52 protein-coding genes and 3 tRNA genes (2 of these 55 cut by a window edge) are annotated in these 56,649 nt (G+C 64.1%); 36 read left to right on the top strand and 19 right to left on the bottom strand.

Annotated features, from left to right (window positions below; all coding sequences use genetic code 11):
• The 11 genes from folC to BLQ85_RS07540 form a co-directional block, all read left to right on the top strand.
• Positions 1-880 carry the 3' portion of a bifunctional tetrahydrofolate synthase/dihydrofolate synthase gene (gene folC / locus BLQ85_RS07590; protein WP_074575694.1) on the top strand. 431 nt of this gene lie to the left of the window's left edge, so only the last 880 of its 1,311 coding nucleotides appear in the window; the start codon falls outside the window, past its left edge; it ends in the stop codon at positions 878-880.
• Positions 881-949: 69 nt separating this feature from the next.
• Positions 950-1,744 carry an SPOR domain-containing protein gene (locus BLQ85_RS07585; RefSeq protein ID WP_074575693.1) on the top strand — a complete coding sequence of 265 codons (795 nt, stop codon included), beginning with the start codon at positions 950-952 and terminating at the stop codon, positions 1,742-1,744.
• A 6-nt stretch (positions 1,745-1,750) separates the two neighbouring features.
• Positions 1,751-2,236: a CvpA family protein gene (locus tag BLQ85_RS07580; RefSeq protein WP_074575692.1), complete on the top strand. Its 486-nt coding sequence runs from the start codon at positions 1,751-1,753 to the stop codon at positions 2,234-2,236.
• Positions 2,237-2,270: 34 nt separating this feature from the next.
• Complete coding sequence (gene purF / locus BLQ85_RS07575) at positions 2,271-3,791, top strand: amidophosphoribosyltransferase (RefSeq protein WP_074575691.1); 1,521 nt, start codon at positions 2,271-2,273, stop codon at positions 3,789-3,791.
• A 2-nt stretch (positions 3,792-3,793) separates the two neighbouring features.
• On the top strand, positions 3,794-5,011 hold the full coding sequence (locus tag BLQ85_RS07570; protein ID WP_074575690.1) for an O-succinylhomoserine sulfhydrylase: 1,218 nt from the start codon (positions 3,794-3,796) through the stop codon (positions 5,009-5,011).
• An 8-nt stretch (positions 5,012-5,019) separates the two neighbouring features.
• Entirely contained in the window at positions 5,020-6,414 is a 1,395-nt protein-coding gene (gltX, locus tag BLQ85_RS07565; protein ID WP_139200914.1) for a glutamate--tRNA ligase, read from the top strand.
• A gap of 77 nt (positions 6,415-6,491) precedes the next feature.
• Positions 6,492-6,567: transfer RNA gene (locus tag BLQ85_RS07560), tRNA-Ala, on the top strand.
• 78 nt (positions 6,568-6,645) lie between these two features.
• Positions 6,646-6,721, top strand: a tRNA-Glu gene (locus BLQ85_RS07555).
• Positions 6,722-6,824: 103 nt separating this feature from the next.
• Positions 6,825-6,901, top strand: a tRNA-Asp gene (locus tag BLQ85_RS07550).
• Between the two features lie 509 nt (positions 6,902-7,410).
• A complete protein-coding gene (locus BLQ85_RS07545; RefSeq protein ID WP_074575688.1) occupies positions 7,411-8,112 on the top strand; it encodes a hypothetical protein in 702 nt (233 codons plus the stop codon).
• A gap of 59 nt (positions 8,113-8,171) precedes the next feature.
• The gene (locus tag BLQ85_RS07540) at positions 8,172-9,308 is read left to right on the top strand and encodes an RHS repeat domain-containing protein (RefSeq protein ID WP_083336770.1); all 1,137 of its coding nucleotides are present in this window, start codon (positions 8,172-8,174) and stop codon (positions 9,306-9,308) included.
• Between the two features lie 145 nt (positions 9,309-9,453).
• Here the strand turns inward: BLQ85_RS07540 and BLQ85_RS24195 are convergent, their stop codons facing one another.
• Positions 9,454-9,846, bottom strand: a complete 393-nt coding sequence (locus tag BLQ85_RS24195) for a hypothetical protein (protein ID WP_139200913.1) — start codon at positions 9,844-9,846, stop codon at positions 9,454-9,456.
• Between the two features lie 234 nt (positions 9,847-10,080).
• On the opposite strand from BLQ85_RS24195, the gene BLQ85_RS07530 reads away from it, so the two are divergent.
• The 15 genes from BLQ85_RS07530 (at position 10,081) to BLQ85_RS07470 (ending at position 29,757) form a co-directional block, all read left to right on the top strand.
• On the top strand, positions 10,081-10,638 hold the full coding sequence (locus BLQ85_RS07530; protein ID WP_074575685.1) for a sigma-70 family RNA polymerase sigma factor: 558 nt from the start codon (positions 10,081-10,083) through the stop codon (positions 10,636-10,638).
• 81 nt (positions 10,639-10,719) lie between these two features.
• The gene (locus tag BLQ85_RS07525; protein ID WP_074575684.1) at positions 10,720-11,790 is read left to right on the top strand and encodes a FecR family protein; all 1,071 of its coding nucleotides are present in this window, start codon (positions 10,720-10,722) and stop codon (positions 11,788-11,790) included.
• A 125-nt stretch (positions 11,791-11,915) separates the two neighbouring features.
• The gene (locus BLQ85_RS07520) at positions 11,916-14,303 is read left to right on the top strand and encodes a TonB-dependent siderophore receptor (protein WP_083336769.1); all 2,388 of its coding nucleotides are present in this window, start codon (positions 11,916-11,918) and stop codon (positions 14,301-14,303) included.
• 116 nt (positions 14,304-14,419) lie between these two features.
• Complete coding sequence (locus tag BLQ85_RS07515; protein ID WP_074575682.1) at positions 14,420-15,733, top strand: lysine N(6)-hydroxylase/L-ornithine N(5)-oxygenase family protein; 1,314 nt, start codon at positions 14,420-14,422, stop codon at positions 15,731-15,733.
• 17 nt (positions 15,734-15,750) lie between these two features.
• Entirely contained in the window at positions 15,751-16,989 is a 1,239-nt protein-coding gene (locus BLQ85_RS07510) for an MFS transporter (protein WP_074575681.1), read from the top strand.
• Positions 16,979-17,584 (top strand): GNAT family N-acetyltransferase, encoded by a 606-nt coding sequence (locus BLQ85_RS07505; RefSeq protein WP_074575680.1) that lies wholly within the window; start codon positions 16,979-16,981, stop codon positions 17,582-17,584. Before BLQ85_RS07510 ends, BLQ85_RS07505 begins: the two co-directional genes overlap by 11 nt.
• Entirely contained in the window at positions 17,581-19,464 is a 1,884-nt protein-coding gene (locus BLQ85_RS07500; protein WP_074575679.1) for an IucA/IucC family protein, read from the top strand. Before BLQ85_RS07505 ends, BLQ85_RS07500 begins: the two co-directional genes overlap by 4 nt.
• The gene (locus BLQ85_RS07495; RefSeq protein WP_074575678.1) at positions 19,461-20,285 is read left to right on the top strand and encodes a siderophore ferric iron reductase; all 825 of its coding nucleotides are present in this window, start codon (positions 19,461-19,463) and stop codon (positions 20,283-20,285) included. Before BLQ85_RS07500 ends, BLQ85_RS07495 begins: the two co-directional genes overlap by 4 nt.
• 75 nt (positions 20,286-20,360) lie before the next feature.
• Positions 20,361-21,515: an aromatic ring-hydroxylating oxygenase subunit alpha gene (locus tag BLQ85_RS07490; protein ID WP_074575867.1), complete on the top strand. Its 1,155-nt coding sequence runs from the start codon at positions 20,361-20,363 to the stop codon at positions 21,513-21,515.
• A gap of 46 nt (positions 21,516-21,561) precedes the next feature.
• Positions 21,562-22,221: a DUF1345 domain-containing protein gene (locus BLQ85_RS07485; RefSeq protein WP_074575866.1), complete on the top strand. Its 660-nt coding sequence runs from the start codon at positions 21,562-21,564 to the stop codon at positions 22,219-22,221.
• A gap of 388 nt (positions 22,222-22,609) precedes the next feature.
• Positions 22,610-25,939 carry an RHS repeat domain-containing protein gene (locus BLQ85_RS07480; protein ID WP_083336768.1) on the top strand — a complete coding sequence of 1,110 codons (3,330 nt, stop codon included), beginning with the start codon at positions 22,610-22,612 and terminating at the stop codon, positions 25,937-25,939.
• Entirely contained in the window at positions 25,936-28,530 is a 2,595-nt protein-coding gene (locus BLQ85_RS07475) for an Ig-like domain repeat protein (RefSeq protein ID WP_074575676.1), read from the top strand. The genes BLQ85_RS07480 and BLQ85_RS07475 overlap by 4 nt, the downstream gene beginning before the upstream one ends.
• A gap of 21 nt (positions 28,531-28,551) precedes the next feature.
• Complete coding sequence (locus BLQ85_RS24190; protein ID WP_139200912.1) at positions 28,552-28,944, top strand: hypothetical protein; 393 nt, start codon at positions 28,552-28,554, stop codon at positions 28,942-28,944.
• A gap of 220 nt (positions 28,945-29,164) precedes the next feature.
• A complete protein-coding gene (locus tag BLQ85_RS24555; protein ID WP_175456056.1) occupies positions 29,165-29,380 on the top strand; it encodes a hypothetical protein in 216 nt (71 codons plus the stop codon).
• A 143-nt stretch (positions 29,381-29,523) separates the two neighbouring features.
• On the top strand, positions 29,524-29,757 hold the full coding sequence (locus tag BLQ85_RS07470) for a hypothetical protein (protein ID WP_074575675.1): 234 nt from the start codon (positions 29,524-29,526) through the stop codon (positions 29,755-29,757).
• A gap of 201 nt (positions 29,758-29,958) precedes the next feature.
• Here the strand turns inward: BLQ85_RS07470 and BLQ85_RS07465 are convergent, their stop codons facing one another.
• The 8 genes from BLQ85_RS07465 to BLQ85_RS07435 form a co-directional block, all read right to left on the bottom strand.
• Positions 29,959-30,333 carry a VOC family protein gene (locus BLQ85_RS07465; protein WP_074575674.1) on the bottom strand — a complete coding sequence of 125 codons (375 nt, stop codon included), beginning with the start codon at positions 30,331-30,333 and terminating at the stop codon, positions 29,959-29,961.
• 56 nt (positions 30,334-30,389) lie between these two features.
• Entirely contained in the window at positions 30,390-30,920 is a 531-nt protein-coding gene (locus tag BLQ85_RS07460; protein ID WP_074575673.1) for a DMP19 family protein, read from the bottom strand.
• 17 nt (positions 30,921-30,937) lie between these two features.
• Positions 30,938-31,345: a hypothetical protein gene (locus BLQ85_RS07455; protein WP_074575672.1), complete on the bottom strand. Its 408-nt coding sequence runs from the start codon at positions 31,343-31,345 to the stop codon at positions 30,938-30,940.
• Positions 31,346-31,394: 49 nt separating this feature from the next.
• Positions 31,395-32,627: a serine hydrolase domain-containing protein gene (locus BLQ85_RS07450; protein WP_074575671.1), complete on the bottom strand. Its 1,233-nt coding sequence runs from the start codon at positions 32,625-32,627 to the stop codon at positions 31,395-31,397.
• A gap of 81 nt (positions 32,628-32,708) precedes the next feature.
• On the bottom strand, positions 32,709-32,879 hold the full coding sequence (locus BLQ85_RS24550; RefSeq protein WP_175456055.1) for a hypothetical protein: 171 nt from the start codon (positions 32,877-32,879) through the stop codon (positions 32,709-32,711).
• A complete protein-coding gene (locus BLQ85_RS07445; RefSeq protein WP_074575670.1) occupies positions 32,876-33,829 on the bottom strand; it encodes a DMT family transporter in 954 nt (317 codons plus the stop codon). The genes BLQ85_RS24550 and BLQ85_RS07445 overlap by 4 nt, the downstream gene beginning before the upstream one ends.
• The gene (locus tag BLQ85_RS07440) at positions 33,826-34,347 is read right to left on the bottom strand and encodes a methylated-DNA--[protein]-cysteine S-methyltransferase (RefSeq protein ID WP_074575669.1); all 522 of its coding nucleotides are present in this window, start codon (positions 34,345-34,347) and stop codon (positions 33,826-33,828) included. The genes BLQ85_RS07445 and BLQ85_RS07440 overlap by 4 nt, the downstream gene beginning before the upstream one ends.
• Before the next feature lie 194 nt (positions 34,348-34,541).
• Positions 34,542-36,050, bottom strand: coding sequence for a DNA-3-methyladenine glycosylase 2 family protein (locus BLQ85_RS07435; protein ID WP_074575668.1), 1,509 nt, complete (start codon positions 36,048-36,050; stop codon positions 34,542-34,544).
• A gap of 214 nt (positions 36,051-36,264) precedes the next feature.
• Between BLQ85_RS07435 and BLQ85_RS07430 the strand changes: the two genes are divergently transcribed.
• The 3 genes from BLQ85_RS07430 (at position 36,265) to BLQ85_RS07420 (ending at position 40,257) form a co-directional block, all read left to right on the top strand.
• Complete coding sequence (locus tag BLQ85_RS07430; protein WP_074575667.1) at positions 36,265-37,650, top strand: phosphomannomutase/phosphoglucomutase; 1,386 nt, start codon at positions 36,265-36,267, stop codon at positions 37,648-37,650.
• A gap of 265 nt (positions 37,651-37,915) precedes the next feature.
• Positions 37,916-38,932 (top strand): lipopolysaccharide heptosyltransferase I, encoded by a 1,017-nt coding sequence (gene waaC, locus BLQ85_RS07425; protein WP_074575666.1) that lies wholly within the window; start codon positions 37,916-37,918, stop codon positions 38,930-38,932.
• Positions 38,929-40,257 carry a 3-deoxy-D-manno-octulosonic acid transferase gene (locus BLQ85_RS07420; RefSeq protein WP_074575665.1) on the top strand — a complete coding sequence of 443 codons (1,329 nt, stop codon included), beginning with the start codon at positions 38,929-38,931 and terminating at the stop codon, positions 40,255-40,257. The genes waaC and BLQ85_RS07420 overlap by 4 nt, the downstream gene beginning before the upstream one ends.
• Positions 40,258-40,349: 92 nt before the next feature.
• Here the strand turns inward: BLQ85_RS07420 and BLQ85_RS07415 are convergent, their stop codons facing one another.
• From BLQ85_RS07415 to BLQ85_RS07375, 9 genes are all read right to left on the bottom strand, one after another.
• Positions 40,350-41,360, bottom strand: coding sequence for a cupin-like domain-containing protein (locus BLQ85_RS07415; protein WP_254779736.1), 1,011 nt, complete (start codon positions 41,358-41,360; stop codon positions 40,350-40,352).
• Positions 41,361-41,416: 56 nt separating this feature from the next.
• Positions 41,417-42,775: a TolC family outer membrane protein gene (locus BLQ85_RS07410; RefSeq protein WP_074575663.1), complete on the bottom strand. Its 1,359-nt coding sequence runs from the start codon at positions 42,773-42,775 to the stop codon at positions 41,417-41,419.
• A gap of 42 nt (positions 42,776-42,817) precedes the next feature.
• On the bottom strand, positions 42,818-43,174 hold the full coding sequence (locus BLQ85_RS07405) for a rhodanese-like domain-containing protein (RefSeq protein ID WP_074575662.1): 357 nt from the start codon (positions 43,172-43,174) through the stop codon (positions 42,818-42,820).
• Between the two features lie 66 nt (positions 43,175-43,240).
• Complete coding sequence (locus BLQ85_RS07400) at positions 43,241-43,930, bottom strand: protein-L-isoaspartate O-methyltransferase family protein (protein WP_074575661.1); 690 nt, start codon at positions 43,928-43,930, stop codon at positions 43,241-43,243.
• 74 nt (positions 43,931-44,004) lie between these two features.
• Positions 44,005-47,253: an efflux RND transporter permease subunit gene (locus BLQ85_RS07395; RefSeq protein WP_074575660.1), complete on the bottom strand. Its 3,249-nt coding sequence runs from the start codon at positions 47,251-47,253 to the stop codon at positions 44,005-44,007.
• 12 nt (positions 47,254-47,265) lie between these two features.
• Positions 47,266-48,468, bottom strand: a complete 1,203-nt coding sequence (locus BLQ85_RS07390) for an efflux RND transporter periplasmic adaptor subunit (RefSeq protein ID WP_074575659.1) — start codon at positions 48,466-48,468, stop codon at positions 47,266-47,268.
• A complete protein-coding gene (locus BLQ85_RS07385) occupies positions 48,465-49,157 on the bottom strand; it encodes a TetR/AcrR family transcriptional regulator (protein ID WP_074575658.1) in 693 nt (230 codons plus the stop codon). Before BLQ85_RS07385 ends, BLQ85_RS07390 begins: the two co-directional genes overlap by 4 nt.
• Before the next feature lie 147 nt (positions 49,158-49,304).
• Complete coding sequence (locus tag BLQ85_RS07380; protein ID WP_074575657.1) at positions 49,305-50,084, bottom strand: YdcF family protein; 780 nt, start codon at positions 50,082-50,084, stop codon at positions 49,305-49,307.
• A 34-nt stretch (positions 50,085-50,118) separates the two neighbouring features.
• On the bottom strand, positions 50,119-51,315 hold the full coding sequence (locus BLQ85_RS07375; protein ID WP_074575656.1) for an acyl-CoA dehydrogenase: 1,197 nt from the start codon (positions 51,313-51,315) through the stop codon (positions 50,119-50,121).
• Between the two features lie 146 nt (positions 51,316-51,461).
• On the opposite strand from BLQ85_RS07375, the gene BLQ85_RS07370 reads away from it, so the two are divergent.
• The 3 genes from BLQ85_RS07370 (at position 51,462) to msrA (ending at position 53,386) form a co-directional block, all read left to right on the top strand.
• On the top strand, positions 51,462-52,355 hold the full coding sequence (locus tag BLQ85_RS07370) for a LysR family transcriptional regulator (RefSeq protein WP_074575655.1): 894 nt from the start codon (positions 51,462-51,464) through the stop codon (positions 52,353-52,355).
• Between the two features lie 102 nt (positions 52,356-52,457).
• Positions 52,458-52,739 (top strand): hypothetical protein, encoded by a 282-nt coding sequence (locus BLQ85_RS07365; protein ID WP_074575654.1) that lies wholly within the window; start codon positions 52,458-52,460, stop codon positions 52,737-52,739.
• Positions 52,740-52,843: 104 nt separating this feature from the next.
• Positions 52,844-53,386, top strand: a complete 543-nt coding sequence (msrA, locus tag BLQ85_RS07360) for a peptide-methionine (S)-S-oxide reductase MsrA (protein ID WP_074575653.1) — start codon at positions 52,844-52,846, stop codon at positions 53,384-53,386.
• 62 nt (positions 53,387-53,448) lie between these two features.
• On the opposite strand, the gene BLQ85_RS07355 is transcribed toward msrA, so the two are convergent.
• The gene (locus tag BLQ85_RS07355) at positions 53,449-54,420 is read right to left on the bottom strand and encodes a M14 family metallopeptidase (RefSeq protein ID WP_074575652.1); all 972 of its coding nucleotides are present in this window, start codon (positions 54,418-54,420) and stop codon (positions 53,449-53,451) included.
• Positions 54,421-54,592: 172 nt separating this feature from the next.
• Here BLQ85_RS07355 and BLQ85_RS07350 point away from each other — a divergent pair, with 172 nt between their 5' ends.
• From BLQ85_RS07350 to BLQ85_RS07335, 4 genes are all read left to right on the top strand, one after another.
• Positions 54,593-54,976, top strand: a complete 384-nt coding sequence (locus BLQ85_RS07350) for a hypothetical protein (RefSeq protein ID WP_074575651.1) — start codon at positions 54,593-54,595, stop codon at positions 54,974-54,976.
• A gap of 103 nt (positions 54,977-55,079) precedes the next feature.
• Positions 55,080-55,583 (top strand): Fur family transcriptional regulator, encoded by a 504-nt coding sequence (locus BLQ85_RS07345; RefSeq protein WP_074575650.1) that lies wholly within the window; start codon positions 55,080-55,082, stop codon positions 55,581-55,583.
• The gene (locus tag BLQ85_RS07340; protein ID WP_074575865.1) at positions 55,580-56,236 is read left to right on the top strand and encodes an ABC transporter ATP-binding protein; all 657 of its coding nucleotides are present in this window, start codon (positions 55,580-55,582) and stop codon (positions 56,234-56,236) included. Before BLQ85_RS07345 ends, BLQ85_RS07340 begins: the two co-directional genes overlap by 4 nt.
• Positions 56,233-56,649, top strand: partial view of an ABC transporter permease gene (locus BLQ85_RS07335; RefSeq protein ID WP_074575649.1) — the 5' portion only. It continues 786 nt past the right edge of the window; the window shows 417 of its 1,203 coding nt (coding positions 1-417); the start codon lies at positions 56,233-56,235; the stop codon falls past the right edge of the window. Before BLQ85_RS07340 ends, BLQ85_RS07335 begins: the two co-directional genes overlap by 4 nt.

The raw sequence follows: 56,649 nt of genomic DNA, 5'->3' as shown, positions 1-56,649 counted from the left end.
CGGCCTGGGCGGGCGGCTGGATGCCGTCAACATGCTGGACGCCGACTGCGCGGTGATCACCAGCATAGACCTGGACCACATGGAATACCTGGGCCCCGACCGCGAAAGCATAGGCCGCGAAAAAGCCGGCATCATGCGCGCCGGCAAGCCTGTCATCGTGAGCGACCCCATGCCGCCGCAAAGCATTGTTGACCACGCCGCCACAGTAGGCGCTGACTTGTGGCGCTTCGGCGCCGACTTCAATTTCTCGGGCGACAAGCAGCAATGGGGCTGGGCCGGGCGCGGCCGGCGTTATGCCGGCCTGGCTTACCCGGCGCTGCGCGGCGCCAACCAGCTGGTCAATGCCTCGGGTGTGCTGGCGGCGCTGACGGCGCTGCGCGAGCGCCTGCCGGTGACGGCCCAGGCGGTGCGCAACGGCCTGTCCATGGTCGAGCTGCCCGGCCGTTTCCAGATCGTGCCCGGCCAGCCCACGCTGGTGCTGGACGTGGCGCACAACCCGCATTCGGTGGCCGCGCTGGCCGAAAACCTCGACGCCATGGGTTTTTACCCCTGCACCCATGCGGTGTTCGGCGCCATGGCCGACAAGGACCTGGCCCCCATGCTGGCGCGTGTTTCGCCGCTGATCGACAAGTGGTATTTCACCGATTTGCCGACGCCGCGGGCCGCCACGGCGGCCGATTTGCAGGCTCGCTGGACGGCCGCCAACACCCGGCCCGATGCCACCGCCGGCAGCTACGCCTCCCCCGAAGCGGCGCTGCAGGCGGCGGTCAAGGCCGCAACCCCCGCTGATAGAATTGTCGTGTTCGGCTCGTTCTACACGGTGGGCGGCATTTTGAAGGACGGCGTGCCGCGTCTTTCGGCCCCGCACCTGGCCCCCTGAAGCGGTTTTTGGAGGGCTTTCAGCCCACGCTCACCGCTAACGTCACCCTTATCGGATTCAAGCCACACCATGCCGTTTTTCAACTTCCGCCGGGGCGGCGCCAACACTGCCCCCAATGCCGGGCCAGCCGCTCAACCGGAAAGCGTGGAAGTGATGCGCAAGCGCGCCAAGCACCGGCTGATCGGCTCGGCCGTGCTGGTGCTCATAGGCGTGGTGGGTTTCCCGCTGCTGTTTGACACCCAGCCCCGGCCCATCCCGGTCGACATCCCCATCGAAATTCCCGGCAAGGCCACGGTCAAGCCGCTGACCGTGCCGGCTGCGCCGACCGCCACGGCCCCCGCGCCTGCGCCCACCCCTGCCGCGCCCACCGAAAAGGTGGCCGCCGCCGCCAGCCTGGCGCCCAAGGAAGAAATCCTGCCGTCCAAGCCTGCCGCCGCCGCGTCCGCACCGGCCGTCGCCAAGCCCGAAACCAAACCCGAGCCCAAACCCGAGGCAAAGCCGGCGCCCAAGCCTGAGCCCAAACCGGCCGCCAAGCCCGAACCCAAGCCCGTCGCCAATACCGACGCCGCCCGCGCCAGCGCCTTGCTCAACGGCACCACGCCGCCGGCCGTCAAGCCGGCCGCTGCCGAGGCCGAAGGCCGCCTTGTGGTGCAGGTGGGCGCCTTTGCCGACGTCGCCAAGGCGCGCGAGGCGCGCCTGAAACTCGAAAAAGCCGGGCTGAAAACCTATACGCAGGTCGCGGAAACCAAGGACGGCAAGCGCATACGGGTCCGTGTGGGCCCATTTGCCACCAAGGCCGAGGCGGAAAAAGCGGCCGGAAAAATCAAGGCCCTTGATTTGCCCGCCGCCATCCTGACCTTGTAATGATCCGTGGCGGCTGTTGACTGGATTTTTGGGGGGGTGCTGGTTTTTTCCATGCTGCTGGGCGCATGGCGCGGCTTGGTTTACGAGGTGTTGTCGGTGCTGGGCTGGGTGGTGTCGTTTTTTGCGGCGCAATGGTTTGCGCCCGACCTGGCTGCCCGATTGCCCGTGCAGTCGGCTGCCGACCCGGTGCGTTACGCGGCGGCGTTTGTGCTGATTTTTATCGCCGCGGTGTTCGCGGCGGGGCTGCTGGCGTTTTTGATCAAGAAGCTGGTGGCCGCGGTCGGCCTGGCGCCCGTGGACCGCGTGCTGGGCGCCGCGTTCGGCGTGCTGCGCGGCGTGGTGTTGTTGCTGGCCGCGACCGTGGTGATCGATATGACGGCGCTGAAAACCAGCGACTGGTGGCGGGAATCGAAAGGCGCGCCGGTGCTGGCGGCCACGCTCAAAGCCCTGAAGCCGGTGTTGCCCGAACAGTTTGCGAAATATTTAACCTAACTTTGAAGAGTCAACTCATCATGATCGGAACACCATGTGCGGGATAGTCGGCGTCGTCAGCAAAGCCCCCGTCAACCAGCTCATCTATGACGGCCTGCTGCTGCTGCAGCACCGCGGCCAGGATGCGGCGGGCATCGTCACGCAGCAGGGGCGCAAGTTCTACATGCACAAGGCCAAGGGCATGGTGCGCGACGTGTTCCGCACCCGCAACATGCGCGCGCTGCCGGGCACGGTGGGCCTGGGCCAGGTGCGTTACCCGACGGCCGGCAACGCCTACAGCGAGGACGAGGCCCAGCCTTTTTACGTCAACGCGCCTTTCGGCCTGGTGCTGTCGCACAACGGCAACCTGACCAACGCGGCCGAGCTCAAGGCCGAGCTCTTCAACACCGACCACCGCCACATCAACACCGACAGCGACTCCGAAGTGCTGCTCAACGTGCTGGCGCATGAGCTCGAAAAAACCACGCGCGGCCTGCCGCTCAAGCCCGTCGACGTGTTCGCCGCGGTGCGCGGCGTGCACAAGCGCGTCAAGGGCTCTTACGCCGTCGTCGCGCTGATCGCCGGCCACGGCCTGCTGGCCTTCCGTGACCCCTTCGGCATCCGTCCGCTGTGCATAGGCCGCGGGCAGAACGAGGGCGGCGACACCGTCATGGTGGCCAGCGAATCGGTGGCGCTGGAAGGCACCTCGCACCAGTTCGAGCGCGACATCGCGCCGGGCGAAGCCGTCTACGTGGACATGGAAGGCGTAGTGCATGCCGAGCAGTGCGCGTCCAATGCCAAGCTCAACCCCTGCATCTTTGAATTTGTCTACCTGGCGCGCCCCGACTCGGTGCTGGACGGCATCTCGGTCTACCAGGCCCGCCTGAACCTCGGCGAGACGCTGGCCAAGCGTGTGGTCTCCACCGTGCCGCCCAGCGAGATCGACGTGATCATCCCGATCCCCGAATCCAGCCGCCCCAGCGCCACGCAGTTGGCGCACCTGCTGGGCATTCCCTACCGCGAAGGCTTCGTCAAGAACCGATACGTGGGCCGCACCTTCATCATGCCGGGGCAGGGCGTGCGCAAAAAATCCGTGCGCCAGAAGCTCAACGTGATCGCCAGCGAGTTCAAGGGCCGCAACGTGCTGCTGGTCGACGACTCCATCGTGCGCGGCACCACCAGCCGCGAGATCGTGCAGATGGCGCGCGACGCCGGCGCACGCAAGGTGTATCTGGCCAGCGCCGCGCCGCCCGTGCGTTTCCCCAATGTCTACGGCATTGACATGCCCACGCCGGGTGAGCTTGTGGCCCACGGCCGCAGCATCGAGGAGATCCGTGAGGTCATAGGCTGCGACGCGCTGATCTACCAGGACGTGGACGGCATGAAGCGCGCCATAGGCTCGCTCAACGCCAAGCTCGACGGCTTTGACGCTTCCTGCTTTGACGGCGTCTACATCACGGGCGACGTCACCGCCGAAACCATTGCCGCGATGAACTCGCAGCGTGCCGATGCCGTCGCCGAAGAAGGCGACGTGGATGCGTCCCGCCTGGCGCTGCCCAATCCGCAAGAAGCCTGAGCATGACCAGCAAAAGAAAACTGCCCGACAACTTGCACCGCGACACGCTGGCCGTGCGCGTGGCGCTGGAGCCCAGCCAGCACGGCGAAAACTCCGAGGCGCTGTACCTGACCAGTGGTTTTGTGCAGCCCGATGCCGAGACCTCGGCGCGGCGTTTTGCCGATCCGACCGAGGGCTACACCTACGGCCGCACCTCCAACCCCACGGTCACGAGTTTTGAGCGCCGCCTCGCCGCGCTCGAGGGCACGGAAGCGGCCATAGGCGCCTCCACCGGCATGGGCGCCATCCTCATGATGTGCATGGGCCTGCTCAAGGCCGGCGACCATGTGATCTGCTCGCGCTCCATGTTCGGATCGACCATCGCCCTGATAGGCCGCGAGTTCGGCAAGTTCGGCGTGGAAACCACCTTCGTCTCGCAGACCGACATCCGCGAGTGGAAGGCCGCCCTGCGCCCCGGCACCAAGCTGCTGTTCGCCGAAACGCCGACGAACCCGCTGACGGAAGTGTGCGACATCCGCGCGCTCGCCGACCTGGCGCACAGCGTGGGCGCGTTGCTCGCGGTCGACAACTGCTTTTGCTCGCCGGCCCTGCAGCGGCCGGTGGAGTTCGGCGCCGACCTGATCATGCATTCCGGCACCAAGTACCTGGACGGCCAGGGCCGCGTGATGGCGGGCGCGCTGTGCGGCCCGTCCAAGCTCATCGTCGACGTGTTCGGCCCGATTGTGCGCACCGCCGGCATGACGCTGGCGCCCTTTAACGCCTGGGTCGTGCTCAAGGGGCTGGAGACGCTGGGCATACGCATGCAGGCCCAGAGTGCCAACGCATTGGCCGTCGCGCAGTGGCTGGAAACCCAGCCCGCCGTCAAGCGCGTCTACTACCCGGGCCTGGCCTCGCACCCGCAGCACGAGCTGGCCATGCGCCAGCAGTCGGGGCTGGGCGGCGCGGTGCTGTCCTTCGACGTGCGCGGCGACACACCTGAGGCAGCGCGCGCCAACGCCTTCCAGGTCATCAACAGCACGCAGGTGCTCAGCATCGCCACCAACCTGGGCGACACCAAGACCATCATCAGCCATTCGGCTACCACCTCGCACGGGCGCCTCAGCGAAGAGCAGCGCCAGGCCGCCGGCATAGGCCAGGGCCTGCTGCGCGTGGCCGTCGGGCTGGACCACGTGGACGACATCAAGGCCGACCTTTCCCGCGGCCTGGACCGCATCGCATGACAGTTCAAATGACGCAAAAGACCCGCACCCGCTTCGCCCCTTCACCGACCGGCTTCATCCACCTCGGCAACATCCGCTCCGCGCTCTACCCGTGGGCCTTTGCCCGCGCCACCGGCGGCGACTTCGTCCTGCGCATCGAAGACACCGATGTGGAACGCTCCAGCCAGGAGGCCGTCGACGTGATCATCGAAGGCATGCGCTGGCTGGGCCTGAACCATGACGAGGGCCCCTTCTTCCAGATGCAGCGCATGGACCGCTACAAGGCCGTGCTTGCGCAGATGCGCGCCGACGGCCTGGTCTATCCCTGCTACATGAGCGTGGCCGAGCTTGACGCCCTGCGCGAAAAGCAGATGGCCGCCAAGGAAAAACCGCGCTACGACGGCACCTGGCGCCCCGCGCCCGGCAAGACCCTGCCGCCCGTGCCTGAAGGCGTGCAGCCGGTGCTGCGCTTCATGAACCCGCAGGGCGGCAGCGTGGTCTGGGACGACAAGGTCAAGGGCCGCATCGAGATCAGCAACGACGAACTCGACGACCTGGTCATTGCGCGCCCCGACGGCACGCCGACTTACAACTTCTGCGTGGTGGTCGACGACATCGACATGGGCATGACCCATGTGATACGCGGTGACGACCACGTCAACAACACGCCGCGCCAGATCAACATCTTCAGGGCCCTGGGCAAGGAGCCGCCGGTCTATGCCCATTTGCCGACCGTGCTCAACGAGCAGGGTGAAAAACTCAGCAAGCGCAACGGTGCCAAGCCGGTCACGCAATATGCCGCTGAAGGCTATTTGCCCGACGCCATGGTCAACTACCTGGCGCGCCTGGGCTGGAGCCACGGCGACGATGAAATCTTCAGCCGCGAACAGTTCATCACCTGGTTCAACCTGGACCACCTGGGCAAGAGCGCCGCGCAGTTCGACGAAGCCAAGCTACGCTGGGTCAATGCCCAGCACCTCAAGGCCATGGCCGACGACAAGCTCGCCGAAGCGGTCGTTCCTTTTCTCGCGGCGCAAGGCATCACGGGCCAGGACGCGGCCTGGATCGCGCGCGGCTGCGGCCTGTTCAAGGACCGCTGCAGCACGTTGGTGGAACTGGCCGGCTGGCTGCAGCGCCTGGTCACCGGCGGCCAGCCCGCCGCCGAAGACCTGGCCACGCATGTCACTGAGGCTGTGCGCCCCGCGCTGGCCAAACTGGCCGACGCCCTGGGCAGCGCCGAGTGGAGCAAGCCCGCGATCTCCGCGGCCATCAAACAGGTGCTGGCCGACACCGGCCTGAAGATGCCGCAGCTCGCCATGCCGGTGCGTGTGCTGGTGCTGGGCACGCCGCAAACCCCTTCGCTGGACGCGATTCTGGAGCTCATGAAACGCGAAGATGTGGTGTCCCGACTCAAGCTTGTTTGAAGATTTGAAAAAGCCCGAATTTTCGGGCTATAATTCAAGGCTCGACACAATTGCAGGGCAACTTGCAATGGCTTGAAGGGGGTATAGCTCAGCTGGGAGAGCGCTTGCATGGCATGCAAGAGGTCAGCGGTTCGATCCCGCTTACCTCCACCAAAGTTTGTCGCGAAGAATTTGAGAGTTTGTGCGGTCCTTGTGTCACAGCAGGGCCCGTTCCGGAAGTTCCAAGGTTTTGACCCCATCGTCTAGAGGCCTAGGACATCACCCTTTCACGGTGAGTACCGGGGTTCGAATCCCCGTGGGGTCGCCAGCATTCGTCACGCCTCGCGCGTGATGCCCAAGGCGCAAGTTGACAACCGCCGGTCCGCAAGGGCAGGCGACTTGGCTCGAAAGAGCAAATGTTGTCACTACCAGGAGTGGTAGTTCAGTTGGTTAGAATACCGGCCTGTCACGCCGGGGGTCGCGGGTTCGAGTCCCGTCCACTCCGCCATTATTAGGTTCAGCAAGGTCCTTCAAGGTCCCCTGAAAATCGAAAAGCCCCTCTGAGAAGGGGCTTTTTCGTTTCTGGACGTCCGCTGCAATCCAGGCAGTTCCGGCCATCTATCGGGATAGAGCGGATCAAGATCTCTCTTGGCTTCTCTCAGCCCCATCGACTACCGAGAGAGCCTTGGACTTAGGTCATAAACCAGTCCAAGTTAATGTCTGCACCCCCTTGGGTCAGACTTCAGCGCAATTCAACAGCCATTCAAAGACGTGGAGTGGTGGGCATCGCAAAAAACTTTGCAGACATGCAATGGCCTGGCAGCCAGCAACTCGGCTGCTACGATCAGGTTTGGTCGCGTTACAATTTGACACAACACGGGATTTCAATCCTAACCCCATCTCTCAGGAGCCGCCGTTACATGCACAAAGCGCGCCGATGTACCAGTGACAAGCGCGCTTCCGTTCTGCCCGGCAGATGAACGACATTCCCCAGCCAACCATCCGGAGATTTTTCCCATGCGCTGCTTCCTCGCCCTGACTACCGCCTGCTTCGCACTGGCCGCCCAGGCCGCACCCGACGTCGCCTACCAGAGCCGGGGGCTCAGTTGGGCGCGGCCCAGCACGGCGAAGCCGATCTACGCGGATGCCAAAGTGAGCTACGCGAACGCCGAAGCGCGGTGCGCAGGACTGGGCCCCGGCTGGCGAATCCCATCCCGGGAGGAAATCCGGGCCAACTGGTTCGTGGGTGAGTCCCTTTCGAATGACTATGCGCTGAAGAAGGCCTTGGACCCCGACAACATCGACTCCCTGCGGGTATGGGCCAGCACCAAAGATCGCTACGAAGATGGGCAGCATTGGGCGGAAGGCCTGAGCTACCGTGACAAGGCCGACCGACCCCAAAGCGTCGATCTGAATCACGTCGTTTGCGTGAATGGCACCTCGCAGACCGCGCAGAAAGCTCCCGCCCCGAATTCCGCAGCGTCGGCCAGCAAGGCCGTGCCGCCCAAGCTGACGCTACAGGCCAGCGACTACGGCGAGAAGGTGCGCAAGCACGACGAAAAGGTGCAGAAGAGCCTGGCGGCCACCGAGGCGCGCTCGGTGAAGGAGCAGGCGGAGGCGGACAAGAAGTTCGCCGAGGAGCGGCGCGAGGCCAAGGACCGCGCGGCGGCCAGCTACAAACCGTGCCCTGCAGGCATCACCTGCAACACCTCCAAGTAAACGCGGGCCGCGACGGGGCTTTGCACCTGAGGGGTGAGGGCCGTTCTGGCGCGCTGGCGATGCAGTTCGAATATCAACCCATCAAACAATCGATGAACCACCATAGGGGAACACCAATGATCCAGCGGAGCTGGCTTTTTTTTAGCCTGTTGTTTGCATCACTCAACTCTTTTGGGGCCGACTCACCCAAGATCATCGAGGTTCCAGAAAGCGGCTTTTATCTTGTGAAGGGTGTGAACGTTCGCAACGGCAATTTCGCGATCACCTACAAGACCTTCCAGGGCAATAAGGACACTTCCGCTTTCCCCTTTGAGCGCGTCTATAACTCCCAATCTGAATACAAAGGCGCCTATGGCTTGGGCTGGGGAACCCAGATGGACAATGCCATCACCTTTAACGCCGATGGCAGCTTGTGGATCAAAGAAAATGGCACCGGGGCGACCACTCCCTACGCACTTAAAAAAGACAGCGTCGGACAGGCCTATGGCAGCGAGAAGGCCTTGATGGCACGCTATGCGATCGAAGTCGAAAACCAGGCGCGTATCAAGAAGCGCGAAGCTTATTACTCGGCGGTCAAATCGGGTGCGCTACCTGACCGGGGCCCCGTCGAGCTCAAGCTGGAGTCTTTCGAGCCACCTGCTGACGGGTCCGTCTTTGCCGCTACAACTGCGTTCAAGGGGGATGTGTGCCGCGAGAGCAGTGAAATTCGCCGCCGGGGAAACAACATGATCCGTGTTTTCTCAGGCCAGTGCCCTATCGCCACCGAAACCTACACGCTGCAAGGGGCGTTGGTCGGCGTGGAAAGCCGTGAGGGCTTATCCGGAACAACGTTCAGCGTGACCAGGGATTCTCAAAGCAAGCTGGTGACTTCGGCTACGAACAAGAATGGAGAGCTTACGCGCTTTCAATATGACGCCAAGAATCGCCTGATCAGCCAGGAATTTACCTCTGGCGAATCGCAACGATTTGAATACGACAGTCGTGACAACATGACTGCCATCATCTACCTTGATGACAGCAAGCAGACCATGACCTACGATGAGCAGAGTCGGGTAGTTTCTGTCACGCCGCGTAGAGGGCCAAGCGCGCACTTCGAGTATCTGAAGGATCCCTACGACCCGAATATTTCCCTTACCCGCGTGACGATCACGCAAGACGGGAAAAAGGAAGTCGCGGTTTTCAAACTCCTCAATTGAGGCATCAGAAGCGAGAAAGGCCTGGCCCTAAAAAGCCAGGGTTTCAAGGGCCTCGCAACCCGATCGCACCCAGCCGGAACCGCCAGCTTCCACCAACCAATTGCTTTTGTCCGACATTTAACCGGACGCTGCCGGCGCGACAGCGTCATTTGTTTTTCTGAAGTGTCTGCGTTGCCTTGAGTTCGGCCATCTCTACCCTCAGTTGGTGCAGTTCCAGCTTCAATTGCTGGGTTTCGTAATATTGCGTACTGTACGGATTCGGGTAGAGCAAAGCGCAGATATACAGGGCGCACACGGCGCTTAGCGCAAGACTGAGAACGATCAATACTTTCCACAAACGCGACATGATTTCCCTTTCAGGAAGAGCTGCTTGACGGCAGCAGATAGCCCAAAGTCGTCGATCCCGCATTGGCCAACAAAGACAAGGGAATGTATCAGGTGAGATGCCATGCAGGATTACCGGAATCAGCCGTCCATGCCACCCATCCGAAAAGGGCCTGCAAGTTTCTTGCAGGCCCTTTTCCTTTGGATTTTGCATTTGCCTCGCCACGCCGCTGCTTGCCAAAGTTGCTCAAGGCGGCTTGGGGCAATCAATCCAGCAGAACTGGATGCTGGTATCAAAGGTAACGATACCCATCGAAGCGAAGCCCGCGGCCCGCTTCGGTCATAATGAGAATAATTCCCATCTACGACGCGCGCGCCTGGTCAGCCACCGCCACATCTCGTCTGCCGCTTGGAGGGGTTCGTCTTTTCCCATGGCATTGACCGACCTGTGCTTGAGCGCTATTACCAAGAACTGCTGAACTTCTGTTCCCGCACGCTGCGCAACCGTGATGCCGCGGCCGATATCGTGCAGGAAAGTTATGCGCGCGTGCTGGCGGTGCAGCATTCGGGCCAGGCCGTGCCCGAGCCGCGTGCGCTGCTCTACCGCACGGCGCGCAACCTGCAGGTCGACCAGTACCGCCGCAGCGAAGTGCGCGGCGAGGCGCTGCGCACGGATGCCGAGGCTTCGGCGGCCGAACTCGACAGCCTCGCGGCGCCAGAAGCTTGCGAGCCCGATGCGGCCGCTTCTTCCGCGCAGGGTGTGGATGCCCTGCTGGCCGTCATAGACGCCCTGCCTCTGCGCTGCCGCGAGGCTTTTATCCTGCACAAGTTTGACGGCCTGCCGCATTCCGAAGTGGCGGAGCTGATGGGCATATCGCGAAAAATGGTCGAGCAGCACATCAAGCTGGCCCTGGACGCCTGCAGGCGCTGCCGCGATGCGCTGGACGGAACGCCCACCGCGGCCCCGCTCCCCAAACTCCGAAGAAGAAAACCCGCCCGCGAATGAGCCCTTGCCAACATTCCTGTTTCCCCGGCCTAGGGTTTTGGCGAGCTCGTGCGTCTACATCCAAGAGCCGATAAGCACGCCATGAACATCCCGCCGCCAGCCCACCCGCCAGCCGCACCGTCCACAGAAACCGACGAGGCAGCGCTGGACTGGTTTGTCCGGCGTACCGGCGGATCATTCGATGCGGCTGGCGAGGCCGGCTTCCAGGCCTGGCTTGCTAAGGACAGCGCCCACCGCGCGGCCTTCGCGCGCCACCAGGACGACTGGCGCGCGCTCGACGCATTGCCGGACTCTGGCCTGTGCACGCTGAGGCAAAACCTCGCCGACGACAAGGCAGCCGCTGCGGCCCACGCGCTGCCACGACCGCGCGCCTGGTGGCGTGGGCTTGCCGCCTGGACACCGCAGGCCGCGCTGGCCGCCGTGGCACTCATGGTGTCCTGCGGCAGCTACCTGGCCTGGAACCTCTGGCAGCAGCAAGCCTTGTTCACACAGAGTTTTGCCACCGCGCGCGGCCAGCAACTGGAAGTGACATTGCCTGAAGGCAGCCGCCTGCGGCTGGACACCTTGAGCACCGCCGAGGTGGCGATTTACCGCGGGCGCCGCGAGGTCCGCCTGCCGCAGGGCCAGGCCATGTTCCAGGTCGCGGGCGATGCGGGCCGTCCCTTCGACGTGCTGGCCGGCCCCTTGCGTATCACGGTGGTGGGTACACGCTTTTCGGTGCGCTACACGCCGGGCGTGCCGGGACGGGCGGGCGTGCAGGTCGCCGTGGAAGAGGGGCGGGTGCGCGTGGCGCAGGCCGGGCGCTCCACTGCGAACAGTGCGGCCGTCGAACTCGTCGCCGGCCAGCAAATCGCGAGTGACGTGACGGGGCTGCTGGGCGCCGTCTCCGCCGTTCCCGCCGCCGGCATCGCGCCCTGGCGTGAAAGCCGCGTGAGTTTTGACGACACGCCGCTGGCCCAGGCCCTGGCCGAGTTCGAGCGCTACGGCCCGGCGCACCTCAGCGTCGCAGATCCGGCCGTCGCCGCGCTGCGCGTGACCGGCACCTTCGACCCGCGCCGGCCGGGCAACTTCGCCCGCCTCTTGCCGCAGGTCCTGCCGGTGCGGCTGCGCGAGCAGGGCGGCGAGGCCGAGATCGTTTCCGCCGGCCGTTAAGCGGCTATTAGCACGGGGCAATTCCGCGGCGCAAAAAAACTTTGCGCCCGACCTAGGGTTTCCCAAAGCCCATGCGTCTACTTGAGAAGGATTCTTATTTACACCTTCTCCGGAGATTTGCACGCATGCCTCGTTCCCGCTTCCACCTGCCCCCTTTGGCCCTGGCTTTGGCCCTGGGCAGCACGGTGGTCTATTCCCAAGGTTCCCAAGGCGCGGCCACGCCCATGCAGATCAGCATGGCGGCGCAACCCCTGGCCCAGGCGCTCAACACCCTGGCACAGCAGGCCGGGCTGGAACTCATGGTGCAGCCCGCGCTGGTGGCCGGCAAAACCGCGCCCGCGGTGTCCGGCCGGCTGACGCCGCAGCAGGCGCTGGACCGCCTGCTGGCCGGCAGCGGCCTGGCGGCGGCCATAGACGGCCATGTGTTTGTCGTGAAGGCGGCTTCGGCCGCGACCAGTGCCTCGACCCTGCCGGTGGTGACCGTGACGGCCAGCGCCGAACAGGAAACGGCGACCAGCGGTGGCAACGGTTATGTCGCCAAACGCAGCGCCGCGGGCTCCAAGACCGACACGCCCATCCTCGAGACGCCGCAGTCCATCTCGGTGATTACCAAGCAGCAGCTCGAAGACCAGAAGCCGCGCAGCGTTCCCGAGGCGCTGAACTACTCGCCCGGTGTTTTCACCGGGCTGGTGGGCTCTTCCAACCGCTACGACTACGTGGCCCTGCGCGGCTTCAAGGACAGCAGCGTGGACAGCACCCTGCTCGACGGCCTGCGCATGCTCAGCGACCAGGGCAGCTACACCTCCATGCAGGTCGATCCCTATTTCCTCGAGCGCATCGACGTGGTGCGCGGCCCGGCCTCGGTGCTCTACGGCCGCGCATCGCCGGGCGGCCTGGTGGCGCTGACCAGCATGACGCCGCAGTACCAGCCCTACCGCGAAGTGCAGCTCACTGTCGGCAACCGCAACCGCCGCGAAGCCGCCGTCGATCTTTCCGGCCCCATCGACAAGGATGGCGTGATGGCGTTTCGCCTGACGGCGCTGTCGCGCTCGCTGGACTCGCAGTTCAACACGGTCAAGGAAGAGCGCCAGGCGCTGGCCGCGTCCCTGGCCATCAACCCGTCCACGGACACACGCTTGCTACTGCAGGCCTACCTGCAGGACGACCCCAACGGCAGCTACCACAGCGGCGTGCCGGCAGACGCCAGCCTCAATGCGGGCCACAACGGGCGGCTGATCTCGCGCTATTTCTTTGACGGCGACCCCAGCGTCGAAAAATACCAGCGCAAGCAGAGCTTCCTCGGCTACCAGTTCGAGCATGCCTTTAACGACGCCTGGAAGTTCCGCCAGAACTTCCGCCACGTGCGGGCCGACACCACGCTGCGCCAGATCTACGGCTTTGGTTGGGCCAGCGCCAACGAGCTCACGCGCTACTACTCGGGCGCCAACGAATCCACGCGCGGCAACACCATAGACAACCAGCTCGAAGGCCACTACCAGACCGGCGCGCTCAAACACACCGTGCTGGCCGGGCTGGACTACCAGAAGCGCCGCGTCAGCGGCAGCTGGGAATCGGGCAGCGCGCTGCCCATCAATGTGTTCACGCCGAGCTATGGCGCCCCGGGCCTCGCCGGCGTGACCAGCGACCCGATAGACCGCAAGCTCGAGCAGACCGGCCTTTACCTGCAAAACCAGACCGAGCTGGAGCGCTGGCGCTTTACGCTGGGCGGTCGCATGGACTGGGCCAAGGCCTCCAACCAGTACGGCACCGGCAACCCGGCACAGTGGAGCGGCTCCAAGTTCACCAAGCGCGCGGGCGTGGTTTACCTGTTCGACAACGGCGTCGCGCCCTATGTGGGTTATTCCGACGGCTTCAACCCCAGCCTGCGCAACGACAGGCTGGGCAACAACCTGGCGCCCGCCGAGACCAAACAGCTGGAGGTCGGCGTCCGCTACCAGCCCAAGGACTCCAACACCTTGCTCTCCGCGGCGGTCTACGAGCTGTCGCAAAAAAATGTCGCCACGCGCCCGGTGGGCGCCAGCTATTTCGAACCCACCGGCAAAGTGCGCTCACGCGGCCTGGAGCTGGAGGCCCGCTCGCAGCTGAGCCGAAGCGTCTCGGTGATCGCGAGCTACAGCTACACCGACATGAAGTTCACCGAATCGTCGGACGGCTTCACCGGCAACACGCCCTACCAGGCGCCGCGCCACATGGCAGCGCTCTGGGGCGACTGGAACTTCTCGCCGGGCTACACCGCGGGTGCCGGCGTGCGCTACGTGGGCTCCAGCTGGGTTGACAACGCCAACAGCATGAAGGTGCCGCCCTACACCCTGGTGGACCTGATGCTGCGCGTCGACCTGGCCCAGCTCAACCCTTCGTTCAAGGGGGCCAACCTGCGCCTCGCCGTGAACAACCTTTTTGACAAAAGTTATGTGGCTTCCTGCCTGAGCCAGCAGTACTGCTACTGGGGCGATGCGCGCAGCGCCACCGCGACCGTGACCTACCAGTGGTAGGGCAGTGGTAAAGCACTGTTAGGAAAAGCGGCCGGTGCAGCACCCGGCCGCGGGAATTCTTTTCGACCAACGTGGCGCGCTGACCGGCGTGCCAGTCCATCAGGGAGTTGAGTGCCATGAACAAGAATATCTATGACTTTGTTGCGATAGGGCTGGGGCCGTTTAACCTGAGCCTGGCCTGCCTGGCCGAGCCCATCGCCGGCCTGAACGCGGTTTTCCTGGAGCGCAACGCGGAGTTCAACTGGCATCCCGGGATGCTGATCGACAACACCACGCTGCAAAACCCCTTCCTGGCCGACCTGGTCAGCCTGGCGGACCCGACAAGCCACTTCAGCTTCCTCAACTACTGCAAGGAAGAGGGGAAGATCTACTCCTACTACTTCCGCGAGAGTTTTTACCTCACGCGCGCCGAGTACAACGCCTACTGCCGCTGGGCCGCGGCACGGCTGAGCAAGGCGCGCTTCGAGCACGAGGTGCAGGAGATCGTGCACGACGCCGAGGCCGGCTGTTATGTGGTCACCGGCGTGCAGGGGCCGCAGCGCGAGCCCTTCATCATGCGCTGCCGCAAGCTGGTACTGGGCGTGGGTTCCAAGCCCATGTTCCCCCCCTGCTGCGCGCCGGACGGCCACCGCTACCTGCACACCGCCGACTACATCACCCGCAAGGCCGAGCTGCAGACAAAACGCTCCATCACCATCGTCGGCAGCGGCCAGAGCGCGGCCGAGGTCTACCACGACCTGCTGAAAGAAGCCGAGGCGCACGATTACAGCCTGACCTGGATCACCCGCTCTTCGCGTTTCTTCCAGATGGAGACCACCAAGCTCACGCTGGAAATGTTCTCGCCGGACTACATCGATTACTTCTACCACCTCGACGACCGCAAGAAAGAGCGCGTCATCCGCGCGCAGGATAGCCTCTACAAGGGCGTCAACGCCAGCCTGATCAACCAGATCTACGACCTCTTGGACGACAGGCGCAAGCAGGGGCCGCTGCGCACCCACCTGATCACCAACTGCGAGCTGCAGGGCTGCCGCTACGACGCGGGCCAGGGCTGCTACGAGATCGAATTCCGCCAGCTTGACTGCGAGGCGCGTTATGCGCACCGCAGCGAGGGCCTGGTCTTTGCCACCGGCTACCGCGAGAACATCCCGCCCTTTGTTGACGGCATACGGCACCGCCTGCGCTGGGACGAGCAGGGGCGCTACCGGCTGGCGCGCAACTATGCCGCCGACTTCAACGGCAGCGAGATCTTTGTGCAGAACGCCGGCCAGCACACCCACGGCATGACCAACCAGGACCTGGGGATGAGCTGCTACCGCAATTCCTACATCCTGCGCGAGCTGACCGGCGTCGAGCACTACAAGATAGAGCGGCGCGTCGCGATCCAGGATTTCAGCATCCCGTCCACCGCGGACTTTGTCCTGCTCTGAGGCTTGGGGCGCACAACATGAAACTCAGATCCCACATCATCACCATGACGGTGCTGGCTGTCATCAGCGACGCCATCCTGATCCCGTTTTACCCGCAGTTCTTCAGCGCGCGCTATGGCATCGACAGCCCCGTGCATGTGGGCGCTTACGTGGCGGCGATTTCCATCGCCGTGATGTGCACGCTGCCCTTCTGGGCGCGCGTGGCGCGCCGCGTCGAGCCGCTGCACCTGCTGGTCTACACCCAGTTCGCCGCCGGCACCTTCAGCCTGCTGAGCGACTGGGCGCCCAGCGTGGAGATCTACTGGGCGCTGTCCATGCTGATGTTCATGTGCAAGAGCAGCTATTTGCTGATGTACCCCTACATGATGCGGCTGACCCCCAAGGAAGAGCATGCGGCCACCATAGGCATCCTCTCCGTGGTGGTGCACTTCGGCGCCATCTTCGGCGCGGTGGTCGGCGGCTTTGTGCTGCAGACCTGGGGGCCGCGCGCCAGCATTTTTGCCATGGCGGCCGGCGACTACTTCCAGATGGCGGTCTGCTTCTACCTGATACGCAGTGGCAAGATCATCCGCGTCAACACCGGTGCGCAGGCGCTGGCCGAGGCGACCGAGGCGCGCCGCGTCGGCCTGCTGGCGCGACTGCCGGTGTTGCGGCTGGCGCTCGTGATGCTGATGTTCGACTTCAGCGCCTACCTGATACGCCCCTTCTTCGCGCTGTACTGGCAGAAGATCACCGGCAACGACAGCGAGCTGCTGTCCGGCATGGCTTTTGCCATCCCCGGTGTGGTGGCCATCGCCGCGCTGCGCCTGCACGCCTGGATACGCGCGCGCGGCGGCGAGCTGCCCGACCACACGGTGGGCAACCTGCTGCTGGGCGCCGCTGGCCTGCTGCTGCATGCCGCGCCCGACCCGCTGCTGGTGGTGCTGGGGCGTGTGCTCTACGGCTGGGCTTTCTTCCAGATCATCGTCAAATTGGAAGTCAACCTGTTCCGCCTGTCCACGCCCCAGCGCTATGCGCAGGACTACAGCATCACCAACTTCTTCCAGAACATGGGGGTGCTGCTGTCCTCTTTCGCGGCCGGCGCCATCGTCAATCGCTACGGTCTGCATCTGCCCTTTCTGCTGGCGGCCGGTGGTTTTGTGCTTACCGCGCTACTGGACCGCCTGATTCTCAAGGTGCCCAGCGCCGGGCACATGGACGAAGGCGGTAATGCGGCCAATGCCAACCCCCTGAAGGAGCCTGCCCATGCCAATTGATACGCTGCACCGCCGCGCCGATGCCGAGACCAGGCCTTACCGCGACGAAGCCGGTTTTGTGTTCCGCCCGCTGCGCATACCCGATGACATCCCGACGCTGCACCGCTGGTTCATCCAGCAGCGCGCTGCTTTCTGGCTGATGCAGGACAAAAGCGAAGCCGAGGTCCGCGAGGCCTACCAGCGCATGCTGGATTCCGGCACGGCCACGCCCTATATCGGCTGGGAAGGCGGCAGGCCGGCTTTTCTCGCCGAATGCTACGACCCCGCGCAGGACCGCATCCGGGCCTTTTACGAGGTGCGGCCCGGCGACCTGGGCATGCACATCTTTATCGCGCCGCCCGAGCGGCGCATCGCCGGCTATTCGCGCAGCGTGTTCCATGCACTGATGCGTTTTATGTTCGCCCACCTGGGCGCACGGCGCATCGTCGTCGAGCCCGACGCCAGCAATCACAAGGTCCATGCCTTGAACCGGTCGGCGGGCTTTGCCTACGACCGCGATGTGGTCTTCCCCGAGAAGATCGCCAGCCTCGCCTTTTGCACACGGCGGGATTTTGAACAGGCTACGGCCGCCACCCTAGAGGAAGTCCATTCATGAACGTCACCATCGCCCACCAGACCGCGCACGAGCCGGCCCGCTTTGCCGCCCACCTGACGCCCGAGGCCTGGGCCCAGGCCAACCGTCTGTTGTTGCGCAAGGCCATTGCCGAATACGCCCATGAGCTCATCGTCGAGCCTGAACAGCTGCGCCCGCGCGAAGGCGGCTTCGCGCTCTACCAGCTGTTCTCGGATGACGGCGCCGCCTGCTACCAGTTCGAGGCCAGGCGCCTGGCGCTGCGCCACTGGTTCATCAAATCCGAATCCATCCACAAATACGTGAAAGGTGCCGAGCAGCCGCTGGACGCGCTGCAGTTCATCATCGAATGCCGCCAGCGGCTCGGCATACGCGAGGAGCTGCTGCCGATTTACCTCGACGAGATCAGCAGCACCTTGTTCGGCAGCGCCTACAAGCGCATGAAGGCCGACGCGCCCAGCAGCGCCCAGCTGGCCGACGCCACCGACTTCCAGACGATTGAAGTCGCCATGACCGAAGGCCACCCGGGTTTTGTCGCCAACAACGGCCGGCTGGGCTTTACCGCGGCAGACTACCAGGCCTACGCGCCCGAAGCCGGCTCGCAGATCCGCGTGATCTGGCTGGCCGTGCACAAGGACCATGCGGCTTTTTCCAGCATCTCCACGCTCAGCTACGAACAGCTGCTGGCCGAGGAGCTCGGGCAGGAAACCGTGGACGGTTTTACCCGCGAAGTCGCCGCGCTGGGCGTCAACCCGGCCGACTACCACTTCATGCCGGCCCATCCCTGGCAATGGTTCAACAAGCTGTCCATCGCCTTTGCCGGCTATGTGGCCCAGCGCAAGATCATCTGCCTGGCCTACGGCCGCGACAGCTACATCGCCCAGCAGTCGATTCGCACCTTCTTCAACACCAGCGACCGCAGCAAGCGTTATGTGAAAACCTCGCTGTCCATCCTGAACATGGGCTTTATGCGCGGCCTGTCGCCTTACTACATGTCAGGCACACCGGCCATCAACGAGTTCATCAAGACGCTGGTGGATGGCGACGCTTTCCTGCGCGCCAACGGCTTCACCATCCTGCGCGAAGTCGCGTCCATAGGCTTTCGCAACCACTACTACGAGGCGGCGATACCGCTCGACACGCCTTACAAAAAAATGTTCTCGGCGCTGTGGCGCGAAAGCCCGCTGCCCCTGCTCAAGCCCGGCGAACGCCTGATGACCATGGCTGCGCTGCTGCATGTGGACAAGGACGGCCATGCGCTGCTGCCCGAGCTGATACGCCGCTCCGGCCTGAGTACCAAGGCCTGGCTCAAAAGCTACCTGGCGTCTTACCTGACGCCGCTGCTGCACTGCTTCTACAAACACGACCTCACGTTTATGCCGCACGGCGAGAACCTGATCCTGGTGCTCGACAAACATGTGCCGGTGCGCGCCATCATGAAAGACATCGCCGAGGAATGCGCCATCCTCAACATCGAAGCCAAGGCGAAACTGCCCGAGCGCGTCGAGCGCCTGGCGGTCGACGTGCCCGACCACTTCAAGCTGCTGGGCATTTTTATCGACGTGTTCGACGGCGTGCTGCGCCACATCAACCAGGTGCTGGTCGAAAACGCCTGCTGCAGCGAAGACGACTTCTGGCGCGCGGTGGCCGACTGCGTTTGCGACTACGAGGACGCCCATCCCGAGATGGCCGCCAAGTTCGCGCACTACGACATGTTTGTGCCCGAGTTCCTGCATTCCTGCCTGAACCGCCTGCAGCTGGGCAACAACGTGCAGATGGTCAACCTGGCCGATCCCGCGTCCAGCCTCAAGATGGCCGGCAACCTCGTCAACCCGATCGCCGGCATGCGCCGCCGCACCGCGGCCCGGCTTGTGGCGGAAGCCGCGGTGGAAAGCGTCGCATGAGTTTTGACATGCGGCCAGGGGATTTGGTGCACGAGGCTGCACCGATGCCGGCATGGGCCTGTGCGCCCGACGCCGACCTTGCCCGCGTGTTGCAACTGGCGGCGAGCCTGGCACCCGCGCTCCGCGGAGAGCAGGGCGGGGCGGCGGCGCCCGGCGCGCTGCGCTATGACGGCTCGGTAGCGGCGGCAGCCCCTTTGCAGGCGCTGTGCCGCCATTGGGCGGTGTCCTACCCCGAGGCCGGCGCCCACTATGTGGCGCTGCGCTGCTGGGGGCTGGCGATCTGGCAGCCGGTCTACCTCGGTGTGATCGCCACCCACCTGGACAGCCATGTGCCTGTGCTGGCCGGCCTCACGCAGCCCTTGGTGGACGGATTCCCCAGCGGTTTCCAATTGCCGGTGCATGCACCCATGAAAGCCGAGTCGCTGGCTTCACGCATGCGGCTGGCGGCCGGGGAGTTGCGCAGCTTGTGTGATGCCACGCGCGCGGCGCTGATGCCGCTGGTGGCCCTGCATGGCCGCGCCGCCGACCGGCTGCAGGCCGAGTGTGTGCTGGGTGCGCTGCTGCTGGTGCATCGCAGCAGCCCCGGTCTTTTTGAGGACGCCAAGGTCGCCGCGCTGGGAGAGGTGTGGCTGGCGCAGCTGGGCATCAGCGGCGGCTGCGGCATGTTTGCCTACCGGGCACGCGACGGGACGCTCCTGCTGGCTCTGGACCGCAAGGTCTGCTGCCACGACTTTCGCCGCCATGACGGCGAGAAGTGCAGCACCTGCCCCAAGCTCCCGCTCGACAAGCGTATCGCCCGATTGCTGGCCGATCCTTCGTAGTCCGGGTCATTGATTCCGCGATGCGGCTGTGCCTTGTTCAAGGCCGGTATGCCTCGCCACGCCCTGGAGAGTTCCATGAACGATATCGCACGCCTGGTGCATCTCATGCCGGCGGCTCCGCAACTGCCCGTCAGCGCTTACTTCGACGAAGCCTTGTTCGCGCAAGAACAGGCCCTGATCTTCAACAAGGCCGCCCGCTACATAGGCCATGAAAAAGCCGTGCCCCAGGTCGGCGATTGGCATCGCCTCGCGCAGGAAGACGGCGGCCGCGTGCTGGTGCGCAACCCGCAGGGTGTGGAGCTACTGTCCAATGTCTGCCGGCACCGCCAGGCGCTGATCCTGGGCGGCGAGACCGGCAACGTCAGCGGGCCGGCCAATTCCAAAGGCAATCTCGCGGCGGCTGGCGGTCACATCGTCTGCCCCTTGCACCGCTGGACTTACAACAGCAGCGGCGAGCTGCTGGGTGCGCCGCAGTTCGAGCAAAAGCCCTGCAAAAACCTGCAGCGCTTTCCGCTGCGCAACTGCCACGGCCTGCTGTTTGAAGGTCCGCGCGACCCGGCGCGGGACATGGCGCCGCTGTTTGAAAGGCCGGAGTTCGATTTTTCGGACTATGTGCTGGCCCACGTCGAAGTGCACCCCTGCCACTACAACTGGAAAACCTTTATCGAGGTCTACCTGGAGGACTACCATGTCGCGCCTTTCCACCCCGGCCTGGGCAGCTTTGTCAGCTGTGACCAGCTGAGCTGGGATTTTGCCGACTGGTACAGCATGCAGCGCGTCGGCGTGCACGAGTCCTTGAGCACGCCCGGCTCCGACATCTACAGCACATGGCATGAGCGCCTGCTGCAATACCGCACCGGCACGCCGCCCGACTTCGGCGCGGTCTGGGTCACTTACTTCCCCACGCACATGATCGAGCTGTATCCGCATGTGCTGGTGCTGTCCACGCTCTACCCCAAGAGCCCGCAGGAGACGGTCAACGTGGTCGAGTTTTATTACCCCGAAGAGATCGCCGCCTTCGAGCCCGAGTTCATGGCAGCGCACCGCGCCGCCTACATGGAAACCGCCAGGGAAGACGACGAGATCGGCGAACGCATGGACGCCGGCCGGCGCGCGCTGCTGGCGCGCGGCGTCTCGGACACCGGGCCTTACCAGTCGCCGCTGGAAGACGGCATGCGGCATTTCCACGAGTGGTACCGGCGCACCATGGGGGCAGACTGCCCGGCTTGATGCCGCGGGCTTGAAGCCGGAGGGCCACCGGCCCCACAATGCGGCCATGCGCAAACATTTCTCCGAAACCACGGGCCCGCAGCGGCTCACCCTGGGCCTGGTGACCGGATTGATCGTGGCGGCCTTGCCGCTGCCCCTGGGCTGGCAGTTCTGCGGTCTGCTGGGCTGGTGCGCCGGCATCAGCGTTTACCTGGGCCTGGCCTGGTGGCTGTGCGTGCGCTTTGACGCCAAACGCACACGCGAACGCGCCCAGGCGCAGGACGAGCCCAGCGTCGTGCTGTTTTTACTGATGCTGCTGGCCACCATGGCCTGCGTCGCGGCCATCACGCTCGTGATGCAGCAGGCCAAAAACCTCTCAGGCATGGAACGCACCTTCCAGATCGTGCTCTCCGTCGCGGCACTGGCCGCTTCCTGGCTGTTCATGCAGACGATTTACGCGTTTCGTTATGCGCACCGCTATTACCAGGAAGAAAAACTCAACGAACCCGACGGCCCCGGCCTGCAGTTCCCTGGCGGGCTGGACCCGGATTATTTCGACTTCCTGTACTACGCCCACGTGGTCGGCATGACCTCGCAGGTCTCCGACGTGCAGGTCACCTCGCGCGAGATGCGCCGCCTCACGCTGGTGCACAGCGTGCTGTCCTTCGGCTTCAATATGCTGATTTTGGCTCTCAGCATCAATGTGGTGGCGGGGGCGTTGCAGTAGGGCCCGCTGAGCCGTCGCGGGATACTTGACGGCCTGTGCGCGCTGAGGGTTTCTGCATCTTTGCTTGACCGCCCGCGCTTCGTCCGCCTCCCCAATCCAGGTCGGGTTGCCGCCAGGCGAGGTGAAGCGTCAAGAGCTCTACGGCGCTAGATGTGTACGCCATTCGGATTACTTTCCGCGCGATCTTGTGCCGGTCGACATTTACCAGAAGCACGTGAAATTGATAAGAGCGAAATCTGGCGGCGAAGAATTTCGTTGTCTATACGCACACTTAGGATTTTTTACTGCAGATGGAGGATGACAGGCGCGATGCCTGTCACTAGACTCCGTGCTCATTCGCTTGACTCAAGCGCAATAGAGAAAAAGAAAAAACCAAAGAGGGATTCACATGGGTTCTGTTCAACGGCTCGCACCGGGCATGGCGCGAGTGGCTTCACTGTGGTCGTATGAAGCGGGCAGGCCCGCTCAAGCGTTTGTCCGGCAGCTTGTAAAGGTGCTTATGTCGAAAGAAATTATGCGGCGGGCCGCCGCGATTTTTTTCCTGGGTTTTGTGCTTTCTTCCGCTGCCCAGGCTTTTCCGGCAACTCCAGCGCACCAAGGCGTGTCCGCAGGCGGCGCACCATGTGCCGCGGATTTGGCGTCGTCTTGTCAGGCGTCGCCGCCGTTTAACGGGCACCCGTGGATGTTGCTGAAGGATTCGGTCAACTGGGAGGTTTTGGTCCCGCAACCGTATATCACGGTCCCACAGTGGATCATTTGCGGTGTTTCGGGCCAAGGGCTCGCCGCATATGGTTCGGCCTACTGCACCATACCGGCCGGTTGCCCCATCAATTCAACGCTGTCCGGCTCCACCTGCACCTGCAACGCCGGCTATATAGAGAATTCCGCCAAGAATGGGTGCTCTCCCGGAGGCGTGGGCGGCACGACTGTCGACATCCTGCGTGCCACCAAGGCTTCAAGCTGCCCATGGTGCGAGGCCAATCCCATTTACCCCTTGATTGGCGCCAAGGTCGAGCCCGTCGTCACCGGCATGAGTGTGGGCGGGCAGCCGCTGGTCTTCACTTACGACAGCGCCAAGCAGGCGGCAGCCATCGCCGCGGGAAAAACCGCCAAGACCTTTGGCAACATGCCCGCGCTAGGCGGCCTCTGGGAAAGCAGCCTGCACCGCAACCTGGTGATGGGAACCGGCGCTTTTGGCGCCACCTTGTTCCGCGGCAACGGCCATACCGTCAGCTTTCGCTATTCAGGCACTGGCTACATTGCCGACGCCGACGTCAATGGAACCTTCGCGGCCGTTTCCGGCGGCTACCGCTACGTCGATGCGAAGTCACGCACCATCGAGACCTACAACATGGCGGGCCAACTCATCAGCTGGGCCGATACGGCCGGCAACACGCTGGGTTTCAGCTACAGCAGTGCAGCCGGGGCGGGTGCCCCTGAAGCCGGGTATCTGCAGAAAATCACGGACAACAATGGCCGCTTCCTGAGCTTTGCCTACACCTTGCCGGCCGGCGGGGTCGCGGCCACCGATGGAAAGATTTCCAGCGTGAGCGACTCCTCGGGGCGAACTATCGCCGTCGGCTTTGACACCAGCGGCAACCTCAAGCAGCTGACCTGGCCCGACACAAAAGTCCGTCAGTTCGTTTATGAAAACGCTTCCTTGCCCTGGGCCCTGACAGGCGTGATCGACGAACGAAATATCCGGTACTCGACCTTTGCCTACGATGCGGCCGGTCGCGCGCTGTCGACCGAGCATGCCGGTGGCGTGGACAAGCACTCGGTGAGCTACACGGCGCCGCCGCAGGTCACCATGACGCAAACTTACGACTCCGTCACGCAGATCACTACCCGCACGCACGAGTGGCAGGCACCGTCAGGCGTGCAGCTCACTCGGCCCAACGGAGAAACCACCAGCGCCAACAACAGCAACGTGTTGGGGTACCCCTTGCCGACGGGCTTTTCCCAGCCGGCCGGCTCCGGCTCCGGGGCATCCAACAATGCCTCCACCTTTGATGCCAGCGGCAATCTCACCTCCACCGACGACTTTAGCGGCCAACGCAGTTGCTATGCCTATGACGCAAGCAACCGCGAGACCGTGCGGGTCGAGGGTCTGGCCACCACGGTGTCTTGTCCCGGCGTCCTTCCCGGTGCTTCAATCTTGCCTGCCGGGAGCCGCAAGACTGAAACAAGCTGGCATGCCGACTGGCGCCTGCCCGTCAAAGTGAGCCAGCCTTTGCTGATCACCAGCACGGTTTACCACGGCCAGCCCGATCCGTTTAACAGCAACATTGTGGCCAACTGCACCACGGCCGCAATCTTGCCCAATGCCAAAGCCTTGCCGGTGGTGTGCAAACAAGTCGCGCAAGTCACCACGGACGCCGATGGTGCCCAGGGGCTTGCTGCCACGATAGACACAAACGTGCCGTCGCGCACTTCCAGCTTTACTTATGACGCCATGGGTCGGGTGCTCACCAGCACCGATCCGTTGAACCGCGTGACCACCCGTACTTACTACCCCACGGCATCGAATTTTTCCGACTCCGAGGCCAATGCGGACCCCTACTTTTCTTCGGTGAGCGTTCTCCTGCGTGGCGAGGGTGCCAACAATTCAACCGCGATAGTGGACAGCGCCTCCGCGCCCAAGACGATCGCTGTAGTCGGCGCCGCCAAGATCAGCACCGCGCAGAAAAAATCCGGCGGCTCGTCCATGACCTTTGGTGGTAGCGGAGACTATCTCACCGTTCCGGCCAGCCCCGGCAATAACTTCAACTTCGGCACCGGAGACTTCACCGTCGAAGCGTGGTTCTACCTGGCTTCGGAGGGCTCAAGCTACCGAAGCATTTTTGTGATGCCGTGGGGCTCGACAAACATGAGCATTCGTTTTGGAGATGGCGGATTTGGCGGGCGGCTTCAATTTGCATCTGAAGCCACGGCATTCGCTCCTTTGTACAGCTCGGAGCACACGCAGGCGAGCCTTGTGGGTGCCTGGCACCACGTGGCATTCACCCGAACCGGGGGACTGGCCCGGGCTTTCCTGGACGGCAATTTGCTGACTTTGCGCAATAACAATTTCTCAGGCAGCCCCGTCACCTCCTGGGCAGACGCCAGCAACATTACTTCTGTCGCGCAAGCCCACGTCTCGTATGCAGGCGGCCAGACCTGGCACGGGTACATAGATGATGTTCGCGTCACCAAAGGCGTGGCTCGCTACACGGCCAGTTTCACGCCACCCACTGCGCCAGGCAGTGACCCGAACGCCATAGGCCACCTCGCCGGCGACCTGCAAAGCATCACCAACGCCAGCGGCCATGTCACTCAGTTCACGCTGTACGACAGGGCAGGGCGCGTGCGCCAGATGACCGACCCCAACGGCGTTGTGACCAACATCACCTACACGCCAAGGGGCTGGGTGAGCAGTGTGGCGGCCATTCCGCCAGGCGGCACGGCCAGAACGACCACCTACACCTATGACAACGCCGGCCAGCTGACCGGCGCCAGCCTGCCCGACGGCACAACGCTGGGCTACAGCTACGACGCCGCACACCGGCTGACCAGCGTGACCGACGCCAAAGGCAACTCGGTCACCTACACCCTGGACAACATGGGCAACAAGGTCGGCGAGCAGGTTAAGGATGCGTCCAACACCCTGCAAAGAAATATCACGCGCGTGTACGACGCCTTGAACCGCGTGCAGCAAGTCACGGGAGCGAGCAATTGAAAAAACAACAAACAAAGCGCGCCGGCAAAACCTTCACCGCCTGGCTGGCCGGCCTGGCCTTGCTGGCGGCCCTAACGCCTGTTTGGGCCGCGACGCCAACCACAACAAGCTTGAGCAGCAGCACGGGGATTGCGCCGGTGGGGCAAAACATCACCCTGACCGCCACTGTCGCGGGCGCCGGCCCCACGGGTACCGTCACCTTCAAGGATGGCGGTACCACCGTGGGCAGCAGCGTCTTGAGCGGCGGGGTGGCAACGCTCGCCACCAGCTCACTGGCCCTGGGCAACCATGGCCTGAGCGCTGAATATGCAGGCGACGCGAATAATGACCCCTCCATCTCCGCCGGCATCAGCGTCATCATCAACACCGGCACCCTGACCTGGCAATACGGCTACGACGCCATGGGCAGGCCCACCACGGTGCTGGACCCCAACGGCCTGGCCAGCTACACCTATTACGACAGCCTGGGCCGGCCCATCCAGACCCAGCAGCCGGCCAATGCCGGCAGCGCCACGCCCACGACCACCGGCTTTGCCTACAACGCCGCCGACGGCCTGACCCAGGTCACCGACCCGCGCAACCTGGCGACAACCTACAGCCCCAACGGCCTGGGTAATGTCACCGCGCAGACCAGCCCGGACACGGGAGCGAGCCAGTACACCTATGACGCAGTCGGCAACCTGCTCACCAAGACCGATGCCAGAGGCAAGCTCACCCAGTACACCTATGACAACGGGGACCGTCTGACCCGCGTGCAGTACGCCACGGGGACTGACAGCGTTTTTGAATACGACGGCGGCACTCCCGCGGTTCCGGGTGCGATAGGCCAGCTCACCAAGATCACTGACGCCTCCGGCCAGGCTGTCTACACCTACGACAGCATGAGCCGCAAGACCTCCAAGGTCCAGACCACGGGCGGCAAGACCTTCACTGTTGGCTACACCTGGGGTGATAGCGGAAGTGCGCTGGACAAGTTGGCCGCGATTACCTATCCGAGTGGCACCCGTGTCAACTACAGCTACAACGCCTATGGCGATGTTTCCGGCATCACCGTGAACCCGCCGAACGCCAATGGTGTAGGCGCCAATACCGGCAGCACCTTGCCAATGCTGAGCGCCATCACCCGCAATGCCGAAAGCAAGATGACCGGCTGGACCTGGGCCAGCACCAAGACCCAGGCGATCAGCTACGACGCCAACGGCCAGATCAGTGCTTACAACCTTGGCGACCCGACAACAAGCGGGATTCGCCGCACCGTTCTTCGTGACACTGCGGGCCGCACTACGGGTTATACGCATGTCAGCAATGGAAGCCCGGTTCCCGCACTGGACCAGAGCTTTGGTTATGACAATCTGAACCGACTGATCAGCGCGACCTTGGGCGCCACGGCCATCCAGTACAGCTATGACGCCACGGGTAACCGCATGGCCAAGGTCATTAGCGGAATGAGCTACCCCAACACCATCTCGGCCACCAGCAATAAGTTGACCCAGACGCAGGATGCGGGTGGCACGGCGACGGTGGTGTATGACGCGGCCGGCAATATCACGAGTGACGGGACCAATACCTATACCTATAGCGATCGAGGCCGACTGGCCACGATGACCAATCCCGGCGGCACCGTCACTTACAGCTATAACGCCTTGGAACTGCGGGTTGGCAAGACTGGGCCGACGGCGCTCGTGCCGACCGGGGCGACTTACTACGTGTACGACGAAGAGGGAAAACTGCTCGGTGAATACGACGCGAATGGAGTTCCGATCTATGAGACCATTTACTTTGGTAGTCCGGTTGGGGTGATCAAGCAAACGGGAGCTGCTGCCGCGAATAATATTGCGATTGGGCTGTATAACGTCTCGACCGATCAACTTGGTGTTCCTAGACTGATCACAAGGCAGAGCGATGAAGCCATCGCCTGGCGTTGGGATTTAGCCGAGGCCTTTGGTGCCACGGCACCGGACCAGAACCCGGCCGGTCTGGGAGTCTTCAGCTATAACCAGCGCCTGCTTGGCCAGGTCTTTGACGCCGAGAGCGGGCTGTTCCAGAACTGGAACCGTGAGTACAACCCACGCGGCGGGCGTTATATGCAGTCTGACCCGATTGGACTTCGAGGTGGAGTTAATACTTTTGCCTATGTGGATGGGGCGCCTTTGGGCGCGTCTGATCCGATGGGGCTTCAAGGATGTGCTCCGATGATGACTCCAGTTGGACTTACATGTGTACCTTTTCCTGTCCCAGTTGTATCGGTGATACCTAATGACCATGGACCCTCGGTGGTGGTACCAAATCTTAGACTGCCAGATTTTAGGACGCCACCTAATCCGACGTTGATAATGACAAAGACGATTGTTGAGGCTTGCGGAATACTCACGGGTTGGATGCAAAGCAGGGCCAAAAATCCTCCTGATATTGGGCCTCCTAATAGCTGGATCCAGGGCCCTCGTCGAGGTAGGCAATATGGGCCAGATGGGCAGCCTCAATTCGATATTGATAAGCCTCACCAAGGGAACGAGATAGACCATGTGCATGAATGGCCGGGTGGTGAGCGAGAAGAACCGGGTCGACCTATATCACCTCTGCCAAAGCGTTAGTAAAACTGGAAAGGATTAGCGATGAATTTTTCCGATTGTGTTGAGGGACACCTCACGGGAATTTCGGTAGATGAAGAGTCAAAGGGAGTTGATTTTTCTATTCGTCTTCAGGCGGGGCGCTCCGTTGTTCTTAGCGCGCGGGGGGTCACACAGCTTGCTGTCAGTGAATTCCGCGAAAAAAATATCATTGATAGGGTGAATGCTTGGGGTCATGAAAGCAAAGTGAGCGACTTTCAACATCTATTGGTGGAGCTATTAACAGGACAAACAGATGTGGCTGTAGATGGCGCCTTTTCTTCTCTGATTGAGCGTCAGCTCAAAGCTATAAATGCAGGAGAAACGGTTCTAATTGAAATAGAACCTGTATACGGTGCCAGAGTTCTAATGTTGGCAAAAAGTATCGCTTTGCAATAAGCAAAGGGTGCGGTCACCCTGAGCTTCGGTTGGTAGCAGATCGCTTAATTGCGCGGCTTGAGTGTTGAATTCGGTCGAAATCTGACCCACGTAGGCACTACCCTGCTTGTTTTAAAAGCAGAGGGAAATTAGGAGTGATAGACGTGGCGACATTGAATGTCATCAGACGTTGGGCATTGCGGGATCACGCACCACTTCCAATTGCAGTTGAGGCCAGACTATGACAACACTTACCACGAGGTCTTGGGAAAAGGGCCTTCAGACGGTGTCGCTTATCGAGGCCGTCAAGCAGCACTCGACGGGATCGTTAGCTCAAGCAAAAGTTGAAGTAGAGCGCTTGCTAGTCGGAGAGGCCGTTACTCTTACTTTTCCTTCGGAGGCTGCGAAGAGCGAATTCAAAATGAAAGCCGAAACCTTTGGTGTTATTTGTGATTAGGCTGTGAATTGCGCCGAAGCCCTTTATGGCTGTGATCGAGATAATTTCAGAAGAGTTTTCATCAGTTATCGCGGGAAGAGATGACCACTCATCCATAACTGCGGGGCCGATGAGCGTTTCAGATACCCTTTGGCGAGTAATCCATGCATATTCCAATAGGACAGAAGGGTCGAATCATTGAAGGCGAAGATGTTGGATGCTATGTCAAAGTCATTGACGATGCTGAAGCGACAGGTGGTTTTTTAATTCTGACTTCGAAATCTGCGGACATGAGTTCTGTGCACGATAGTTGGGTAATCGATAAAGAGGCCCTTGCCCAATACTTTGATGAGTCTGGCTGGGTTATCGAATGGCTTTCAACTTCGACTGGGCACTAGCTGTCCCGGCTGTATCGGGCGGCGATTCTGTTTAGGTTGCTGATCCGCTGCAATTCAGTTTGCTATTTAGTGAGAAACCTGCATTGATTGTTGAGTTTGTGTGGATCCGCTGCTATGTTGCGCTGAAGTCTGACCCGAGTTTGGAGTGAGCCTCTTGGATTGATCCAGGTAGTCACTACCCCGCAGGTTTTGAAGAAAAGCTTAAACCTCCGGCTCGTGGCAAACCACCTCGATGTTGTGCCCATCCGGGCCAATGACAAAAGCCGCATAGTAGTTCGCATGGTAGTGCGGGCGCAGGCCGGGTGCGCCGTTGTCTTTGCCGCCCGCCTCCAGCGCCGCGCGATAGAAGTCTTCGACCTGCCTGCGGTTGCTGGCAATAAACGCCAGGTGAAGATGCGCCGGCTTTTCCGCGGTTTGGAACAGGCACAAAGAAGCCTTGGCCTTTGAGCTCAGCTCAACGCCATAGGCCGGCGGCCCTTCCGAGGCAACGGTGACGCCGAGCGGCTCAAGCGCCTTGAGGAAGAAGGCCTTGCTCGCCGCATAGTCGCTGACGCCGAATTTGACGTGGTCAAACATGGGTTCTCCTGAGGTGTAGGGGCCTGAGCGAAGCCTGATGTTGCCCGATGGGTGGTTCAGGGCTGATGCGTTTCCTGCCAAAGCTGCGGATTACCGCGAAAGAAGCGCAGCAACTCGCTGAACTTGGCCTCATCATCCGCATACGGATTCGGGACGGACTTGTATGCTCGCTTGGCGGCCTCTTCATCTGCGGGCGCTTGGCAAACCGATACCAATGCCTTGGCAAGGGCTTGCGCTTCGGAATGCATGCCGATCCGCTCATAGGCGTCCACCGCGCGTTGAAGAAGATCCTCGCCCGCGTTGGTCAGCGCGGTCCAGCCGTTGAACTCATAGTCGTCTTCCAGCCAGAAGACCGGAAATGCGAGTTGAAAGGCGAGGGGCCACTCGGCAAACCTGGCCTGCGCTTCTTCGCTGATATGCAGGGGCATGTAACTCAGGATTTCGAGGAACAGCTCGTCATCGGCGACCGACCAGAAGTCTATCGGTATGGGATCGCTGTGGGCGCGGTCCGGGTAGAAGCGGTGCATATAGTCCTGCAAGGCGCGCAGGGACGGCTCAAGCAGGGGCGGCGGCGCGTAGGGCGGCATTGGCGGCACCGCAGGCCTTACATCACCAGGCAAAAATGGAACTGGTCCGCCTCTTTCCCGGCTTCGGACACCTTGGCCAGGCAGTCTTCCAGTTCTTCAATCAGTTCGGGGCGCAGCTTTTCCTTGATGCCTTTGACTTCGCCTGCCTTTAAACGCTCGACGATTTTGGTGAGCGAAGGCAGGGCATCCGCGGGCGCAAACCACTTTTCGTTCTCCACGATCCACGACTCCGGGAGATCTTCCTCGGAAAAGTTGTACTGCATGTCGGTGGTATCGATGAAGTCTGAAAGCGCGCGCACACCCAGGCTTTTGGCGAGTTCATCGAGTTCTTCAGAAGCCTTGCAAAACAGCGAGTGGTCGTAGTCGTCGCCTGAATCATCGGTGCCGACCCTGGATTTTCTGCGCACCCAAATTGTGTCGCTCATGCTTTCCTCCGTGGTGTGTGGGTATCAAACCCCGCCAATATATCCCGATCTACTTCGCCGGGCCCACGTAACGCGCATACAGCTTGCCGGCCAGCTTCTGCATCACGTCGTCGGTATTGGGCGTTGCCACGTTGGCCATGACGACGATAGCCGCGTCGCGTTCGGTGTCGACCCAGATATAGGCCTTGTTCATGTTGTTGGAGCCGCCGTGGAAGGCGACGGGGTAGGGCGTCCAGGCCATTTGGGTGGAGCCCCAGCCCAGCGCGTATTGCGCCGCGCCCGATACCGTGGTGGAGGCGGTCGAGGCGGCCGACATGGAGACCACGGGTGTCACGAGTTTTTTCATGGTTTCGGGTTTGACCAGGAAGGGCGCGCGTTTGCCTTGGCCCGCCATCCAGCTGCCCCACTGCACAAAGTCCAGCACCGACATGTGGGCGGTGCCGGCCGGGCTGATAACCAGCGGGTTGTCGGCTTCGGGGCCGCCAATCATGGCCTTGAGCTTGCCGTCGACCACGGCGTGGCCCAGCGGCGCGTCTATGCGGCCCAGCGTGGCTTGCGGGCCTATGCCGGCGCTCGTGAGCTTGAGCGGCGTGAACACGCGGTCAAAGATTAGCTCTTCCCAGGATTTTTCGCCCACGCGCTCGATCATGGCGCCGGCCAGGGTGTAGCCGAGGTTGGAATAGGCAAAGCTGGCGCCGGGTTCACGGGCCAGTGGCTTGGTGACTGTCTGCTGGACCATCCAGTAGCGCTGGTCGTTGAGGTTGCCGGGCTGGAACACCACCTTGGCCAGCAGCGCGTCAAAGTCCGCGTTGTCCGAAGGCAGGCCGCTGGTGTGCGACAGCAGCTGGGTCAGCGTGACACGTTTGACGCCGGCGTCCATGCCGGCGGCCAGCTCGGGAAACACCTGCTCGAAGGTGCTGTCCCAGCGCAGCTTGCCGGCCTCGACCATCATGGCGGCCAGCAGCGAGGTCATGGCCTTGGTGTCCGAGCCTATGTGGAAGCGGTCCTGGTGCGTGACGGGAATGGTGGTGCCGACACGGCGCGTGCCGCCCGTGCCCACGGCCATCAGCGTGCCTTTGCTGACCACCGCGGCGGCCAGTGCGGGAAAGCCGGCCTCTTTGGCTTCCGCGCTGACCATCGCATCGAGTGAGTCCTGGGCCTGTGCGCTACCCAGGGAGGCCAACAGGCAGAGGCCGGTGAGCAGGGCGCGCAAGGCCGCTGGTGGCGTCAATGGGCTGGTACGGCGCCAGGTCGTCTGGCCGTGAACAGGAAGCTGCTGCATGTGAATCGCCCTCGTTGGAATCAGATGGTTGTAAGAACCCCGATTCTCACCCAGCTTGGGCGACGATCGTATGACGGCGTATTACAGCTGAAACAGCTGCTTCTTGAGCGCCATCTTTTCTTTCTTGCGCAGGCTCGCTTCGGACTTGCGGTGCGAGCCGGCTTTGCGCTGCGCCGCTGCCGCCACCAAGGGGTTACGCGGCTTGGGCGCAGCCAGCTTGATCTTCAGCTTGGTTTTGCGAGCCGACGTCATGCCTTCTGCTGTTGAGGTTTGCGTCCCAGCTTGAGCAAGCCGGTCGACAGCGCGGTGCCAATCACAATCACCACGGCGCAGACCACCATCCAGGCCGTCACATGTTCGCCCAGGAAGATCACGCCATAGATCACGGCGAACACCGGCACCAGGAAGGTGACCGAGAGCGCGCGCGGCGGGCCGGCGTTTTCAATCAGGCGAAAGAACAGGATGTAGGCCAGGCCGGTGCAGACCACGCCCACGGCCAGCAGCGCGAGCCAGGCGTGTGCGCCCGGCATTTGCGCGGGCCACAGCCAGGCGGCGGGCAGGGCCAGGCCCAGGGTCGCGCCTATCTGGCTGCCGGCCGCCGTCACCAGGGGCGGCATGCCCGACAGGTAGCGTTTGGTGTAGCTGGCCGAGATGCCGTAGCAAAGGCAGGCAAACAGGCAGGCCAGCACGGCCCAGCCGGGCGCCACACCGGAGGCATCGGGCTTGAAGGTGGCTTTGTCCCAGGCCAGCATGGCCACGCCGGCAAAACCGATGATGAGGCCCAGGATGCGCGAGGCATTGGGTTTGTCCTTGAGCCACAGCCAGGCGATCAGCGCGCCGAACATGGGCACGGTGGCATTGAGGATGGCCGACAGGCCCGTGGTGATGGACAGCAGCGCGAAGGAAAAACACGCAAAGGGAATGCCCGAATTGAGCACGCCTATGAAAAAGATCTTTTTCCAGTTCTGCTTCAGTTCGGGCAGCAGGCCGCGCAGCCACACGATGGGCAGCAGGAACAGCGCGGCGATGGCCACGCGCACGGCGGCGGTCGGCAGCGGGCCGAATTCCACCGTGCTGATGCGCATGAACAGAAAGGACGAGCCCCAGATGGCGGCCAGCATCACAAAATCGGCGACCCAGCTTTTGGGTTGGGCGGCCGCCGCGCCCACGGGCGCGGCGATGCCGGAAGGACTGGAACTCACAGCATGTTCTCCTGAAGTGCGCCTTCGAGTTTGAGCAAGGCGGTTTTGCGGTGCAGCCCGCCAGCATAACCCGTGAGTGAGCCATCGGCGCCCAGCACGCGGTGGCAGGGCACGATGACGCTGACCGGGTTGCGGCCCACCGCCGCGCCCACGGCGCGCACCGCCTCGGGTTTGCCTATGCGCTGGCTGACCTGGCCGTAGCTCAGGGTGTCGCCCTGCGGGATGGCCAGCAAGGCCTGCCACACCGATTGCTGGAAGGCCGTGCCGTGGCCCAGGTCCAGCGGCAGGTCAAATTCCGTGCGCGTGCCGGCATAGTATTCCGTCAGCTGCGCGATGGTTTGCCTGAGCACCGGGTGCTCCGGGTCTTCGCGCCACACATAGGGTTTCACGAGCTGCGGCGGCAAATGCCGCTGGCCGGCAAACCAGACGCCGGCCAGGCCTTTGTCGGTGGCGGCGATGATCATTTCCCCCAAGGGGCTGTGAAAGGTCGTCTGGACGATGGAGTTGTCGAATTTCATCTTGTTCACCTTTTGAATGGTTTCGAGTGTCTGCCTTATCAGGTCTTTTTGAGCCCTAAAAGGCGGCTTTGGCTGGCTGGGTGTTTCGCGGGAAAGGCCGGCTCGATCATCCACCGGCGATGTTCGCGCCGGGGCGCTGAACCGTCCAATGAAATCGGGGCACCGCATTCATTCCGCTCACGCATGAATCGCCGTCAGCCGGGGCGCTCCAGCGTGCCGCTCCAGGCGCGTATCACGGCATAGCTGCGCCAGGGTTTCCAGGCCGCTGAAGCGAGTTCCGCTTCGCGCGCCGGGTTCTTCAGGCCCTGCACGCCCAGGGCCTTGTGCAGCGCCACGTCGCCCGCCGGAAAGGCGTCGGGCCAGCGCAGCGCGCGCATGGCGATGTACTGCGCGGTCCAGTCGCCTATGCCGGGCAATTCCTTGAGTGTGGCCAGCGTGGCGTTCACGTCGGCGCCGCTGTGCAGCTGCAGGCGCTTGTCGGCCACCGCTTGCGCGATGCCAACGATGGCTGCCTGGCGCTGCTTGACGATGCCCAGTTGCCCCAGCGCGTCGCCGCTGGCGGCGGCCAGCACGGCGGGGGCGGGAAAGAGCCGCGTCAGCTGGGGCCAGGGGGTTTCCACCGGTTCGCCGAAACGGTCCACCATGCGCTGGGCCAGGGTGCGCGCGGCGGCCACGGTGATCTGCTGGCCCAGCACGGCGCGCACCGCGAGTTCATAACCGTCCAGCGCGCCCGGCACACGCAGGCCGTCGCCATCAGGAAAGGCCGCATGCAGCACGCTGTTGATGGCCGTCGGGTCGGCGTCCAGGTCGAAGGTGGTGCGCACACGGCGTATCACCAGCGGCAGCACTTCGCGCAGCGAGTCGCTCACGCGCAGCACCAGGCGCGAACGCTCTTCCTCAAAACTCGCCAGCAGCCAGCCCGTGTGCTGCTTGCCGCCGGACTCGACGCTCAGGGTCCGGCCCAGGCAGGGCAGGGCCGCTTCGCTGTCAATGAATTCGATGGCGCTGATGCAGCGCTTGCTGAAAAAAGCCAGCATGGCTTGCACGTCATAAGGCGGGCGGTAGCCCAGCCTGATGGTCGCGCCTTCGCCGACCTTGCCGCTGCGGTCCAGCCCCTGGCGCCGCAGCTGCGTGGGGTTGAGTTTGTAATGCTCGACAAAAGCCGCGTTGAAACGGCGCACGCTGGCAAAGCCACTGATCAGCGCGACCTGCGTGATCGGCAGGTCGGTGTCGGCCAGCAGCTGCTTGGCGGTGTGCAGCCTGTGTGTCTGCAAATACTGCATGGGCGAGACGCCGAACTGCGCCTCGAAGATGCGCCGCACATGGCGGTCGCTCACGCCCAGGCGCGTCGCGAGTTTGTCGACCGAGGGGGCCTCGCCGGCCCAGACCTCGGGCTCGTCCAGCAGGCGCGCCGCCTGGTGGGCCAGGATGTAGGAAGCGTCCTGGATGGACCAGACCACCGAATGCGGCGCCAGCTCGGGCCGGCAGCGCAGGCAGGGGCGAAAGCCGGCGTTCTCGGCCTGTGCCGCATGGTGGAAGAAACGGCAGTTCTCGCGCTTGGGCGTTTTCACGCTGCAGACCGGCCGGCAATAAATGCCGGTGGAGGTCACGCCGGTGAAAAAGCTGCCGTCAAAACGCGCGTCGCGCGCCTTCAGGGCGAGGTAGCAGTCGTTGTCGGCCAGAGGGGTGTTGTCGCGGTCCATGGAAGAAATGATACGCCGCGGGCCGGTTTTGACTGGCCGTTTTCGGACATGTCCCTTGGCCCTGCGTGGGCCGGTCTTGTGGGCCTTTTGGGGTCCCGCAATAGTCTGAACGGACTGGGCGGAAACGGCTGCCGCCTACAGGAAGTGGCGGGGCCGCCACCTACAATGAATCCGCCTCTGACTCCATTCCCGTACCCTCCAGGAACCGCCCCCGATGCAAATCAACCCGTCTATCTTCAAGGCCTATGACATACGCGGCGTTGTGCCGTCCACCATCCATGAAACGATGGCCGAGGCCCTGGGCAAGGCTTTTGGCATGGCGGCGCTGGCGGAGGGCGAAAAAGCCGTGGCCGTGGGCCGCGACGGCCGGCTCAGCGGGCCTTCGCTGAGCGCGGCGCTGATGCGCGGCCTGGCCGCCACGGGCATTGACGTGATCGATGTGGGTATGGTGACCACGCCCATGCTGTACTTTGCCGCCAGCACGCTGGCCGGCTCCGGCATACAGGTCACCGGCAGCCACAACCCCAAGGACTACAACGGCTTCAAGATGGTGCTGGCCGGCCGCGCGATCTACGGCGAGGAGATCCAGGCGCTGCGCCGCGTCATCGAAGGCGAGGACTGGGTGCTGCCCGCGCAGGGCGGCAGCATACGCCAGGTCGACGTGGGTACGGCCTACCGCGAGCGCATCGTTTCCGGCATCAAGCTGGAGCGCCCGATGAAAATCGTCGTCGATTCGGGCAACGGCATTGCCGGCGCATCGGCGCCCGCGATCTTCCGCGCGCTGGGCTGCGAAGTCACCGAGCTCTTCAGTGAAGTGGACGGCAACTTTCCCAACCACCACCCGGACCCGAGCAAGCCCGAAAACCTGCAGGACCTGATCAAGGCCTTGCAAAGCGGCGACGCCGAACTGGGCCTGGCCTTTGACGGCGACGGCGACCGTCTGGGCATCGTCACCAAGGACGGCCAGAACATCTACCCCGACCGGCAGATGATGCTGTTCGCGCGCGACGTGCTTTCGCGCGAGCCGGGCGCCACGATTTTGTTCGACGTGAAATGCTCGCAGCGCCTGGCGCCCGAGATCGAGGCCGCCGGCGGCGTGCCCATGATGTACAAGACCGGCCATTCGCTGATCAAGGCCAGGATGAAGGAAGTCAACTCGCCGCTGGGCGGCGAGATGAGCGGCCACATTTTCTTCAAGGAGCGCTGGTACGGCTTTGATGACGGCACCTATGCTGGCGCCCGCCTGCTCGAGATTTTGAGCCGCGTGCCCGATGCCGGGATTGTTCTCAATGCCTTGCCGACCAGCTTCAGCACGCCCGAACTCAATGTGGCCTGCAAGGAAGGCGAGCCGCATGCGGTGGTGGAGGCCTTGATCAAGTCGGCGAAATTCGCGGCGCCAGCGAAGATTTCAACCATCGATGGCGTGCGTGTGGACTGGCCCGACGGCTTTGGCCTGATACGCGCCTCCAACACCACGCCGGTGCTGGTGCTGCGTTTTGAGGGCCATACCCAGCAGGCCATGGAGCGTATTGAGGCCGATATGCTGGCCCTGCTGCGCAGCGTGAAGCCCGATGCCAGCCTGGCGGCCGCGGCGCATTAAATAAGCCCACCCCCGTCCAGGCTCACTGCGTGTAGCCTGTTCCCCCTCAAGGGGGCGGCGCCTGGGGCCGGCAAAGCCGGACCCTCGGCCCCCGCTGGTGGAATACCTCCATCACTGGTCGCACCCACAGAACTCTTCAACCAAGCAGGGGCCGCGGAACCGGCTTTGCCGGGCCACAGGCGGATGGCCCCTCTCTCCGTGCAAGGGGCAGGGAACCGCCGCAGGCTCGAAGTGGGGGAGCGTGGGGGCCATAGAATGGCCTCTCATGAAAATTCTCCTGGTCAAGCTCTCGTCCCTGGGCGATGTGGTGCACACACTGCCCGTGGTGCAGGACATACGCGCCGCGTTGCCCCAGGCGCAAATTGACTGGGTGGTGGAGAAGTCCTTCGCCCCTTTGCTGGCGCGCAGCGAAGGCCTGCACCGCATCATTCCCTGCGAGATACGGCGCTGGCGCAAATCCTTCTGGACGGCGGCCACGCGCCAGGCCTGGCGTGCCTTCAAGCACGACTTGCAGCAGGAGGCTTATGACGCCGTGATCGACCTGCAAGGCCTGACCAAGTCCGCCCTGGTGGCGCGCCTGGCCCGGCTGGCGGCCGGCGGCAAACGCTATGCGCTGGCCAACCAGACCGACGGCTCGGGCTACGAGGCGCCCACACGCTGGGTGGCCGACGTCGCGATAGCGGTCGAGCCGCATATCCATGCGGTGTGGCGTTCGCGTGAACTGGCCGCGCGCGCGCTGGGCTACCGCTTTGCGGCCGCCGCTGACTTTGGCTTGAAAGTGGCTGCGGCGCCCGCAAAGACCCATGAACACTTCCCTAAGGGCCGTGTCGCCTTCATCCATGGTACTTCGCGCGCCGACAAGGAGTGGCCGCTGAGTCACTGGGTCGCGCTGGGCCAGCGCCTGAACACGGCCGGCTACCAGCTGCTGCTGCCGCACGGCAACGCCGCGGAGCTGGCCACCAGCGAGGCAATGGCTACGGCGCTGAACGGCGCGGCGGCGGGCTCGGCCCTGGTGCCGCCTGTGCTGGCGCTGGATGCGCTGGCTGAAGAACTCGCGCAATGCGCCGGCGTGATCGGCGTGGACAGCGGCGTGAGCCATATCGCCGTCGCGCTGGACCTGCCGCATGTGCAGATCTACAACTTCGACACCGCCTGGCGCACCGGGCCTGACGCGCTGGGCCATGGCGGCCGGCAGCTCAGCGTGTTTGCGCAGCCGGCGCCGGGTGTCGACGCCGTCTGGCAGGCCTGGCTGGCCTGCAGCACGGCCGGGGTCGCCGCATGAGCGCGGTGGCGCTGAAACTCTATTCGCTGCTGATGTGCTGCGGGCAGCCGCTGCTGCGCCGCAAACTGGCGCGCCGCGCAAAGCAGGAGCCCGGCTACCTGGAGGCGGTGGAAGAGCGCTTCGGCCGCTACACGCAGCCGGCCGAAACCCGTTCCGAACTGGTCTGGGTGCATGCGGTCTCGCTGGGCGAGACCCGCGCGGCGGCCGTGCTGCTCAAGGCCTTGCGTGAACGCCACCCCGGCCTGCGCATACTGCTCACGCACGGCACGGCCACCGGGCGCGCCGAGGGTGTGGCCTTGCTGCAGCCCGGTGACGTGCAGGTCTGGCAGCCCTGGGACAGCCCCGGGGCGGTGGCACGGTTTTTTGAACACTTCAAGCCGCGGCTTGGGCTGTTGATGGAAACCGAAATCTGGCCCAACCTGGTAGCCGCCGCAAAAACGCGCGCCATGCCGCTGGTGCTGGTCAACGGCAGGTTGTCTGAAAAATCGCTGAAGCAGGCACTCAGGATGTCGCCGCTGTCGGTGCCGGCCTATGCCGCGCTGTCGGCGGTGTACGCGCAGACGGACGACGACGCGCGCCGCTTTCGCCAGGCCGGCGCGACCGTCGGCGGCGTGTTCGGCAACCTCAAATTTGATGCCTCGCTGGACGAAGCCCAACAGGAAAGAGGCAAGTCCTGGCGCCGCGCGCTGGCCTTGCCGGTGATGATGTTCGCAAGCTCGCGCGAGGGCGAGGAAGAGCAGTTCCTGCAGCAGCTCAAGGCCATGGCCCAGTCCGAAAATGCGCCGGCGGCGGATGCCCCGCCGCAGGAGACCGGAAGCCGTTTCAGGATTTTGCTGGTGCCGCGCCACCCGCAGCGCTTTAACGAGGTGGAGGCGCTGGTGCGCCAGCACGGCCTGCGTGTGTCGCGCCGCTCCGGCTGGGATGACGCGGCAGGAGGCCCGACCGGCGAGGCGCTGCAGGCCGATGTGTGGCTGGGCGATTCGCTGGGCGAGATGGCCTTGTATTACGCGATGAGCGACGTCGCCTTGCTGGGCGGCAGCTTCGCGCCCCTGGGCGGCCAGAACCTGATCGAGGCCGCAGCCTGCGGCTGCCCCGTGGTCATGGGCCCGCATACCTTTAACTTCACCGAAGCCGCCGAACTGGCCGTGGAAGCCGGCGCGGCCCGGCGCGTGGTGGACATGGAGCAGGGCGTGCGCACCGCGCGCAAGTGGATGGACAGGCCTGATGCGCACGCCGCGGCCGTGGCGGCAGGGCTGGCCTTTGCCGACCGCAACCGCGGTGCCACGGCCAGGACCTTGGCTGCGCTGCAGGTTTTTCTGCCTTAACCAAGCAGGGGCCGCGGGACTGGCTTTGCCAGACCGCAGGCGCAGCGGCCCCTCGGGGGGCAGCGCATTACACGAAGTGAAAAGCGTGGGGGCTAACTCCTCACTTGATGGCAGGTGCAGTTACCCCAGGCGTACATGCGCAGGTGGTGCGCCCAGTCGCGCAGCGTGGCCCAGGCGCCGCCGGTGGCGACTTCCCAAGGCGTGAGGCCGAACATGCCCAGGCTGATGGAGGGCTCCACCGAGACCACCGAATGCCAGGTGCGCTTGGGAATGAACAGTGCATCGCCGGCTTCCACGCGGGCATGGTAGCCGTGGGCTTTTTCGAAGGACGCGAGTTCGCGGACCTGTTCGGGCAGGCGCGAGACGTTGATGTCGCTGAGCGTGGCGCCCCAGTCGTACTTGGCGGCCGGGCACATGTGCTGGCGCTGGTCGGGCGAGAAAAGGATGAACTCCTTGACGCCCTGCAGCTGCACAAACCAGTTGTGCGGGAAATCGTTGTGCAGGCCGGTCACGGTATTGGCCGGGCCCATGAAGACGTATTCCCAGGTCATGCGGCCGGGCCACAGGCTCTTGATGAGCAGGTCGCGGCGCAGCTCGGGGTATTTTTCCAGGATGTCCCACTGCGCCAGGTACAGGGTCGTCGGCTTGAACGACTGCATGTGGGCCCAGTTCAGGTGAAAACGCTCGCCGGGTTTGTAGCCGTCGCGCACCGGCTTGGGCAGCAGGCCGGCCATGGGGTCGGGCGTGCGCTGCGCCGCCTTGCCGAGTTCCCGCAGATAGGGCGCGACCGGCAGGAAGGGGCGGCCCTTGGTCACGCCTTGCTCGACCAGGCCGTCGGTGAACTTGACGGGCACCTCGGCGCCCTTGCCGGCGCAGACGTCGGCGAGGAACTCAAACGACCATTTTTTCCAGGCCGGCCAGTGGTGGATGCCGCCCTTGACCAGCACGGGTTTGTCAAACGGCTGGCGGCGGCCCGTGCGCTTGAGCTCTTCCCAGGTGGTTTCCTCGATCAGCTCGAAGCTGGGGCCTTTGGGAACGTGCACCGGCGCGTCGTGCACGCGTTCGGCCTCTATCGGCAGGGGCAGGGGATTGTGTGCGGGCATCAACATGGAAATTCTGGCCCCGGCACGGGGCCTTTGTTGGAGTGGTTGGCCGGAGTTTACCGGGCCAGCAGCGCGTTGATCTTCTGCAGGTCTTCCGGCGTCAGCGTGCCGTTGGCCTGGCGCAGTTTGAGGTCGCCCAGCAGCACGTCGTAGCGCGCCTTGGCCAGGTCGCGTTTGGTCTGGAACAGCTGGCTTTGCGAATTGAGCACGTCGATGTTGATGCGCACGCCGACCTGGTAGCCCAGCTTGTTGGCGTCCAGCGCGCTCTGGCTTGAGAGCTCGGCCGCCTCCAGCGCCTTGACCTGGCCCTGGCCCGACTGCACGCCGAAGTAGGCGGTGCGTGTGGCCTGCGCCACGGTGCGCCGCGCGCCTTCGAGGTCGCTCTTGGCCTTGTCGCGCAGCGACAGGGTTTCGCGCACGCGGTTTTGCGTGGAAAAGCCCGCGAACAACGGCACGTTGAGCAGCACGCCGACGGTGGTGGTGTTGGTGCGGAAGGCAAAGGGCGGGATGGTGGTGGCCGTGCCCGAAGGGTTGCGCGTCACGTTGTAGCTGGCCGTGGCGTCCAGCGTGGGCTTGTGGCCGGCTTCGGCCTTGTTCACCTCCAGCTCGGCGATCTCCACATTGCTTTGCGCCTGGCGGATGCTGGGGTGCACGAGTTCGGACTGTGACACCCAGGTGTCGACGTCGGCCGGCGTGATGGTCGGCAGGCCGACCGGGCTGGTCAGCGGCTTGGGCTGGGTTTCGGTCTTGCCGACCAGGGTGTCCAGCGCGATTTTTTTGACGCGCAGGTCGTTCTCGGCGGCCAGCTCCTGGGCGATCACCAGGTCGTAGCGGGCCTGGGCTTCGCGGGTGTCGGTGATGGTGGAGGTGCCGACCTCGAAGTTGCGCTTGGCCGAGGCCAGCTGCTCGGCCACGGCGGCTTTCTGGGCCCGCACAAAGGTCAGGGTGTCCTGCGCGGCCAGCACGTCGAAGTAGGCCTGGCTGGTGCGCACGATCAGATCCTGGTCGGCGGTTTCCAGCTGGGCCTTGGCCAGGTCCACCTGCCGGGAGGCTTGCTGGTAGGTGGCCCAGTTGGCCGGGCGGTACAGCGGCTGCGAGAGGTTGAGCGTGGCGTTTTGTGTGTTGAAGCTGCGGTCTATCACCGGGGCCGTGTTTTCAAACGCGGTGCGCGACACGCCGGCTGAGAGGCCCGCCGTCGGCAGGATGCCGGCCTTGGCCTGGTCGGCCTTGGCGAGGTTGGCGTCGTATTGCAGTTTGGCCGATTGGTAGGAAGCGTCGAAGGCGCGGGCCGATTCATACAGCTCGACGAGACTCTGGGCTTGCGCCAGGGGGGCCATGGCCAGCAGTGCCACGGCGGCCGCAATCGACAGGGGCAACATCGCCGGGCGGGCCGGCGGTTTCTTGGGCGTGGTCATAAGAGTCCTGAAGAAATGAAGGGATCGGCGAATAAAAAAGGATCAGTACACAGGCACGGAGCGGTCCACCTGCTGCGACCAGGCATTGATGCCGCCTTGCAGGTTGACGACTTCGGTGAAGCCGCTTTGCGTCAGGTAGTTGGCCACCTGCAGGCTGCGCATGCCGTGGTGGCACAGACAGGCAATCGGCTGGCCGGCACCGGCCTCTTGCAGCTCGGGCAGGCGCGCGGGGATCTCGCGCATGGGGATATGCACCAGCCGGAAGCCGTCTTCCTTGACCGTGGCCGTTTGCAGTTCCCAGGGCTCGCGCACGTCAAGCACCACGGGCAGGGCGGGCGCGCCCGCGCCGGCGTTGTCGCGCCAGGCGCTGAAGTCGGCGGGATTGAGCTGGGGAACCATGGGTGGCGCTTTCAGGTGTGTCGTGATCGGTCGTGATCGGTCGTGATCGGGTATTGCCGCCGGCTTTCAGAAGCTGAAGGCCGAGGGTTCAGGGAAGTTCAGCAGGCGCGGCGCCACGGTGTCCCAGGCCTGGGTGGTGCGCCAGGCGTCTTCGGCCACGCGGGTGACCAGGGTGGCGCGCATCACGGGCTCAAAGCCCACGATGGCGCTGAGGCGCCCGCCGACCTTGAGCAGGGACAGCAGCGAGGCCGGCACTTCGGCGACCGAGCCGCTGAGCACGATGACATCGAAGGGGCCGCGCAGCGGGTCGTTGCCGGCCACGGCTTGCGCCAGCTTGGCGGCACCGTCGCCGGTGCGCACCTCGGCGTTGTAGACGCCGGCGCGCTGCAGGTTGTCGCGTGCCATCTGCGCCAGCGTGGGGTCGATCTCAAGCGTGATCACCTGCTGCGCGCGGTGCGCCAGCAGGGCGGCCATGTAGCCGGAGCCGGCGCCGATCTCCAGCACTTTTTCGTGCTTTTGCACGGCCAGCTCCTGCAGGATGCGGGCTTCGACCTTGGGCGCCAGCATGCACTGGCTGGGGTTGGCCTGGGGCGGCAGCGGGATTTCCATGTCGACAAAGGCCAGGGCCTTGTGGGCCGCCGGCACGAAGTCTTCGCGCTTGACCACGGCGAGCAGGGAAAGGACCTGGTTGTCCAGCACTTCCCAGGGGCGGATTTGCTGTTCAATCATGTTGAATCGGGCTTGTTCGTAGTTCATGGCGGACCTGTGGTTGGGCGAAATAGGGGAAGAAAGGGAAGTGAAGAGGGGGTTCACGAGATAAACCTTTGATTTTAGCGGCCGGCCATGACAGGCGCAGGGCGGGCGGGCGGTGCTTCAGGGGCGGCGCCGTGGCGGGTTTTGGGGCCGAATTTGCGCTTGAACCACTGGCCCAGGTCGTCCAGGTAGCAATAGGTCACGGGCACCACCACCAGCGTCAGCAGCGAGGAGGTGATCACGCCGCCTATGACGGCCTGGCCCATGGGGGCGCGCTGCTCGGAGCCTTCCGTCAGGGCAAAGGCCAGCGGCACCATGCCGAAGATCATGGCCAGCGTGGTCATCAGGATGGGGCGCAGCCGGACCTTGGCGGCATGCAGCAGGGCCTCGCCGCGCTCCATGCCGGGCACGCGGTGGCCGTCCACGTCCAGCCGGTCGGCGCGCATGCGGATGGCGAAGTCGACCAGCAGGATGGCGTTCTTGGTGACCAGGCCCATCAGCATCACCACGCCGATGATGGAGAACATCGACAGCGTGGAGCGGAACAGCAGCAGCGCCAGCACCACGCCGATCAGGGTCAGCGGCAGCGAGGTCATCAGCGCCATGGGCTGCAAAAAGCTCTTGAACTGGCTGGCCAGGATCATGTAGATGAACAAAATCGCCATGACCAGCGCCGAGACCGCGTAGCCGAAGGACTCGGCCATGTTTTTGGTGGAGCCGCTGAACTGGTAGCGGTAGCCAGGCGGGAAGCTGAAGTTGTCGAGCACGGCCTTGATGTCGTTGGAGACCTCGCCGGCCGAGCGCTTGTAGACGTTGGCGTTGATGGCGACCTCGCGCGCCATGTCGCGTCGGTTGATCTGGTTGGGGCCGGTGGACTCCTTCACGGTCGCCACCTGGTTGAGCCGCACCACGCGCGAGGAGCCGTCGGCATTGCTGCCCATGGTGTTGCTCATGAAGGGCAGGCGCTCCAGGTCCTGCGGTGCGGTGCGGGCGCCGGGCGCCAGGCGCACATTGACGTCGTAGGTCTGGTCGTCGGGCGCGCGCCAGTTGCCCACCGTCTGGCCGGCCACCAGGGTGCGCAGCGAGGCGGCGATCTGCGACACCGACAGGCCCAGGTCGGAGGCCGCGTCGCGCCGCACGTCGACCTCGATCACCGGCTTGTCGGCTTTCACGCTGGAGTCCAGGTCCACCAGGCCGGGGATGCCCCGTATCTTGTCGCTGATGGCGCGCGTGAGCCGCTCGAGCTCCTTGAGGTCGGTGCCCTGCAGCGAAAACTCCACCTGCTTGTTGCCGCCCACCGCGTCAAGCAGGCCGACGTGCGTGACCGTGATGCCGGGCACCTGCTTGAGCCGCTCGCGCAGCACGCCCGACATCTCGTCGACGCTGCGCGTGCGCGCCTTGCGGTCCACCAGGCGCACGTAGACGCTGGCGTACATCTTGCCCTGGGCGTTGCCGGTGTTGAGCGTGGCCAGCGTGTATTTGACTTCGGGGAACTCGCGCACGATGGCCTCGACCTGGCGCGCCTTGGCTTCGGTGTTTTCCAGCGAGGAGCCCACCGGCGTGTAGAAGTTCAGCGTGGTCTCGGAGAAGTCGGCTTTGGGCACGAACTCGGTGCCCAGCAGCGGCACCATGAAGATGCTGGTGACAAAAATCAGCACCGCCAGCGCCAGCGTGGCCAGCTTGTGGCCCAGCGACCAGCGCAAGATGCCCTGGTAGCTGTCGCTCAGGGATTCGGTGGCGCGGTCGAACCAGCCGGTGACGCGGCCTATGGTCCTGTCGTAGAAGGTGACGGGCGCGCCCTGCCGGCCGTGCGCTTCGATGGCTGGGTCGTGCCAGACGCTGGAGAGCATGGGATCCAGCGTGAAGCTCACGAACATGGAGATCAGCACGGCGGCCACGATGGTCACGCCGAACTCGTGGAAGAACTTGCCGATGATGCCGCCCATAAAACCGATGGGCAGGAACACCGCCACGATGGAGAAAGTGGTGGCCAGCACGGCCAGGCCGATTTCCTGGGTGCCGTCCATCGAGGCCTGGTAGGGTGCCTTGCCCATCTGCACATGGCGCACGATGTTCTCGCGCACCACGATGGCGTCGTCGATCAGCAGGCCCACGCACAGCGACAGCGCCATCAGCGTGATCATGTTGATGGTGAAGCCGAACAAATTCATGAACAAAAAGGTGCCGATGATGGAGATCGGCAGCGTCAGCCCGGTGATCACCGTGGAGCGCCAGGAATTGAGGAACAGGAAGACGATAAGCACCGTCAGCAGCGCGCCTTCAATCAGGGTGCGGCGCACGTTCTCGACGGCCACGCGTATGGGTCGCGAGCCGTCGGTGATGAGTTCCAGCCGCGCGCCAGGCGGCAGCAGCGGCTGCAGCTCGGCCACGGCCTTGTTCAGGCCGTCGACCACGGCAATGGTGTTTTCGTCCTGGGCTTTTTGCACCGTCAGCAGCAGGGTGCGCTGGCCGTTGTAGAGCGCCAGGCTGTCGAGTTCCTGCGCGCCGTCGGCGATGCGGGCCACCTGGTCGACGGTGACCGCCGCGGCCGCCCCGCTGCCGGTATTCTTGCGCGCCACGATGATCTTGCCGAAGTCCTCGGGCCGCTTCATGCGCGCGTCTATCTTGACGACGCGCTCCTGCTGCAGCGAACGGATGGCGCCCACCGGCAGGTCCTGGTTTTCGTTGCGCACCGCATTGACCACCTGGTCGGCGGTGATGCCCAGCGACTCCATGGCCTGCGGGTTGAGGTAGACGTTGATCTCGCGTTTGGTGCCGCCCACCAGGGTGACCGAGCCGGCGCCGCGCACGTTCTCCAGGCGTTTTTTCAGCACCTGGTCGGCCCAGTTGGTCAACTCCACCGCATCCATGGCCTTGCCCTTGCCGGATTGGGGCAGCACGGCGACCGACCAGATGGCGCGGCTGGCCGGGTCGAAGCGCAGCACGCGCGGCTCCTTGACCTCGTCGCGAAAGCTCGGCCGGATGGCCGCGATTTTTTCGCGCACGTCCTCGGCGGCGCGGCGCCCGTCGATATAGAGCTGGAACTCCATGATGACCACGGCCTGGCCTTCATAGCTGCGCGAGGTCAGCGCGTTGATGCCGGCAATCGAGTTGACGCCTTCTTCAATCTTCTTGGTGACTTCGCTCTCGACGATTTCGGGCGAGGCGCCCGGGTATTCGGCGGTGATCACCACCACCGGGAAGTCGATGTTGGGAAACTGGTCGACCTGCATGCGCTGGTAGGAGAACAGCCCCAGCACCACGATGGCCAGCATGACCATGGTGGCGAACACGGGATTCTTGAGGCTGACCTGCGTGAACCACATGCGTGTGAAGCCTCAGGGCGCCGGTTTGGCGGGCGCGCTGGCGGCGGGCTGCGCGGAGGGCAGTTGCGTGAAGCGCACCTTGGTGCCTTCGCGCAGCGCGCCGATTTCGCCGCGCACGACAAGCGCGCCTTCTTCCAGGCCTTTGATGGCCACCACGCTGTCGCTACCGGCGGCGCCGCGCGCGCCCAGCTCGACGGTCTTGTGCACCACCACGCCGTTCTCCACGGCCTGCACATAGGGCGCGGGCTTGTCGGTGCGCACGGCGCTGACGGGCAGCGCCAGCAGCGAGGCGCGTGCCGTGCCCAGCGTGCCCTGGGCGAACAGGCCCTGGCGCAGCGGCGGGGCGCCGGCTTCGCCGGAAGCACCGGAAACGCCCGGGTTGTCGATGTTCAGGTAGGCCAGCACGCTGCGGCTGCCGGCCTGCGCGCTGGGGTTGATGCGCGCGACCACGGCCGTCACGGGTTGGCGGCTGCCTTCAATCTGCAGCTGGGCGCTCTGGCCGACGCGCACTTCCATGGAGTCGGTGGCGCTCAGCGTGGCCTCGAGTTCGAGCCGGCTCAGGTCCACGATTTCGACGATTTTGGTGTCTATGCCCACACGCTCGCCGGGCTGCGCCAGGCGCTGCGAGACCTGGCCGGAGATAGGCGCCTTGAGCACCGTGTCGTCCAGAGATTTGGCGGCCACGTCGGTCGCGGCCAGCGCGGCCTTGTAGGTGGACTGCGCGGCATTGAGGTTGGCTAGCGAGGTGTCCAGCGCGGTCTTGGAAATAAAGCCCTGGTCGACCAGCGCCTTGTTGTTGTCGTACTGGCGCTGCACCACGTCGACCTGGGCCTTGGCGGATTCGGCCTGTTCGCGGGCCTGGCGCACGCGCGACTGGTATTCGGCGGCGTCTATGCGCGCGATCACCTGGCCGGCCTTGACCACATCGCCCTCGCGCACCGCCAGGCCCTGCAGTTCGCCAGCGACGCGGGCCTTGATCACGGCGGAGTTGACGGCCTTGAGCGAACCCGAGACCGGCAGGCCCTGCACGACTTCGCGCACCTGGGCCTTGACCACGTCGGTGGCGGCCAGTTCCACCAGGCCCATGTCCTTGACGGCGCTGCTGGCGGCCAGCGCCTGCTGCTGGGCCTTGCGCGCGCCCAGCGCGCGCAGCACACCGCCCGCCACGAGCAGCACGATCAGGCCGGCGACCGCCCACTTGGCCCAGCGCTTCATGCGGCCTTCCTGTTGGCCACGGCGGCAACGGCCGGCGCGGAGATGCCGTTCAGGATGGTTTCCACCTGGAAGGCGATGTATTTTTGCGGGTCCAGGTCAATCTCGCTGCTTAGACACACGCCGCCGGAGTGCCTGGACAGGATCAGGAAAATCATGGGGGCGATCACGACATAGACGGCGTAGTCCAGGTTCATGGGGCGGAACTCGCCGCGGTCCATGCCGCGCTGCAGGATGCTGCGGATCAGGCCGTGCCCCGGCATGATGACTTCCTGCTGGTAGAAGGCCGCGATGTCGGGGAAGTTCTTGGCCTCGCTCATCATCAGCTTGGTCAGGCCCGAGGCGCGCGTCAGGCCCACCCGTTCCCACCAGCTGTTCATGCAGTAGGCCAGCAATTCGGAGGTGGTGCCTTCAAAGGTTTCCAGCTCGGCGCGCCACTCGGTGAAGCGGCCCGAGATGTTCTCGCGCACCACGGCCTTGAACAGCTCTTCCTTGCTCTGGAAATAAAGGAACAAGGTGCCCTTGGAGACGCCGGCGCGGGCGGCGACTTCCTCGGCGCGGGTGGCGGCAAAGCCTTTTTCGACAAAAAGGTCCAATGCGGCATCCAGGAGTTCGCCCGGGCGCGCTTCCTTGCGGCGCTCCCGCTTGGCGGCGACCGCGGTGTTGTCGTGGAAAAGTTTGGAAAGAGACATAGTTACTGACTGACTGGTTAGTAATATATCTGCTTACTTTCCGACCGTCAACCCAAAGTATTGAGTGTCGCCGGGGCGCCCGGACTCAAAGGTAAACCCACGGTAAAGCCTTGCTGGGCGCTGCTTTGGCGCCACAGGGGGTGGGCTTTATGCCGGCTGAAAACGCCCAACGGTCAGCGCCAGCCACTCGCGCAGCACCTGCCGCGAGGCCTGCAGGCCCTGCGCCGAGGGCAGCCATTCCAGCGGTTCGCTTTGGGCCGGCAGCACATAGCCCATGGGTGCGGGCGTGACGGCCAGGCCGGCCTGTTCAAAAGCCAGCACCGCGCGCGGCATGTGCCAGGCATGAGTCACCAGCGCGATGCGCTGGACACCGGCCTGGCGCAGCAGCGGTGCCATCAGGCGCGCATTGCCCGCCGTGTCGCGCGACTGGGATTCACGCCAGCGCAGCGCCAGGCCGTAGTCCTGCTGCAGCACGCGGGCGGCGACTTCGGCTTCGGGTTCGGTTTGGGTGCTGTGGGCCGCCCAGCCCAGGCCGCCGCTAAAAGCCAGCGGCAGGCCGGACTGCCGGGCCAGCCAGGCGCCGTAGCGCAGTCGCGCGGCGGTGGCCGCGGCCGGCTGGCTGTGGCCGTATTCGGGCGCCACGGGCAGCACGTCGCCGCCCAGGATGACGATGGCCTGCACTTTCCGGGCCTTGAGCCCGGCCAGGTCCAGCGGCGCGAATTGCGGCAAGGCCGTGCGCGCCAGCCACACCGCCGTGCCGTGGCAACTGAGCAGCGCCAGCAGCAGCACGGAAATGGTCGCCAGCGCGAGCCCGCTTCTTTTTTTGTTGAACCAGGCCAGCAGCAGGCCCAGCAAGGTCAGCAGCAGCGGCGAGACCGGCGGCAGCGCCAGGGCGGCCAGCACGGGCTTGAGTGCGCCTAAGTCCATGGCCGGCCGGGGGATACAGCGCTAGTAGCGCTAATTAATAGAAGGCCTGCAAGCCGGTCTGCGCGCGGCCCAGGATCAGCGCATGCACGTCGTGCGTGCCTTCGTAGGTGTTGACGGTTTCCAGGTTGATCATGTGGCGGATCACGTGGTACTCGTCATGGATGCCGTTGCCGCCGTGCATGTCGCGCGCCATGCGGGCGATGTCCAGCGACTTGCCGCAGCTGTTGCGCTTGATCAGTGAAATCATTTCGGGCACGGCCTTGTCTTCGTCCATGAGCCGGCCGACGCGCAGGCAGGCCTGCAGGCCCAGCGTGATTTCGGTCTGCATGTCGGCCAGCTTTTTCTGGATCAGCTGGTTTTGCGCCAGCGGGCGGCCGAACTGCTGGCGGTCCAGGGTGTACTGGCGGGCGCGGAACCAGCAGTCCTCGGCCGCGCCCAGCGCGCCCCAGGCGATGCCGTAACGCGCCTTGTTGAGGCAGCCGAAGGGACCCTTCAAGCCGCTCACATTGGGCAGCAAATTCTCTTCGGGCACAAACACGTCGTCCATCACGATCTCGCCGGTGATCGACGCGCGCAAACTCATCTTGCCCTCGATCTTGGGCGCGGTCAGGCCCTTCATGCCTTTTTCCAGCACAAAGCCGCGAATGCTTTCCTGGCCGCCGACCTTGCCGTCAGGGTCCTGCAGCTTGGCCCAGACGATGAAGACGTCGGCGATGGGGCTGTTGGTGATCCACATCTTGGCGCCCTTGAGGATGAAGCCGCCGTCAACGGGCTTGGCGCGCGTCAGCATGCTGGCCGGGTCGGAGCCGTGGTTGGGCTCGGTCAGGCCGAAGCAGCCCACCCATTCGCCGGTGGCCAGCTTGGGCAGGTATTTCTGCTTCTGCGCCTCGCTGCCGTAGGCGTTGATGGGGTGCATGACCAGCGAGCTTTGCACGCTGATGGCGCTGCGGTAGCCGCTGTCCACGCGCTCGACCTCGCGCGCCACCAGGCCGTAGCTCACGTAGTTGAGGCCGGCGCAACCGTAGCCTTCAATCGTGGAGCCCAGGAAGCCCATGGCGCCCGCTTCATTCATGATCTCGCGGTCGAATTTCTCGTGGCGTGCCGCCATCAGCACGCGCGGCTGCAGCTTCTCCTGGCAAAAGGCGTGGGCTGCGTCAGCGATGGCGCGTTCGTCTTCGCTGAGCTGCTCCATGAAGAAGAACGGGTCCTGCCAGTTGAAGGTAGTTTTCATGGGTTGTGTCTCCGGAAAAGAGGAAATGGCTTGGTTTGCAGTGTAGGGGGCGCGGCTCGGGCACCGGCGGCCATGCGTGATTGTTTGACAAGCATGAATAGTTGTCTAATATCAAATATCGATTCAACGATATAAAAAACATATTCATGGAATTCCGCCACCTCCGCTATTTCCTGGTCCTGGCCGAGGAGCTGCACTTCGGCCGCGCCGCCCGGCGCCTGTCGATTTCGCAGCCGCCGCTGTCGCTCAATATCCAGCAGCTGGAGGCTTCCATAGGCGCGAAGCTGTTCACGCGCAGCAGCAAGCAGGTCACCTTGACGGCCGCGGGCCAGGCTTTTGTGCCGGCGGCGCGCGCCCTGCTGGACCAGGCCGCGCAGGCGGCCGGCCATGCGCGCGACGTGGGCCAGGGCATGGCTGGCAGCCTGGCGATAGGCTTTTCGGGCACCATGCTTTACAGCGGCCTGCCCGCCATCCTGGAGCGCTTCCAGGCCGAGCACCCATTGCTGCGGCTCACGCTCAAGGAGCTCAGCTCCAGCGAGCAACTGGTGGAGTTGGCGCATGACCGGCTGGACCTGGGTTTTGTGCACACCACGCGCGTGCCGCCCGAACTGTCGCAAATCCTGGTGTCCAGCCAGGCTTTGGTCTGCTGCCTGCCTGCCGGCCATGCGCTGGCGCGCAAGCGCTCGCTGTCGCTTTCGGCCTTGCAGGGCCAGCCCTTTGCGGTGGTGTCGCGCGCGGTCTCGCCCGATTACCACGAGCGCATCCTGGCGATCTGCACCGAAGCCGGCTTTTACCCCGAGATGCGCTACGAACTGCGGCATTGGCTCAGCGTGGTCTCGCTGGTGTCGCAGGGCATGGGCGTGGCGCTGGTGCCGGCTGCGCTGCGGCAGTCGGCCATGGCCGGTGCGGCTTTTGTGCCGCTGGATGCGGCCACCACGCCTTACGATACGCATTGCCTCTGGAAAACCGCGCGCGACCACCAGGCGCTGGCGGCTTTTGTCAAGGCGGTGCGCGCGATGGCGCCGGCGGCCGCCCGCTGAAAGACCTTGCGGAAAGTATGTCCACCGCTGGGGGCTCAAAACTGCGACCATGGGGCAGTTCATAGTCTTCAGGAGAACGGCATCAACCCGTATATCTGGTGTGTGGTGGGCGCTCTCTTCGGCGGCGCCGCCTGCTTGCTCGCGGGCACCCGCGAAAAAATCCTTATCCTCGAAAACCTCGGTGTTGGTGTGTTCGGCGCCTACATAGGCGGCGACTTCGTGGCCGCTATCCTGAGCCACGGCAAGACCAACGACACGGTGTTCAGCATGGGCTCGCTGGGCCTGGCCGTCACCGGTGCCGTCACGGCGCTGGTGCTGTTGCGGCTGATGCGCCGCGCCGTCGGCCCCATGCACCGCAGCAAGGGCCCGCGCCGCCGCGGTTGAGCCTGTGCCGGGCAAGGGCAAGCGAGCCGGCCGCGGCAGTTGTGCGGCCTGCGGCGTAAGATTTCCGCTCATTTCACGACCAACGGTTTTCAGCGGAGATAGCCATGTCCTCATCCCTTCAAACCATCACCCTGGGCGGTGGCTGCTTCTGGTGCACGGAGGCGGTCTACGTCAAGGTGCGCGGCGTCACCGACGTCGAATCGGGCTACAGCAACGGCCAGGCCGCGCGGCCCAGCTATGAGGAAGTCTGCACCGGCCGCACCGGCAGCAACGAGGTGGTCAAGCTGACCTACGACCCGGCCGAGATCACGCTCAAGGAAATCCTCGAGATCTTTTTTGTGATCCATGACCCGACCAGCCTGAACCGTCAGGGCAATGACGCCGGCACGCAGTACCGCAGCGGCATTTACTACTCGACGCCCGAGCAGAAGGAAGTCATAGACGACTTCATACGCCAGGCCAGCCAGGACAAGCTTTTCGGCAAGCCCATCGTGACCGAGGTGCTGCCGGTGGAAAATTACTGGCCGGCCGAGGCCTACCACCAGGACTATTTCGAGAACAACCCCAACCAGGGTTATTGCGCTTTTGTGGTGGGCCCCAAGGTCGAGAAATTCCGCAAGACTTTTGCCTCGCGGGTGAAGGACTGAGCGTTGTCTATCCGCAGATGAATCTGCGGATAAAAATGATCAGCGTGTGAGCCGGGTCGGCCTTAGACCCGCCGCTGCGCGAAGTAAAACCATTCCTGGCCGACTTCGCCGCGCGGATTCGGAAACACCACAAAGCCGTCGGCCGGCGCGGTGACGGCTTCGCCGCCGTGCCGCATGCCTATGGCTTCGCCGGCCTTCACCGCGTCAAAGCTGCGCCATTCGCGGGTGAAGCTGTCGCCCGCATGCTCGCGGTCCATCACATCGACCAGGCGCAGGATTTCGCGCTCCATGGGCACCGGCGCGGCGGGCTGCGCGATCAAGCCCAGCAAGCCCAGGGTCTGCAAAATCGCGTAGCGCGCCACCAGCACCGCCTGCGGGTCTTCGTGCTGGCCGCATTCCAGTGTCACGCCGTAGCCGCCGCGCGAGCGCATGTACTCGGTTGTGCCCACGCCGTAATTCGGGTCGGTCACCAGGCTTTGGGCGCGGCTGGCCCCGCCTGCTTCGGCCGCCGCCGAGCGCCGCTTCACGCCGCGCGCATAGGTCTCCAGCCAGCCTTCGACGATGCGGTGCGGCCCGGTGTGCAGCGCCAGCTGCATTTCATCGGCTGCATGGGAGAAGGGCTCCAGCGCCCCGTGGTTGTTCTGCGGGCCGATCATCACAAAGGGCGCGCCGCCGGTGTGGAAGGAGTGCAGGTCCAGCAGCACATCGTGCGCATCCAGCAGCGGGCACAGCACATTGGCGATGCGGTCCTCGAAATCCTGCGGTATCGCGCTGGGCGCCATGTTGCGGTTGAGGTTGCGCTCGCCCATGCGCTGCTTGAGGCTGTAGGCCAGCGGGTTGGTCACTGGCACAAAGGTCACGGTGCCGCGCTCGATCGCCAGCGCGCCGCCGTCGATTTCCTCGAGCAGTTGCGTGATGGCGCGCGTGCCGCAGGTTTCGTTGCCGTGCACGGCGCCGGTGACCAGCAGCCGCGGGCCGGGGGCCAGGCCGTGGTAGGTGTGGGCGCGCAGGTGGGTGGGGTATTTGGGGGACATGGGTGTTACCGTGAGGTGAGTGGGTGGAGCGCCGGGCGTGCGCGTTCATAGGAGGTTATAGCGCAGCGCCGGTTTGTGCCGCCGTTGGCGGTATACATTAGCCTCCATCGTGGTCAGGCATCGCGCGATGCGGCACAAAAAACCGGCGAAAAGCCCTTCTTAAGAATTCCGCATGCACGCTGTTTGCAAAACCCTGTTCCTGGCGCTGCTCATAGGCCTGGTGCTGTTTGTCCTGGCCTTCGGCACGCCGGTCCTCAGCATGTTCACCTCAGCCAAGGTGCTGGAGTGGGCGGGCTGCTCCTCGGCCGGCTTTGACAACCCGGCCATACGTTGCGGCTACGGTGGCGGCGGCGTGGTCAGTGAGCGCTTCGGCCCGCTCAGCTACTGGTTCACGACCTTGCTGGCGCCGTATTTCCTGGTCAAGCATTTTTGGGATGTGCTGCTGGGCTGGCTGGTCTTGATTGCACTGTTCGGCGGACTGGCCACGGCCAACGGCAAGGGTAAGCCTGCGGCGAGACGGGCGGGCGCTTGGCCGGATACGCGGCCTGAAAGCTGAGCCCGTTTCGGCTGCTTTACACAAAGCAGGATTGGAAAGGGCGTAATTGCGGTAATAATGCAACTCGATTGCGTTAATTGAAATCCGCAGCACTACGCACCCCATGACCGACCGTCCGTCCGATCCCATAGACACCTTGCTGTCCGCCCACGGCCTGCGCCGCACCGCGGCGGCGCGACTGGTGCTGGGTTGGCTGCTGGCGCATCCTGACACCAGCTATACCCATGCGCAGCTGCAGGCGGCGCTGGCCGGCGACGCCGAGGAGGCTCTGGACCGCGTCACGCTGTACCGCCTGATAGACCGGCTCACGCAGGTGGGGTTGTTGCTGTGCCGGGTCGATGCCAAACGTGTGCGGCGCTACCAGGCCATGCCCAGCAGCGTGCATGCGATCCCGCATTTTGAATGCCAGAGCTGCCACCGCGACAGCCCGCTGGACGGCGCATTCTCGGGGGCTTTAAAAGCCAACGCCAACGACCTGGAGCGCGCCGCGCAGACCGCGCTGGAAGCCTTGAAAGCCCTGGGCTACCAGGGCATGAGCATGGATTTCGCGGTGCGCGGCGTGTGCGCCGACTGCGCGAGCACCGCACCGGGCACGGCCTCTTCATGATCAGCACGCGCGAGCTTGTTTACCGCTATGCGGGCGGCCCCGAACTGCGCTTCGAGGACGTGGATGTGGCCCAGGGCGGCGTGCTGCTGCTGCGCGGTGCGTCGGGTTCGGGCAAGTCGACCTGGCTGGCGCTGGCCGCTGGCTTGCTGGCGCCCGCTGACGGCGAGATCACGGTGGCGGGCCAGGCCATGCAGGTGCTGGGCAAGGTCGCGGGCGATGCCTGGCGCGCCGCCACCATTGGTTTTTTGCCGCAAAAACTGCATTTGAGCGCCGCGCTCACGGTGCACGGCAACCTGGCTATGGCGCAGTGGGCCGCGGGCCGGCCGGCCGACGAAGCCGGCATCGCCGAAGCGCTGGCCGCGCTGGATGTAGAGGCGCTGGCGCAGCGCAAGCCGGCGCAGCTCTCGGGCGGCCAGGCGCAGCGTGTGGCGCTGGCGCGCGCGGTGCTGCTCAAGCCCCAGGTGATCCTGGCCGACGAACCGACGGCCAGCCTGGACGACGAGGCCGCCGCGGCCTCGCTGGACTTGCTGCGGGCCACAGCGCGGCGGCAGGGCGCGACGCTGGTGATTTCCACGCACGATGCCCGCGTGGCGGAATTTTTCAAAGACGAAAAAGGCCTCAAGGCCTTGCAGCTTGGGCGCCGCCAGCCATGAAGACCATCGCATTCGCCTGGCGCTACCTGTGGTCGCGTCCGCTGGCCGCGGCGCTGAACCTGCTGTTGCTCACGCTGGGGCTGGCGTCCATCACCTTCCTGCTGCTGGTGGGCCACCAGATCAACCAGGCTTTTGACCGCGACCTGGCCGGCATCGACGTGGTGGTGGGCGCCAAAGGCAGCCCCATGCAGCTGATTCTTTCGGGGGTGTTCCACCTCGACGTGCCGACCGGCAATGTGCCGCTGGCCGCGGTGAAGGAACTCGAAAAACATCCCCAGGTTGCCAAGATCATTCCGATCAGCCTGGGCGACAGCTTTCGCGGCTTTCGCATTGTGGGGACCACGCCCGACTACATCAGCCACTACGAAGCGCAGCTGGCGCAGGGCACGCTGTGGGCCAAGCCCATGCAGGCG

The sequence above is a fragment of the Polaromonas sp. JS666 genome (genome assembly GCF_900103405.1).
Classification (GTDB): Bacteria; Pseudomonadota; Gammaproteobacteria; order Burkholderiales; family Burkholderiaceae_C; genus Polaromonas.
Note: the sequence above shows the minus strand (reverse complement) of the source record. Positions and strands in the feature narration are given on the sequence as shown.

Bases quoted from the DNA above. Each gene is read 5' to 3' on its own strand.
- BLQ85_RS07585 (WP_074575693.1), top strand. From the start codon at position 950: ATGCCGTTTTTCAACTTCCGCCGGGGCGGCGCCAACACTGCCCCCAAT.
- purF (WP_074575691.1), top strand. From the start codon at position 2,271: ATGTGCGGGATAGTCGGCGTCGTCAGCAAAGCCCCCGTCAACCAGCTC.
- BLQ85_RS07570 (WP_074575690.1), top strand. From the start codon at position 3,794: ATGACCAGCAAAAGAAAACTGCCCGACAACTTGCACCGCGACACGCTG.
- gltX (WP_139200914.1), top strand. From the start codon at position 5,020: ATGACGCAAAAGACCCGCACCCGCTTCGCCCCTTCACCGACCGGCTTC.
- BLQ85_RS07545 (WP_074575688.1), top strand. From the start codon at position 7,411: ATGCGCTGCTTCCTCGCCCTGACTACCGCCTGCTTCGCACTGGCCGCC.
- BLQ85_RS07540 (WP_083336770.1), top strand. From the start codon at position 8,172: ATGCAGTTCGAATATCAACCCATCAAACAATCGATGAACCACCATAGG.
- BLQ85_RS24195 (WP_139200913.1), bottom strand. From the start codon at position 9,846: ATGCAAAATCCAAAGGAAAAGGGCCTGCAAGAAACTTGCAGGCCCTTT.
- BLQ85_RS07525 (WP_074575684.1), top strand. From the start codon at position 10,720: ATGAACATCCCGCCGCCAGCCCACCCGCCAGCCGCACCGTCCACAGAA.
- BLQ85_RS07520 (WP_083336769.1), top strand. From the start codon at position 11,916: ATGCCTCGTTCCCGCTTCCACCTGCCCCCTTTGGCCCTGGCTTTGGCC.
- BLQ85_RS07515 (WP_074575682.1), top strand. From the start codon at position 14,420: ATGAACAAGAATATCTATGACTTTGTTGCGATAGGGCTGGGGCCGTTT.
- BLQ85_RS07510 (WP_074575681.1), top strand. From the start codon at position 15,751: ATGAAACTCAGATCCCACATCATCACCATGACGGTGCTGGCTGTCATC.
- BLQ85_RS07505 (WP_074575680.1), top strand. From the start codon at position 16,979: ATGCCAATTGATACGCTGCACCGCCGCGCCGATGCCGAGACCAGGCCT.
- BLQ85_RS07500 (WP_074575679.1), top strand. From the start codon at position 17,581: ATGAACGTCACCATCGCCCACCAGACCGCGCACGAGCCGGCCCGCTTT.
- BLQ85_RS07495 (WP_074575678.1), top strand. From the start codon at position 19,461: ATGAGTTTTGACATGCGGCCAGGGGATTTGGTGCACGAGGCTGCACCG.
- BLQ85_RS07490 (WP_074575867.1), top strand. From the start codon at position 20,361: ATGAACGATATCGCACGCCTGGTGCATCTCATGCCGGCGGCTCCGCAA.
- BLQ85_RS07485 (WP_074575866.1), top strand. From the start codon at position 21,562: ATGCGCAAACATTTCTCCGAAACCACGGGCCCGCAGCGGCTCACCCTG.
- BLQ85_RS07480 (WP_083336768.1), top strand. From the start codon at position 22,610: ATGGGTTCTGTTCAACGGCTCGCACCGGGCATGGCGCGAGTGGCTTCA.
- BLQ85_RS24190 (WP_139200912.1), top strand. From the start codon at position 28,552: ATGAATTTTTCCGATTGTGTTGAGGGACACCTCACGGGAATTTCGGTA.
- BLQ85_RS24555 (WP_175456056.1), top strand. From the start codon at position 29,165: ATGACAACACTTACCACGAGGTCTTGGGAAAAGGGCCTTCAGACGGTG.
- BLQ85_RS07470 (WP_074575675.1), top strand. From the start codon at position 29,524: ATGCATATTCCAATAGGACAGAAGGGTCGAATCATTGAAGGCGAAGAT.
- BLQ85_RS07465 (WP_074575674.1), bottom strand. From the start codon at position 30,333: ATGTTTGACCACGTCAAATTCGGCGTCAGCGACTATGCGGCGAGCAAG.
- BLQ85_RS07460 (WP_074575673.1), bottom strand. From the start codon at position 30,920: ATGCCGCCCTACGCGCCGCCGCCCCTGCTTGAGCCGTCCCTGCGCGCC.
- BLQ85_RS07455 (WP_074575672.1), bottom strand. From the start codon at position 31,345: ATGAGCGACACAATTTGGGTGCGCAGAAAATCCAGGGTCGGCACCGAT.
- BLQ85_RS07450 (WP_074575671.1), bottom strand. From the start codon at position 32,627: ATGCAGCAGCTTCCTGTTCACGGCCAGACGACCTGGCGCCGTACCAGC.
- BLQ85_RS24550 (WP_175456055.1), bottom strand. From the start codon at position 32,879: ATGACGTCGGCTCGCAAAACCAAGCTGAAGATCAAGCTGGCTGCGCCC.
- BLQ85_RS07440 (WP_074575669.1), bottom strand. From the start codon at position 34,347: ATGAAATTCGACAACTCCATCGTCCAGACGACCTTTCACAGCCCCTTG.
- BLQ85_RS07435 (WP_074575668.1), bottom strand. From the start codon at position 36,050: ATGGACCGCGACAACACCCCTCTGGCCGACAACGACTGCTACCTCGCC.
- BLQ85_RS07430 (WP_074575667.1), top strand. From the start codon at position 36,265: ATGCAAATCAACCCGTCTATCTTCAAGGCCTATGACATACGCGGCGTT.
- waaC (WP_074575666.1), top strand. From the start codon at position 37,916: ATGAAAATTCTCCTGGTCAAGCTCTCGTCCCTGGGCGATGTGGTGCAC.
- BLQ85_RS07420 (WP_074575665.1), top strand. From the start codon at position 38,929: ATGAGCGCGGTGGCGCTGAAACTCTATTCGCTGCTGATGTGCTGCGGG.
- BLQ85_RS07415 (WP_254779736.1), bottom strand. From the start codon at position 41,360: ATGCCCGCACACAATCCCCTGCCCCTGCCGATAGAGGCCGAACGCGTG.
- BLQ85_RS07410 (WP_074575663.1), bottom strand. From the start codon at position 42,775: ATGACCACGCCCAAGAAACCGCCGGCCCGCCCGGCGATGTTGCCCCTG.
- BLQ85_RS07405 (WP_074575662.1), bottom strand. From the start codon at position 43,174: ATGGTTCCCCAGCTCAATCCCGCCGACTTCAGCGCCTGGCGCGACAAC.
- BLQ85_RS07400 (WP_074575661.1), bottom strand. From the start codon at position 43,930: ATGAACTACGAACAAGCCCGATTCAACATGATTGAACAGCAAATCCGC.
- BLQ85_RS07395 (WP_074575660.1), bottom strand. From the start codon at position 47,253: ATGTGGTTCACGCAGGTCAGCCTCAAGAATCCCGTGTTCGCCACCATG.
- BLQ85_RS07390 (WP_074575659.1), bottom strand. From the start codon at position 48,468: ATGAAGCGCTGGGCCAAGTGGGCGGTCGCCGGCCTGATCGTGCTGCTC.
- BLQ85_RS07385 (WP_074575658.1), bottom strand. From the start codon at position 49,157: ATGTCTCTTTCCAAACTTTTCCACGACAACACCGCGGTCGCCGCCAAG.
- BLQ85_RS07380 (WP_074575657.1), bottom strand. From the start codon at position 50,084: ATGGACTTAGGCGCACTCAAGCCCGTGCTGGCCGCCCTGGCGCTGCCG.
- BLQ85_RS07375 (WP_074575656.1), bottom strand. From the start codon at position 51,315: ATGAAAACTACCTTCAACTGGCAGGACCCGTTCTTCTTCATGGAGCAG.
- BLQ85_RS07370 (WP_074575655.1), top strand. From the start codon at position 51,462: ATGGAATTCCGCCACCTCCGCTATTTCCTGGTCCTGGCCGAGGAGCTG.
- msrA (WP_074575653.1), top strand. From the start codon at position 52,844: ATGTCCTCATCCCTTCAAACCATCACCCTGGGCGGTGGCTGCTTCTGG.
- BLQ85_RS07355 (WP_074575652.1), bottom strand. From the start codon at position 54,420: ATGTCCCCCAAATACCCCACCCACCTGCGCGCCCACACCTACCACGGC.
- BLQ85_RS07350 (WP_074575651.1), top strand. From the start codon at position 54,593: ATGCACGCTGTTTGCAAAACCCTGTTCCTGGCGCTGCTCATAGGCCTG.
- BLQ85_RS07345 (WP_074575650.1), top strand. From the start codon at position 55,080: ATGACCGACCGTCCGTCCGATCCCATAGACACCTTGCTGTCCGCCCAC.
- BLQ85_RS07340 (WP_074575865.1), top strand. From the start codon at position 55,580: ATGATCAGCACGCGCGAGCTTGTTTACCGCTATGCGGGCGGCCCCGAA.